The sequence below is a fragment of the Parvibaculum sp. genome, assembly GCF_039973015.1.
In the GTDB taxonomy this organism is placed as follows: Bacteria; Pseudomonadota; Alphaproteobacteria; order Parvibaculales; family Parvibaculaceae; genus Parvibaculum.
Genome location: NZ_JBDWLT010000009.1, coordinates 1 through 57,435, shown reverse-complemented (window position 1 = coordinate 57,435; position 57,435 = coordinate 1). Strand labels below are relative to the sequence as shown.

The window sequence follows — 57,435 nt, the reverse complement described above, 5'->3', positions numbered from 1 at the left end:
CTCGAACTGGGCAAGCCAGAGCGTGAGCGGGCTGTCGATGGGCTGGGTCGCGATATACTCGTCGATTGCCTTGGCGACGCTGACAAGGTTCACGCGGCCATTGACACCGATCTCCGTTTCTTCCGCCGTCTCCGCAAGCTGGATGCGCAGGAAGAGATCGTCGGCCGACCCGGTCTCGATGACCTCGTCGTTCATCACCTTGAGGAAGTCGAAGAGGATCGTGTTGTCTTCGACCGCGGCCCCGTTATCGGTGACACCGTTTTCGCTGTCGGCGGAGGCGATCAGAACATCGTCGCCGACGACCCCCGAGAGACCGCCAATGACATCGACATCAATGGTCGAGCCTTCGGAGAAGCTGACCGTGTCGCCATAAACAACGGCCGCGCCCCCGGAGGAGATGTCGGTGCGGAAGGTACTGCCTTCGTTGAAGGCCACGGCCCCCGTCGCGTCGAGGAAACCGCCAAGCGCGAGATCGAGCGTGCCGGAAATCGAGACATTGCCCGCCGCGATATCGGCGCCTTGATCCGTGACGCCGAGCGTCGCGCCTTCGGCAACCGTGACAGAGCCCTCGCTGTAGCTCGTGTGAATGCCGACGCCGTCAAGCACAAGCTTGCCGCTGTCGATGTCCACCGTGTTGAAATGCGAGACACCCCAGCCGCCGATACCGTCATCGAGGGTGATCGTATCGTCATGCGCGAAAGTGAGATAAGCGCTGTTGTAGAGGATCGCGAGGGGTGCGATGCCGCTTTCCGTGGCGTGAATGCCGAGACCGAGCTGCACGCCCGAACCCGAGACCGTCACGTTGTCGATACCGTCGCCGGTATAGACCGCGCCCGTCACCGTGCCGCCGTCGATCAGGATCGTGTCGTCGCTATAGCCGAGCGAAGTGTCGATATTGCCGTCGACCGAGCCTGTGTGGTCGATTTCGACCGTGGCCGAATACTCATATTCGCCATGAGCAGCGATGAGCACATCGCCGGTGATCTCGCCATCATTGACGATGTCGACATATTTCGTCTCGCTGGCATAGATCGCCGCACCGGAAGCCGACGAGATGACCCCGTCTTGTGTATTGGTGATGTTGACCGTGGGACCGCTGGCCACGATGGCGTCTGCGTATTCGCCGGTCGCCTCGATGGTGCCGGAGTTGGTGATCGTCGTGGTCGCAAGCGCTTCCGACCGGGCGACGACGGCATGGCTGTACTCGCCCGATGTCGCGATCGTGCCCGAATTGTCGAGCGAGACCGTATTGCTTCGCAGATAGACACCATAGGTCTCGTCGGCCGCGACCGTGATGGAGCCCTTGTTGACGACATCGACTTCCGTGAAGGCTTCGATGCGGAAGCCGCCATCTTCGTCGCTGTTCTCCTCGGAGACGATGATTTCTGCGTCCTCGTCGTTGAGGAAGTAGGCATCATAGGCACCGGAAACATCGATCCGGCCTTCAATCGAGCCGTAATTATAGATCGACACTTCTTCCGTCGTCGTAACCTCGACGCCGGCTTCGTTCGAGTTTATGTCGCCATAGTTTGTGACCCTCGCGGCCTCGGCATATTGAATGTCGATACCATCCGACCCGTAAGAGCCGATGGTGCCGTAGTTCGTCACCGTCACCTCATCGGCCTCTGCGATGTAGACCGCATCGTCATTTGCATAGATGTCGCCATCTTCGAGATTGGTAACATTGACTGTGGGGCCGAAGGCACGAATACCATTCGTCTCTTCGCCCGTCGCCTCGATGATACCTCCGTTCACAACGGTCGTCGTATCCGGGCTTTCCGAATAGGCGACGATGCCGTGCGAGTATTCGCCCGAGGTATAGATGTTGCCATGATTGACGACTTCGACCGTCTGGCCGGAGACATCGATACCGAAGGAATCCTCGCCCGACGTCGTGATGGTACCGCTGTTATAGGCATAGACGGTTCCATATTCGGCATGCGCTTCCATGCCGTCGGAGTCTTCGCCATAGGTCGTGATCGCGGCATCGGGAAACTCCAGGTCGTACTCCTCGTAGATGCTACCGCTTGCATTGACGGCCTGTACATCGCCTTCATACGAGATGACGGAGATGCCCGCCGCCTCATCGCCATAAGTCGTGATGCTGGAGGCGATATTGAGCGCGTCCGCATCGTAGCCCTCGCCATAGGCGCCATATTCGCCCGAGGCAACAACGAAGATACCTGTGGAGCCGTCGCCATGCGTGACGACACTGGAGTCATATTTGTTGCTCGCCCACGCCGTGTCATCGTCGGACGTGGCCCAGATGCCATAGGCATTGTGACCGCGCGTGACGATCTCGCCATGATATTTGTTCATCGCGACGGCTTCATCCGAGTCCGAATAGGCGACGAGACCATGCGAGCCCTCGCCCGTGTCGGGATCGTTATATTCGTCGAGCGTACCCGTCGTGATCGAGCCGTAGAAATTGCCGGCCCAGGCCGAACCGCCGCTGGAGATGGCGGCAACGCCGATTGAGTTGTCGCCGGTCGTCACGATGGTCGAACGGTAGTCGGCGGGCTCGAAATATTCCGTGTCGACATAGTCGGTGATGGAGACGCGCGGACCTTCATCATATTCGATATCCGAGCGAACGGGTCCATAGAAGCCGAACGGATAACCGTTGAACGCCATTGCCGAACCGCCCTGGCCGTTGCCATCCGTGACGGATGCCGCGTCCTCTACGCTGTCGAAACCCGTACCTGCGGCAAGGCCATGTGCGCCGTCGCCGGAAGTCGAGATCGTGCCGCCGAAGATGTTATAGGCCGTGGCTGAATTTTCGACCGAGAAGGCGCCGACACCACCGGACGCATAGCCCCGCGTTTCCACATCACCGGCATTGCCGGCGGCTGCGCCGGAATACTCCGAATATTCGTGATAGCTGTAAGTGTTGTAGTCCATCGCTATGACACCGACGGAGAGGTTTCCATAGGTGTCGATATCGCCGGTATTGACGGCCTGGGCGGTGCCATATTCCGTGCTCGCCGAAAGCGCCTCCGCATAATCGCCGAAGGTGGTGACGCTGCCGGTGCTCAGCGCAAGAGAACCTTCTTCTTCGCCGCGCGCACGAATGCCCGCCGAATTATCGCCGTAGTAATGGCCTTCTTCCGAATAGCCGGTGGTAACCGAACCGTAATTCTTGACGATGGCCGTATCGCCGCCCGCATGGACAGCGGTCGAGCCTGCTTCGCGCGTCCGCACGCTGCCATCCTCGCCGATAATGACGACGGCATCGCCTTCCTCGGCGAAGGCCTCGACGACGGGCGTGCCGCTTTGCTCGGACGAAATCTGGCCGTCGTTGCGGACATAGGCATATTCGTCGGTGCTGAGCTCGACCGCACCATCGATCGTGGCGTAGTTGTAGACGCGCGCATCGTTGGTTTCATCCACATGGATGGCGTAGCCTTCCTCGGCATAGATCACGCCGGTGGCGACGACTTCCTCGTCTTCCACGACCACGTCGTTCGTGATCTTGACCGTCGGGCCGGAGGCATCGATGGCGTTGGAGTCCTCGCCATAAGCGCCGATGAAGCCGGTGTTCACGATGGTCGTAGTGGAGATGCCGCCGGAATGGGCGCTGACCGCATCGGCCTCATAACCATAGGTCTTGATGCTGCCGGAATTGTTCACATAGACGGAGTAACCCCCGATGGCGACGCCATTGGCATACTCGCCATAAGTAACGATGGTGCCCGCATTGGTGACGCTGGCATAGTCCTCCGCCCAGACATCGACGCCGTTCGCGCCCTCGCCGCTCGTCGTGACGATACCGCCTTCGGCATTCACGGCGTCGGCATCGCCTTCTTCCGCATAGGCCCGGATGCCGTCGCTTTCGCTGCCTTCCGTCTCGATCTCGCCCGAGTTGTAGGCATAGGACTCGTACTTGGAATAGGCGTAGATGCCGATGGCTTCGGAGCCTCCCGTGAAGACCAGTCCTGTATTGGTGGCATCCGCATATTTGCCATCGGCGAAAACACCGGTACTGCCTTCGCCCGTGGTCGAGACCGAGCCATCATTGACCGCCGTCGCTCCACCGTAGTCCCAGTACTCCCCGGAGGCCCGGGCGAAGATGCCGTAGCTGTCTTCCGATGTCGTGCCGATGATGCCGGTCGCGCTGTTCACGGCCCTCGCATCATAGCCTTCGTCGGCGTAAGCGACGATGCCGTGATGACGGCCATCATATTCTTCGTAGGAATATTCCTCGCCCGTCAGCACCGTGCCGTCATTCCTGACCGTCTGGTCGCCCGGGCCGAAGACGACGATACCGGTATTGTCGCCATAGCCTTCCGAAGCGTTATCTCTCGTATCGACGATGGAGCCTTCACCGAGAACGACGGTCACATCCTCGACATCGATCTCGATGGTTTCATCGAAGGTGCCGATGCAGAGGATCTGCTCGCCCTCGCCTGCCTGCGGAAGACAGGTGCCTTCCGCCCGCGCCTGTCCCGTTCCGCCAAGGCCGACCGCGACCATGGATGCGCCGGAAAGAAGAGCGGCGGCAAAGAGACGCCGAACCCCCGAAGCCGTAGATGGCTGTCCGCTCGTGCGGACGACGCCGCTGTAATAGCTGTAAGCGGAACCGAGCATGTTGCGCTCATGCGCATTCGCCTGGTTCAGCCGCGCCTCGCGGCTCCGGCCGGTCTTCGCGCCGGATCTGGCTTTCGCGTTATTTCGCTTCGTCATCGGGGGCCCCCAAAAAGAGTCAATTCGGGAGCCAGACTGCGCTGGCGGACAAAGCCGCTCCACTTGAGTCTAAGCCAAAGAGGAGGGGTGTTTTCCTCCAAAGCGGCGCTATCGCGACGCCGCTAACGGACGATCCGGTGACGGATGAAATTTTCGGGAGAGTTGCAGGAAAATTTGCAGAAGGAGCAATGGAGACCGGTTAACGAAACCTGCCATTCGATTCAAATCGGCACGTGAAACGGACGAGTCCGCATGGGCCGCGCGCCCGAATTCGGGGCGATTTGCGGGGCGGCACCGGAGGAACACACGGCGCCACCCCGGTTTGTCACGCGACGGCTTCCTTTTCCGGCGTGACCCGATCGCCTGCGCTGCGGCCCCGCACATCTTCCGCCGCCCAGTTCTCGATGGAGATTTCGTTGCGCACGGCACCGTCGAGAAGACCCGTCGCCTTGGGACAGGTGACGCCCGGCAGCACGAAGACATCGAAGAGCTCGCGCACCTCGCCCTTCATCCTGATCCATTCGACGATATTGCCGTTGCGCGTATCGACGATCTGGACGCCGCACCAGGGCTCGGCATCGCGCCTGGCCAGTTCGTCATCGAGTTCGAGCCCGGAGAAACTGCCGTCGCGCGGCAGGGAAAGCCCCACAATGGCATAAGGCCCGTGAAAGGCGAGACCGCGCGCAAAACCCGGCAGGAAGACAACGACGTCGCGCTTGCCCGTTTTCTCGTCCACGCGGCAAAGCTCGCCCCGCCCGGAATTCAACACCCAGAGCGTACCTTCATGAAGCCGCGGCGAATGCGGCATGGAAAGGTCTTCGCTCACCATACGGTCGCTGCGCACATCCATCACGAGGCCGCCCGATGCGCGCCTGTCGCGCCAGCCCGTGATGACATCGCTGCGGCAGACGGCGGTGACATAGCGCGCTTCCCCCTCGGCCATCGCAAGCCCGTTCAGATGACAGCGGTCTTCCGGCGCGAGGCGCGAAATGAAGGGCGGCTTCCAGAGCGGCTTGAAACTGTGCGTGAGACTGAAGGTCGCGAGACAGGAGAACTTCGTGTTGACGAAGACGACGCGCCCGCCCTTTTCGACACCCAGCTCATGCGTATCGAGATCGCCGGTCGTCTGCGCGTTGCGCGGCACATAATTGCGATCGAAGCCCCCCATTTTCTGGCCCTCGCCAAGCACATTTTCGAGGCGCCATATCTGGTACTGGCCCGCGAGATAGAGACGCTGTGGCGTGGCGGCGACGCCCATCGCATGCATGAAGTGGCGCTCGTGGAAACTGACCTTGCCCTTGGGCAGGCGGCCGACAAGGTAAAGGCGGCCGCTCTGATAGGAGGTGAAACCGAAACTCATCTTGTTGCGCTCCATGAAGGCATGAAGCCCGCGCGAACAGGAAATCTGCGTCGTCTTCTTTTCCTGCTTCAAGGCGGTCACGTTCTGTTTCTTCTCGTCCGGCTGCGTCTTCTTTTCCGGCGTTTCGGTCATCGCTGCCAATTCCTTCCATACGGATGCGAAAGCCGGATGCGCGCGAGACGGTTTCGCTAGATTCGTGTGAAGAGCAATGGCGGCAAGGCGTCATTGCAACCGCGTGCAACAGGGACGATTGCAACATGGTCAAAGAGAGATTCTCGACTGCCGATGGCTCCATTTTCGTGCGAGTTCCTGCGGGCTCCTGCATCGGGGGACAGATATGAGCAAGCAAAAGGGGGGCGCCCTGAAAGCCGTGCCGGAAGCGGCGGAGAAACCCGCAGGCGCGCTCGAAACACAACCCGGCTTCAAACCCGAAACCTGGTTTCCGGCTCCCGTCTGGTCGCGCCGCGTGCCCGACCATGAACGGATCGACGCACATATTCTGTCCGTTCTGGATGAACTTGAGCGAAACGGGCGCGCCATCACGCGCTCCAATGTCGGCGGCTGGCACTCGGCCGCGAACCTGCACACAGGCAGCGAGCTTGCCGAGATACGCCGCATCATCGGCAATGCGGCGGCAGGCTGTGCGACGCATCTCTCCTTCGACTTCGACCGCTTCGAACTTTTCTTCCAGGAAATGTGGCTGAACAAGAACGGACCTGGCGACTTCAACAAGGCACATGTGCATCCGAACTCGCTGCTTTCAGGCGCCTATTACGCGAAGGTGCCCGAGAAGAGCGGCAACATCGAATTCTACGATCCCGTGCGCGAGCGCGTGATGTGCACCTTCCCCGTCAAGGCGCGCACCCGCATCAACAGCCAGGCGATGGAGTACAAGGGCAAGGAAGGCCTGCTGCTGATCTTCCCCGGCTGGCTCCAGCATTCGGTGCAGCCGAACCGGAGCGACGATTTCCGCGTCTCGATCAGCTTCAACATGGGCTTCAGAAGGAAAGGTGGCTGAGCCCCCAGACACCCTCCGGCCTGCCCGCGACTGCCAAAAGCCCCTGCATTCCGGGGGCTTTTTCGTCGCGCCCGCCAAGGGGTTGCATTCCCTGCCGAAGATGGTAGATTTTAATTGTAATAATTCTAAAGTAAGGCCGGACGGGCAGCGCAGCCCGGCAACCGGCGACTGACAACCGACGCTCAGGAGATTGGCACATGAACACTGCAACAGGCGGCAAATGCCCGGTTATGCACGGTAGCGCCACCAGCACCTCCGCGGGCACCTCCAACATGGAATGGTGGCCGAACGCCCTCAATCTCGACATTCTTCACCAGCACGACGCCAAGACGAACCCGCTGGGCAAGGATTTCGATTATCGCGAGGAACTGAAGAAGCTCGATGTCGAGGCGCTGAAGAAAGACCTCCACGCGCTGATGACGGACAGCCAGTCCTGGTGGCCGGCCGACTGGGGCCATTATGGCGGCTTGATGATCCGCATGGCCTGGCACTCGGCGGGCTCCTACCGCCTCGCAGACGGACGCGGCGGCGGCGGGACCGGCAACCAGCGCTTCGCGCCGCTGAACTCCTGGCCCGACAATGTGAGCCTCGACAAGGCGCGGCGCCTGCTCTGGCCGGTCAAGAGGAAGTACGGCAACAAGGTGAGCTGGGCCGACCTCATCATCCTCGCAGGCAACATCGCCTATGAATCCATGGGCCTGAAAACCTTCGGCTTCGCCTTCGGCCGCGAGGACATCTGGCACCCGGAAAAGGACACCTATTGGGGCTCGGAGAAGGAGTGGCTCGGCCGCGAACGCTACAAGAGCGACGAGGACGCGACATCGCTCGCAAACCCGCTCGCCGCCGTGCAGATGGGTCTCATCTATGTGAACCCCGAAGGCGTGGGCGGGAAACCCGACCCGCAAAAGACCGCCTATGAGGTGCGCGAAACCTTTGCCCGCATGGCGATGAACGACGAGGAAACCGCCGCGCTGACGGCGGGCGGCCACACCGTCGGCAAGACGCATGGCAATGGCGATGCCGCCCTGCTCGGCCCGGACCCGGAAAGCGCCGATGTCGAGGGACAGGGCTTCGGCTGGGCGAACCCGAACCAGAACGGGCTTGCGAGCCACGCCGTGACGTCCGGCCTCGAAGGCGCATGGACGACGCATCCGACGAAGTTCGACATGGGCTTCTTCGAGATGCTGTTCGGCCACGAATGGGAATTGCGCAAGAGCCCGGCCGGCGCCTGGCAGTGGGAGCCGGTGGACATCAAGGAAGAGGACAAGCCCGTCGATGCGAGCGATCCCTCTATCCGCCACAACCCGATGATGACCGACGCCGACATGGCGATGAAGGTGGACCCGATCTACAACGAGATCTGCCGCAAGTTCATGGCCGACCCGGAATATTTCAAGGACACCTTCGCACGCGCCTGGTTCAAGCTGACGCATCGCGACATGGGCCCGCGGGACCGTTATGCCGGCCCCGATGTGCCGCAGGAAGAGCTGATCTGGCAGGACCCCGTTCCCGCCGGCAGCACGGATTACGACGTCGGCGCGGCGAAAGCGAAGATCGCAAAGAGCGGGCTCACTGTTTCGGAAATGGTTTCGACCGCCTGGGACAGCGCGCGCACCTATCGCGGCTCCGACATGCGCGGCGGCGCGAACGGCGCCCGCATCCGGCTTGCTCCCCAGAAGGACTGGGAAGGCAATGAGCCCGCCCGCCTCCAGAAGGTGCTTTCCGCGCTCGAACCGATCGCGAAAGAGACGGGCGCAAGCGTCGCCGACATGATCGTGCTTGCGGGTAATGTCGGTGTCGAACAGGCCGCGAAGGCGGCGGGCATCGACATCGAGGTGCCCTTCGCACCGGGACGCGGCGACGCCACCGGCGAAATGACGGATGCGGAGAGCTTCGAGGCGCTGGAGCCCGTTCATGACGGCTACCGCAACTGGCTGAAAGCCGACTATGACGTCAGCGCCGAGGAACTGATGCTCGACCGCACGCAGCTCATGGGCCTCACCGCACCGGAAATGACGGTGCTTGTCGGCGGCATGCGCGTGATCGGCACCAATCACGGCGGCACGAAGCACGGCGTCTTCACCGGCAAGGAAGGCGCGCTGACAAACGACTTCTTCGTCAACCTGACCGACATGGACAATAGCTGGGTGAAGAGCGGCGACCACTACGAAGTGCGCGACCGCAGGAGCGGCAAGACGAAGTGGACGGCGAACCGCATCGACCTCGTCTTCGGCTCGAACTCGATCCTTCGCTCCTATGCGGAAGTCTATGCGCAGGACGACGCCAAGGAGAAGTTCGTGAAGGACTTCGTGGCGGCATGGGTCAAGGTGATGAATGCCGACCGCTTCGACCTGAAGAAGTAACGGGCTCTCAGAGCCTCACGACATGCGCCGCTCCCGGATCATCCGGGGGCGGCGTTTTTCGCGTCCGTTATCATTCGTGGAATCAATGCCGTCATTGCGAGCCTCCCGCAGGGAGGCGTGGCAATCCATAGGGAGCCTGCCACGAACAAGGGTTGCATGGATTGCCGCGTCGCATCTGCGATGCTCCTCGCAATGACGCGGTTTTTTTGTTTTTCCAATCTTGAACTCGTTACAGCGAAGGCGATACGATCAAGACAGTCTAAAAGCGGGCTCCGAAACTAGAATCAAAGAACCATCATGGAAGTTCGTGATACTGAAAAGCCCAGAAAGTCGGTTCGCAGGCGGGCGGATATTATTAAATCGTTCCGTTGCAAGAATCTCATCGCCGTCATCGAGGACCCGACCGACCTCAGAAATATCGGCACTGTAATAAGAAACGTCAACGCACTGGGCGTCGAGAAAGTCTACATCGTCGATCCACGCAAAGCGCTGCCCGACAATTGGCAGGACATGCGCGAGCGGAAATCACTTTCAACGACATCCGTGTCGGCCGTTAAATGGACATTCGTAAAGCGCTTCGACAGTACAGAAGCATGCCTCGCTCATCTGGAGAAGAAGGGCTTCGTATCCGTAGTCACCTCACCGCACGTAAAGGGCAAAACCAACATCTATCTTCATGAGGGCGACTACACGCAACACACAAAACTTGCCGTCTGGTTCGGCAACGAAAAACGCGGGATCAGTGAGCTAGCGGTAGCGCACAGCGACATGTGCGTTGCCATCCCGATGTTCGGAATAATCGAAAGCCTGAATCTTGGTACGAGTTCTGGCATCGTTCTCTACGAGGTCACGAAGCAACGGCGCGAATACCAGAGCAAGTACCGCCGCAGCAGGTGGAAAGGAAAGCGCGCCCAGCAGCTGCCGACCGTCCTGCCTCACGAAAACGAAGTACCGTCCGAGGAGATTCAATAACGGCTACAGGCCTCGGCCAGTTTTCTCCTTTGCCCTGAGGCGTGGAATGCTTCCTCCCGGCGCGACATACCTGCCCGGCTTCATCGGAGCGGATGAAGAGGAGAGGCTTGTGCGGGCTCTCGATGCGGGCGAGCGGAGCGCCGAGCTCAAGCGGCGCGTGCAGCATTTCGGCTACCGCTACGACTACCGGGCCCGGATGGTTACGCCGGACACCTATATCGGCGCATTGCCGGACTGGGCCGCCTCCGTCTGTCTCAGGCTTCGCAGCGGAGAACATTTCCATGCAGCGCCGACCAGATGATCGCCAACGAATATCTGCCCGGACAGGGGATCAGCGCGCATGTCGATTGCGTGCCGTGCTTCTCGGACAGGATTGCGTCGCTGAGCCTGCTCTCACCCTGCGAGATGGTTTTCCAGAATGGAAAGCAGGGAAGCAGGCTCTCGGCGATTCTCCGCGCTCGCTGCTGATCCTGAGCGGCGATGCGCGCTATGAGTGGACGCACGAAATACCGGCGCGGAAATCCGACGTCGTGGACGGCGAAAGACAACCTCGCCGACGCCGGATATCCCTCACATTCAGGACCGTCGTGGCCGCTTGACCTGCGTTTCCAGAGATCGGGTGGGATTGGCGAAAACAGGCTTTGGCCTGTTTTCGTCCGCGGGCCTTCGGCCTTGCGGATCGAGCGGCGGGGCCGCTCGCCCCAAAACGCCTTTGGCGTTTTGTCGAACATGGGTTCTTTCCGCCCGCTCTTCCGCCAGCAAAAAGGGCCCCTTGAAAGGGGCCCGTTTTAATGGCGGAGAGGGTGGGATTCGAACCCACGGTACCCTTGCGAGTACGCCGCATTTCGAGTGCGGTACTTTCAACCACTCAGCCACCTCTCCGCAGAGGACGGGCGAGCCCCCGAAAGGCCGCCCGTGAGGTCGAAACGGCGCGGAATGTAAACGCCACGCGCGCGCCGCACAAGACCGGAAGCAGGGACCGGACCCGCCTTTCTCCGCGATAGGTTAAGGCCCGCCTGCCTGCTAGACTGAAGCCCATGAGCGAGGCGGGAGATGAGGGGAGCATGGAGCACAGGCAGCCTGCGGCACGCGTGGCCGCGGCATGGGCCGTCCATGCCTTTACGGCGTCGGGCGTCATTACCGCGCTTCTTGCCATCGCCGCCCTGATTGCGGGCGACCTGCGCCTCGCGCTGCTCTGGCTGGGCGCTGCCCTCATCATCGACGGCTTCGACGGCCCCATGGCGCGCAAGGTCCGCGTGACGGAATATGCGCCGCGCTTCGACGGGGCGGTCCTCGACCTCGTGATCGACTATCTGACCTATACGGTGATCCCGGCCCTGCTGATCTACCGCTTCGGCCTCGTGCCCCCAGGCTGGGAAATCCCGGCCGCGGCCTGGATCATGACGACCTCGCTCTATTGCTTCGGCAACCGGGACATGAAGACCCATGACAATTATTTCTCGGGCTTTCCCGCCACCTGGAACCTGATCGTCCTGTGTTTTTATGTGCTGGGGACAGGCGCCTGGCTGAACCTCGCCATTATTGCGGTGCTGGGCATCCTGACCTTCGTGCCTTTCAAATATATCCACCCCTTCCGGGTGGAGGCCCTGAGGCCGCTGACACTGGCCGTGACCGCCCTCTGGGCGCTTTCGACCTTCTGGCTGGTACTCCGGAGCGCGGCGGGCGTTCGCCCGGCAGAGGCCTCCCCCGCCGCCTGGTGGGCCTTTCTGGCGGCATCGCTCTATTTTCTGGCGCTCTGCGCCTGGCGGACGCTCAACGACCGCAAGGTGGCGAGAAAGCCTTGATTTCAGGCCCTTTCGCGGCTTGACAGGGCGACCTCCCCCTGTATATTGCGCGCCAATTCGGCCCGTACCGCTGTCACCGGCGGACGCAGGGCCTTTTTCGTTACATGGTGGTATCAGAGATGTTCGCAGTCATCCGGACAGGCGGCAAACAATACAAAGTCGCGAAAGACGATCTCCTCGAGATCGAACGCGTCGACGCGCAGGCCGGCGACAAGATCGAGCTTGGCGAAGTCCTGATGCTCGGCGCTGCAGGCGGCGAGATGAAGGTCGGTGCGCCGCTCGTCGATGGCGCAAAGGTTCAGGCCGAGGTTGTCGACCTTACCCGCGGCCCGAAGATCACGATCTTCAAGAAGCGCCGTCGCCAGAATTATCGCCGCAAGAACGGCCATCGTCAGGATCTGATGCTCGTCAAGATCCTCGACATCGCCGGCTAAGCGGGACTGAAGGAGTAGAAACATGGCTCACAAAAAGGCAGGCGGTTCATCCCGCAACGGTCGCGACAGTGCCGGCCGGCGCCTCGGCGTGAAGAAGTTCGGTGGCGAAGCCGTCATTCCGGGCAACATCATCATCCGCCAGCGCGGTACGAAGTGGCATCCGGGCAGCAATGTCGGCATCGGCAAGGACCACACGATCTTCTCGAAAGCGGAAGGCGTGGTGGAATTCCGTACGCGCAAGAACGGCCGCTCGTTCGTTTCGGTCGTCACGGCCGGCATGCCGGAAGCGGCAGACTGAAGCGTGGGGTGAACGCCACCTCGCGAAGGTGGCGACCATCGGGATTTGAGAGGGAGATGGGATCGCCATCTCCCTTTTTTCATGCCCTCTCGGGACCGGAGATCCCGATGCTGGAAGAGATCGGAACGGAAAGGCTGCTTTTGCGCCCGCTCCACGAAAAGGACACGCAGGAACTCACGCGCCTCGCCAATAACTGGAAAGTGGCGCGGATGCTCTCGCGCATGCCCTTTCCCTATACGCAAGACATGGCTGCCGACTGGATCGCCCGGCAGGCCGCCCAGCGCGCCGCCGGCGCGGAATATTGCTACGCCATCGAATTCGAGAAGGGATTTGTCGGCACCTGCGGATTGCAGCTCCATGCCGACGGAACCCGTGAAATCGGCTACTGGGTCGGTGAACCTTACTGGAATCGCGGCTTCGCGACCGAAGCGGCATCGGCCCTGACGGAAAGAGCCAAGGCCCGTTTCGGCGGCGAAAGCATCGTTTCCGGCCACTATGCCGATAATCATGCGTCGGGACGTGTGCTGACAAAACTCGGCTTCCGCTATACTGGTGAGGAAAGCCGCTGGTGCGAAGCGAGGCAGGAAAAAGCCCACTGCCTCACCATGAAGCTCATGCGGGTGGAAGCGTGACATGAAGTTCCTCGATCAGGCGAAAATCCATATCCGCTCAGGCAATGGCGGCGCGGGCGCGGTGAGCTTTCGCCGCGAGAAATTCATCGAGTTCGGCGGACCGGATGGCGGCGATGGCGGCAGGGGCGGCAGTGTCATCGCCGAATGCGTCGAAGGGCTGAACACGCTCATCGACTATCGTTTCCAGCAGCACTTCAAGGCCAAGACCGGCATGCACGGTATGGGCAAGAACCGCTCCGGCGCGAACGGGGCCGATGTCGTGCTGAAAGTTCCGGTGGGCACGCAGATCTTCGAGGAAGACGAGGAAACGCTGATCGCCGACATGACGAAAGCGGGCGAGCGGGTGCTGCTCGCCAAGGGCGGCAATGGCGGCTTCGGCAATGCCTATTTCAAGAGCTCCACCAATCAGGCACCGCGCCGCGCAAATCCCGGCCTCGAAGGCGAGGAAAAGACTGTCGTGCTGCGGCTGAAGCTGATCGCGGATGCCGGACTTGTCGGCCTGCCCAATGCAGGCAAATCGACCTTCCTCGCCTCGGTGAGCGCGGCAAAGCCGAAGATCGCCGACTATCCCTTCACGACGCTGGCCCCCGGCCTCGGCGTCGTCACCATCGATGCGCGCACCTTCGTGCTGGCCGACATTCCCGGCCTCATCGAAGGCGCGCATGAAGGCGCAGGCCTCGGCGACCGCTTTCTCGGGCATCTCGAACGCTGCAACATCCTGATCCATCTGATCGACGGAACCGCCGAGGATGTCGGCGAGGCCTACCGCGTCATTCGCGGCGAAATCGAAGCCTATGGCGCGGGGCTCGAAGACAAGCCCGAAATCCTCTGCCTCAACAAGGCGGATGCGCTGACGCCGGAAGAGCGCGAGGAAAAGACGGCAATCCTGGCCGAAGAAAGCGGCGCGCAGGTGCGCGTGATTTCCGGCGTGTCGGGCGAAGGCGTGACGGACGTCCTGCGCCTCGTCGCCAGCGAGATCGCCGCCAAGCGCCAGGAGGAAAAAGCCGAAGCGGCGGAAGGCGAAGAGGATGAGGGCTGGCGCCCATGAGCACCGACCTGAAAAACGCGCAGCGCGTGGTCGTCAAGATCGGCTCGGCGCTGCTCACCGACAGTGAAACGGGCAAGCTCAACCGCACCTGGCTACAGGCGCTGGTGGCGGATGTGGCGCGGATGCGTGCACGTGGACAGGAAATGATGATCGTGTCCTCGGGCGCGATCTCGCTTGGCCGCCGCGCCCTGAAGCTCGCGCCCGGCAAGTTGAAACTGGAGGAAAGCCAGGCCGCTGCCGCCGTCGGGCAGATCGGCCTTGCCCATGCCTTTCAGGAAATTCTCTCGGCCTATGGCTTCTCCTGCGCGCAGATCCTGCTGACCCTGGAAGACACCGAAGAGCGCCGCCGCTACCTCAATGCGCGCTCGACAATCGCCACATTGCTCAAGCTCGGCGCCGTGCCCGTCATCAACGAAAACGACACGGTGGCGACGAGCGAAATCCGCTACGGCGACAATGACCGTCTCGCCGCACGCGTCGCGAGCATGGTGTCGGCCGACTGTCTTGTCCTCCTGTCGGATGTGGACGGGCTTTACACCGCGCCGCCCCACCTCCCCGGCGCGGAGCATCTGGCCGAAGTCGCCGAGATCACGCCCGAAATCGAAGCAATGGCGGGAGATGCGGCAAGCATCTATTCGCGCGGCGGCATGAAAACAAAGATCGCGGCGGCGCGCATCGCGACCGAAGGCGGCGCACGCATGGCAATTGCCAATGGCCGCGCGCTGCACCCGCTGAAAGCCGTGGAAGACGGGGCGCGCTGCACCTGGTTTGCCGCGCATTCAACGCCCGTGGCGTCACGCAAACGCTGGATCTCGGGCTCGCTGAAAAGCCTCGGCACCATCACCATCGACGCAGGCGCCGTGAGCGCGCTCGAAAGGGGCCGCAGCCTTCTGCCCGCCGGGATCACCGCCATCGAGGGCGATTTCGGGCGGGGCGACGCGGTGACTGTGCGCGATGCGCAAGGCCACGAAATAGCACGGGGGCTCAGCGCCTATTCGAGTGAAGACGCCCGCGCGATCATGGGCCATTCGAGCCATGAAACCGAGGAACTGCTCGGTTATTCGGGCCGTGCGGAAATGATCCATCGCGACGACCTCGTGCTGAAAAAACCGTGAAACATCGCGGACACGACCCCAGATAGGAAAACAGACAGCATTGAACCCGGCCCGGCCGCCTGAAATACTGAAGCGGCCACCCCGATGAGAGACAGGTAACGCCCGTGAGCATCGTGAAACTGAACACCGGCCGGCAGGACATACCCGCGCTGATGGCTGAAATTGGCCAGAAAGCGCGCAAGGCGGCAACGGCACTGGCGCTGGCCTCGACCAAGCAGAAGGACGCGGCGCTCCTTGCCGCCGCCATGTGCGTTCGCGCCAATATCGACGACATCCTCAACGCCAATGCCGAAGACGTCGCCGACGCCCTGAAGAACGGCCTCGCACCTTCGATGATCGACCGGCTGACGCTCGATCCGCAGCGCGTGGAAGCGATTGCGAAGGCGCTGGAGGAAATCGCCGCTCTCCCCGATCCCGTCGGCTCCATGATCACGGAATGGGACCGCCCGAACGGTCTTCATATCGAGCGCGTGCGCGTACCCCTCGGCGTCGTCGGCATCATCTATGAAAGCCGCCCCAATGTGACGGCGGATGCGGGCGCGCTCTGCCTCAAGGCGGGCAATGCCGCCGTGCTGCGCGGCGGCTCGGAAGCCTCGCGCTCCAACAAGGCGATCCACGATGCGCTCGTGGAAGGCATTCTCGCCTCGAACCTGCCCGAAGCCTCGATCCAGCTCGTGCCCGTGACGGATCGCGGCGCGGTCGGTGAAATGCTGAAAGGCCTTGGCGGCAATCTCGACGTGATCGTGCCGCGCGGCGGCAAGAGCCTCGTGGCGCGCGTGCAGGAAGAAGCGCGTGTGCCCGTCTTCGCGCATCTCGAAGGGGTCTGCCATGTCTATGTGGATGGCGAAGCCGACCTCGACATGGCGCGCAACATCGTGCTGAACGCGAAGCTCCGCCGGACCGGCATTTGCGGTGCGGCCGAAACGCTGCTCGTCGACGAAGCCTGCGCGGCAACGCATCTTCAGCCCCTTGTTGCGGCACTGATCGCGGAAGGCTGCGAAGTGCGCGGCGACGAAGCCGCACAGAAGGCCGATCCGAAGGTAAAGCCCGCAAGCGAAGAGGACTGGTACACCGAATATCTGGACGCGATCATCGCGGTGCGCGTGGTGAAGGGCATCGGCGGCGCGATTGCGCATATTGCGCAATATGGCTCGAACCACACGGACTGCATCGTGACCGGCAACCAGAAGACGGCAGACCGTTTCTTCGCCGAGGTAGACAGTGCGATCCTGCTACACAATGCCTCGACGCAATTCGCCGATGGCGGCGAGTTCGGCATGGGCGCGGAAATCGGCATCGCGACAGGCAAGTTCCATGCGCGCGGTCCCGTCGGCGTCGAGCAGCTCACGAGCTTCAAATATCTCGTGCGCGGCAGCGGCCAGGTCCGTCCTTAAGGTGCGCAGTCCGTCTCTCGCACCGGGACTGAAAGTCGGCCTGCTGGGCGGCTCGTTCAACCCCGCGCATGAAGGCCATCTCCACATAACACGCATGTGCCTGCGGACACTCGGCCTCGACCGTGTGTGGTGGCTCGTTTCGCCCGGCAATCCGCTTAAGCCCGAAAAGGACATGGCGCCCTATGAGGACCGCTTCGCCTCGGCGCAAAAGATGGCGCGCGATCCGCGGATCGTGGTGAGCGGTATCGAGAAAGAGCTCGGTACGCGCTACACCGCCGACACGCTGGCGGCGCTGGCCGACCGCTTCGCCGATGTAAATTTCGTCTGGCTGATGGGCGCCGACAACATGCTGCAATTTCCAAAATGGCGAAACTGGCGCGGCATTACGGAAATGGTTCCCATCGCCGTCTATCCGAGGCCCGGCTATACGCTGAAGGCGCGCCTCTCGCCGGTCGCCACGATGCTGCGCGAATGCACCCTCGATACAGCCGATGCAGCCCTGCTGCCCGCGATGGCGGCGCCGGCCCTCGTTTTCCTGTCCGGCCCCGAAACCGGCCAGTCCGCAACGCAAATCCGGCAGGCCGGCGGCTGGGCCTGAGCACAGCATGGAACGTCACCTTGCCGTCAAAATCCCGTCATTGAATTGAGGTCTTGCGAGGCTTATTCTCTATGTGTTGCGGGCAATGCAAGGCCTGCGGCACAAGCTGGTGTATCTCGCTTGATATATCCGGCTAGATGTAACTGTTTGCGAAACCAAGGAGCGTGTTCCTGAGCAGACAATCAACGGACCTCAAGGTCCAGCAAAAACCCGGTGCGGCAAAGCCCGCCGGGGCTGTGAAACAGGCGGCGGCTTCCACGAAAAAGCCTGCGGCCGATACCGGCGAGTCTTCTGAAATGCTCGCTCTCGTTCTCGAGAGCCTGGAAGAAGACAAGGCCGAAGATGTGGTTTCCATCGATCTGACCGGAAAGACACCCATCGCGGACCATATGGTGGTCGCGAGCGGACGGTCGCAGCGCCATGTCGGCGCCGTAGCCGATCATCTCGTTCGCCGCCTGAAGGAAGCCGGGTTCGGCACGTCGCAGGTCGAAGGAATGAAACAAGGCGACTGGGTGCTCATCGACGGTGGCGACGTGGTGATCCATGTCTTCCGCCCCGAAGTGCGCGAATTCTACAGACTGGAGAAGATGTGGTCGGCCGACATACCGGCGGACCAGCTGGCCGTCTGAGGCGATAGACCCCTCAGCGAAGCTTAGCGCTTCTCTCCCGCGTACTATTGGCCGGCGCGATGCCGGACGGGGATTTATGCGCGTCCAGATATGTGCCGTGGGCAGGCTGAAGACCGGCCCTGAGAAACACCTTCTCGACGATTATCTGTCGCGCCTCGATGCCGCCGGTCGCGGTATCGGCATCACGGCACTGCCCGTTGCGGAGGTGGAGGAAAAGCGCCGCCACGAAGGCGCGGAACTCATGGAACGAGAGGCGGCACTCCTGAGCGGCGCCATGCCGAAAGGGGCGCTGATCGTCGCGCTCGATGAACGCGGGCGTGTCGAAACAAGCGAAGCCTTCGCAAAGCGCCTCGGCAACTGGCGCGACACAGGCACCAGCGACATCGCTTTCGTGATCGGTGGCGCAAACGGGCTCGCCCCCTCGCTCCGCGGGAACGCCGCACACATCATGGCCTTCGGCGCGATGACCTGGCCCCACATGCTCGCCCGCGTGATGCTGGCCGAACAACTCTATCGTGCCGTTACAATATTGTCGGGCCACCCCTATCATCGTGCGTGATACACGCTATTTGTCCGCAAGTAGACACCCCATCCCAGTTGCACTAGGTTTCGCAATTGGCTGCGGATGACGCGGCGATTCGAGCCTCCGGGTTCGCCATTACTTCATTTTTCAGGGCTGAAATGAACGGCGTTCGACCAATTGTCCTTGCCTTGCTCGATGGCTGGGGCGTCCGGGCGGAGCGCGAGGGAAACGCGGTCGCGCTGGCGCGGACGCCGATCTATGACCGGCTTGCCGCAACCTCACCTCGCGCGGTTCTCGACGCATCGGGCGTGGCGGTCGGTCTTGCGGCAGGAAAACCCGGCCATGCACAGGCGGCCTACGCAACGCTTGGCGCGGGCCGCCCCGTGGAACCGCCGCTGGCGCACATCAACCGCATCTTCGCCGATCATGGGCCGGGCGGCATCGCGGCCCATCCCGTGCTCAAGCAGATCGTCTCGCGCGTGCGGCCTCTGGGCGGCGCAGTCCACCTCATCGGCGCGATGACACCTTCGGGCATCGCCGGACACCAGAACCACCTCGCCGTGCTCGCGGCCCTTCTCAGCCATGAAGGCGTGAAAGTCTGGGTCCACGGCGTGATGGACGGCATCGACACCGACCCGCAGGGCGGCATCGAGCATTTGCGCGAATTTCTCGACGACATTGCAGGCGCTGAACATGCGGAACTCGGCAGCGTCTTTGGCCGCAGCTACGGCTTCGACGAACTCTCCGACCCGGCGGCAACCGCAAAGCTCTGGCGCGCGCTTGCCGAAGCCGAAGCACCGTATACAGAATATCCAACGGCCTATCTCGACGAATGCTACCGCAAGGGGCTGAACGACGACCGCATTCCGCCTGCCCTCGTCTCTTCCTTCCGCGGCGTCCGCCCGGACGACGCGCTTCTCCTCGTCAACCTGCAGCCGGATCATGGCCATGCGCTGCTCGGCGCGCTGACCGACCCCGTCAGCACCGGGCTTTCCCAGAAGGCGATGCCGCTGAGCGGCGTCTATTCCCTCGTCCGGCTGACACCGCCAGCCGGCGTGAATGCCGAACCTCTTTTCGAAGCAATGAGTTTTGGCGACAGTCTCGCGGAAACCATTTCGCAAGCTGGCCTGAAGCAGCTCACGCTCACGGAAAGCGTGGCGGAGGCAAACCTCTGGAACTTCGCGCGAGGCGGCGCGGCAAAGCTCTTTCCGGGCGAGAATGTCCTGGTGACAGACACACCGCCGCTCGCCCAGGCCGTAAAAAAACCGGAACTCGCAGCCGCCGCACTTACCGGCGAGCTGCTTTCGGCTCTCAAGACGCGCGAGCATGACATCATCACGGCGAATTTCTGCAATGCCGCGATTGTCGGACGGACAGGGAACCTGCGCGCCACCATTGGAGCGGTCGAGGCGATCGACAAATATCTCGGCAAGATCGCGGCCCAGATCGGCAAACGGGGCGGCACACTGATCCTCTGCGGCACCTACGGCAAGGCAGAACAGATGACCGGCCCGGAAACGGGCGGCCCCTGCACACAAACCACCGTGGCGCAGGTTCCCTTCGTCATGGTTGGCGGTTCCGGGGGCGCACTTCCCTCCGTCGGCACCCTCGCCGATGTTGCCCCGACCATCCTCGATCTCCTGGGCATCGACCCGCCGGACACCATGTCGGGCTTCTCGCTGATGGCCGAACGGGCCGACAGGGTCAGTGCGTGACATCCTGCATAGGGCGCTCGCCCCGCTGCTCGTCGCCGTCGCGCTGACCGCGCCCGCGATCTCGCCGCTGTCCGCCGAGACCGCGGAACCGGGCGAACTCGAAAAACTCCAGAAGGAAATCGGTACCAGCCTCGAGCGCCAGAAAGAGCTCAAGGCGCAAGCCGATGCCGCGCGCGCCGAGGCGGAAGAGATCAGAAAGAAACTGATTTCGACGGCCGCGCGCGTGCAGGAGCATGAAGCGGACGTGACGGCATCCGAGGACCGCTTGCAGGGCCTCAAGGGTGCGGAGGCCGTGCTGACGGCGCAGCTCGAAAGGCGCCGCGGGGAAATGGCAGACCTCCTCGCCGCGCTGACCCGGCTCGACCGGCACCCGCCGCCTGCCCTTGCCGTCCGGCCTGACGATGCACTTGCCTCCATCCGCAGCGCCCTCCTTCTCGGTACGCTGGTGCCCGAACTTCAGGCAGAGGCGGAGGAACTCCGCGACCGGCTGGAACAGCTTGCGGCCCTGCGCGACGAAATCGTGACCGAACGGGATGTGCTGTCAGGCGCCGAAGCCTCCCTCGGCAAGGAGCGCCGCGAATTACAGGCGCTTCTCGACCAGAAGCTCGCCGTGCAGCAGAAATTTGCCCGGCAGGCTGAAAGCGAGGAGCAGCGCGCCGCGCGCCTCTCGCGCCAGGCGACGGACCTTTCGGACCTGATTGCCCGCCTTGAGTCACGCGCCGCCGAGCGCCTGCCCGCAACGCGCCCCGAGCCACGCCCCGGCCCCGTTGAGGAGCCGGCACGGCAGCCCGCCCGAAACGAAGAGACCTCGCCAATCGCACAGCCCCGGGAGCCGCGCCAGGTGGCGATCCTTCGTCCGCCCTCGGCACCGCCCTCCATGCCCTCCTCGCGGCGCTTTTCCGATGCCCGCGGCCTTATACGCCCGCCGGTGACGGGAACCGTCATCCGCGACTATGGCAGCCGGGAGGGCGGCGCCATGACGCAGGGAATAACCATAGCAACCCGTGCCGATGCCCAAATTGTTGCCCCATTTGACGGCAAAGTCTCATATGCGGGACCGTTCAGGCACTACGGCCAACTCTTGATCATTTCGGTCGGAGAGGGCTACCATGTATTGTTGGCGGGCATGACGAGAATTGACTGTACAGTGGGTCAAAATATCCTTGCTGGCGAGCCGGTCGGCATGATGGGCCCACCGCCTGCCCGGGATGATCCGGCAGCACAAGACAGGTTGGCAGCGCGGGACGAGACGGGCCGCGGACCGGCGCTCTATATCGAGTTCCGGAAAGACGGCGACCCCATCGATCCGGGACCCTGGCTGCTCATGAGTGACAAGAAGGCACGTGGTTAAATGAACAAGTCCGTCTTCGCCGGTTTCGCGGTCGGTACGCTTCTGTCTTTCGCCGCCATTACCGGCGTGAAGCAGGGCTTCCTCGACACGCCAGCTCATGCGAGCGATTCCAATACCTATCGTCAGCTCAATCTCTTCGGCGATGTCTTCGAGCGCGTACGCGCCGATTATGTCGAACCGACCGACGACGCAAAGCTCGTCGAGAATGCCATCAACGGCATGCTCACCTCGCTCGATCCGCATTCGAGCTACATGACGCCCAAGACCTTCCGCGACATGCAAGTGCAGACGCGTGGCGAATTCGGCGGTCTCGGCATTGAAGTCACGATGGAAAACGGCGTTGTGAAAGTGGTGACGCCGATCGACGACACACCGGCGAGCCGCGCGGGCCTCCGCCCCAACGACTACATCACCCATATCGATGGCACGCAGATCCTCGGCCTGACGCTCTCCGACGCAGTGGACAAGATGCGTGGCGCCGTCAACACCGACGTGGTGCTGACCGTGGTGCGCAAGGGCAAGGATGAGCCTTTCGATGTGAAGCTCACCCGCGACATCATCACGATCAAATCGGTGAAGTATAATCGCGAAGGTGACATCGGTTATATCCGCGTCACCTCCTTCAATGAACAGACAGCCGATCTCCTTGAAGACGCGATCGACAGCCTGCGCAAGCAGATCGGGACTTCCCGCCTCAAGGGCTACATTGTCGACCTTCGCAACAATCCGGGCGGACTGCTCGATCAGGCCATCGCCGTAAGCGACGACTTCATCGATGGCGGCGAAATCGTTTCGACGCGTGGACGCCACCCCGAAGATACGCAGCGCCACAACGCGCGCGGTGGCGACATCACCGACGGCAAGCCCATCATCGTGCTCCTGAACGGCGGCTCGGCAAGTGCCTCCGAAATCGTCGCGGGCGCATTGCAGGACCATCGCCGGGCAACCATTCTCGGCACACGCTCCTTCGGCAAGGGCTCCGTCCAGACGATCATCCCGCTTGGCTCCGACGGCGCGCTGCGCCTGACGACCGCGCGCTACTACACGCCGTCCGGCCGCTCTATCCAGGCGAAAGGCATCGACCCCGACATCGTGGTCTCGCAGACGGAACCCGAGGAGAAGAAGCGCTCGACGCTGACGGGTGAATCCGCGCTGCCCGGCCACCTCGCCGCCGAAGAAGGCGACGAAATGGCCGGCTCCGACAGCTTCGTGCCGAAGGACAAGAGCGAGGACAAGCAGCTCCTCTATGCGATCGATCTGCTGAACGGCGCGCGCAAGGATGCGGCCTATCTCGGTGCCGGCAGGACGACCGCCAGCGCCATGGCCAATTGAGGCGCTGAGCGCACCGCCGGAGATGAATTGCGAGCATGGTGGTGAAGACAGCGGCAAGCGGCTCTTCCGGTTCGATCGGCAGCGAACCTGCAGACGATGGCAACCGTCACCTCCGTCTCCTGGCGGGCGCTGCAATCGCTGTGGCGGCTATCTATGGCGGTGTGACCGCCTGGCTATTCCTTTCCGACAGCCGCTTCGCGGGCGAGCCCGTGGTTCACGTCGCACTGGCGCCCGAGGAACCCGCCCTGCCTGCGGAGCAGGAGAACGGCGCCGAAGAACCGGACGTAACCGCGAAAACGGAAGTGCCTCCCGAATTGCCTGCAGTGCCCGCAGGCCCCGAAACCTTGACCCCCGAAGAACGTGCGTTGCTTGAAGCGGCAGAGAACCTCGACAAGGGTGTGGACGAAGACATCGCCACCGAGGTGCGGATCGTGGGCGCGGAAAGCGTATCGGGCAATGGAGCGCAAGAAGGCATATCTGCCTCCGTAGCGATTGTCCTCTCCCCCGTTCCCGATCCCGCACTGCTGGAAAAGACGACGGAAGGCTCGCTGCCGAAGATCGGCCGGGACGGCCGCCGGCCTGCCCGGGTCTATGCGCGGCCCGTACCTCCAGATACGCCCGCGACACGCCGCATCGCGCTTGTCGTGAGCGGCATGGGCATCAGCGAAAGCGCAACCGCCCACGCAATCGAGGTCTTGCCGCCGGAGGTCACCCTTTCCTTCGCGCCCTATGGTTCGAACCTCCAGCAATGGATCGAGAAGGCGCGCGATGCGGGACACGAGGTCTTGCTCGAACTGCCGATGGAACCATTCGGATATCCGCAGAACGACCCTGGTCCGCACACCTTGCTGACCAGCGCCGACGGGCGGGAAAATGTGTCGCGCCTCGAATGGCTGATGAGCCGCTTTACCGGCTATGCGGGCGTGATGAACTATCAGGGCGCGCGTTTCACCACCTCGCCCTCCGCGCTGAAGCCGGTGCTGGCGGCGCTTGAAGCGCGCGGTCTTCTCTATATCGACAACGGCGCCTCGGCGAGAAGCCTTGCGCCCACCCTCGCGCAGGACATTGGCCTTCCCGCCGTTCAGGCGACCCGCATCGTCGATCCGGTACAGAACCCGGAAGTCATCGCAACGTCACTCGACATGCTCGAAGAAGCCTCGCAACAATCCGGCGCTGCCCTCGGCGTGGCGTCCGGCTTCCCGGTGACCGTCGATGCACTGGCACAATGGACCGCCGCGCTGAAGAAGGACGGCTTCACGCTCGTGCCGGCGACGGCACTGGCACTCGATTGAGCGGAGACGACATGCCTCGCCACAAACAGGATGGAGTACCCGTGTCCCCCGAGACGCTTCCTTACCGGCCTTGTGTCGGCGTCATGCTCATCAATCGCGACGGGCTCGTCTGGACGGGAAACCGCATTCAGGAAGTCGATACCGGCAGCCCGCTGACCTGGCAGATGCCGCAAGGCGGTATCGACGAAGGCGAAAGTCCCGAAGAAGCCGCCATCCGCGAATTGCAGGAAGAGACCGGCACCGCAAAGGCGCGGATCATCGGCGAAACCTCGGACTGGCTCACCTACGACCTGCCGCCCCACCTCGTCGGCATTGCGCTCAAGGGCAAATATCGCGGGCAGAAGCAGAAGTGGTTTGCCATGCGCTTCACGGGCGAAGACAGCGACATCGACATTGCCGCCGACGCGCATCAGGAATTCAGCGAATGGGCCTGGCTCCCCGTTTCCGAGCTGGTCGAGCTGATCGTTCCCTTCAAGCGAAGCGTCTACGAACAGATCGTGCGCGAACTCGGGCCGCTGGCACTGCCCGGCAACTGAAGACCCTTGTCCTCGATCAGATCGCGGCGCGCGCGAGCTGCCAGTTGCGGAACTGCCAGTAGCGCCACGCAAGCGATGCGACGGCGCGCATGAGAAGGCCGTGCGGCTTCAGACCTGCCGCCTTCCCCACCATCGAGATAAGCCGCTCCACATGCTGACGGCGATAAAGGCCGAGAGCACGCTTCTCATAGGCCTTGGCGAAGGTCTCGCGCTTGTAGGGAACGCTCCCGTCGCCCGGCGTATTCGCCGCGTAATAGGCGCAGGCCAGTTCGTCGTCATCGGCTTCCGACACACGGCCCACCGCGACGCGAACGCGATCCAGAACGGAGGGCGGCGTTTCGCCGAGAGCGTTGAACTGATCGTAGAAAAGCTTGTAGTGACGGAACTCATCAGCCGCGATATTGCTCGCAATCTGCTTCAGCACCGGCTCGTCCGTCGCATCCTTGATCGCCGTGTAGTAGGACGAGGTGCCGCTTTCCACGACACAGCGCGCGATCAGCTCGCCGCCCCGACTGCCGCGTACGCTCTCAATGGCATCGGTCGGGATCGAATAGCCCTCCCGGAACCGCGCGAAAGCCTCGTCGAAACTGAATGCCGGATCGGCAAGCTCGGCCCAACGCGCAAGCGCCTGCCCGTGCTGAACTTCCTCTTCGCCCCACTTATGGATCGTTTCCTTGACGTCGGGGCGATCCGAAAAGACGTTGCAAAGATAGGTCACATAATCCGGCGCGTTGAACTCGACCATCGCTGCCGCCTTCACCGCGCGCAGAATATCGGGATCGACCTTCGACGCATCGAAGTCCTGCCACCTGATATCCTCGAGTGTCCAGTGACGGTTCATGAAACCCTGCCTCGCTCCTCGCCGGCTCTCCGCCGGAGATCGTCATATTACGGTATCAATATAGCGGCATGAGTGCCCGCATTTAAGGCCTGAGCCAAGGCCGATTGCCGCAGCCGCCTTCTCTCCCTCCTCGAAACGAAAGGGCGGCGCTCCGGGTTCCGGAGGCCGCCCTTGCGGGTTTCGATCGCAGAAAAGCGTCAGAGCGACTGACGAAGCTGCTTCAGATGATCGAGCTTTTCCTGCGCAACCTGGCGCTTGGCATCGGTCTTCGCGTCCGCCACGTCCTGTCCCGCATTCTCGATCTCGAGTTCAAGCGCCGCCGCATCGAGCTCGTCCAGCGGCACCGTATGCTCGGCCAGCACCGTCAGTCCAGCGGGCGTCACCTCGACGAATCCACCCCGCACGAAATAGCGCCGTTCCGGCTGCCCTTCCGTCTCGACACCGATCACACCGGGACGGAGCGTCGACATGACCGGCGCATGGCCGCCCATGATGCCCATATCGCCTTCCGTGCCGGGCACGGTTACGAGGTCGACCTGCTCGGAGATGAGCAGCCGCTCGGGCGATACGAGGTCGAAACTCAGCTTCTCAGCCATCTGCTTTCACCTTGTCCGGTAGACGCCTTACGCGGCTTCCTTCGCGAGGCGCTCGGCCTTCGCGATCGCATCTTCGATCGTGCCGACCATGTAGAAGGCGGCTTCCGGCAGATGATCGTAATCGCCGTTGCACAGACCCTTGAAGCCCTTGATCGTATCCTTCACGTCAACCAGCACACCGGGCGTACCGGTGAACACTTCGGCCACAAAGAAGGGCTGCGACAGGAAGCGTTCGATCTTGCGCGCGCGCGCCACAACCAGCTTGTCTTCTTCCGACAGTTCGTCCATGCCGAGAATGGCGATGATGTCCTGGAGCGACTTGTAGCGCTGCAGGATTTCCTGCACCTGACGCGCCGTGTCGTAATGCTCCTGGCCAACAACACGCGGCTCGAGAATACGGCTCGTCGAGTCGAGCGGGTCCACAGCCGGGTAGATGCCCTTTTCGGAAATCGCGCGGTTCAACACCGTCGTCGCGTCAAGATGCGCGAAGGAAGTCGCAGGCGCGGGGTCGGTCAAGTCGTCGGCGGGCACATAAATGGCCTGCACCGATGTGATCGAGCCCTTCGTCGTGGTGGTGATGCGTTCCTGCAGCGTGCCCATGTCGGTGGCCAGCGTCGGCTGATAGCCCACAGCCGAAGGAATACGGCCGAGAAGGGCCGACACTTCCGAGCCTGCCTGCGTGAAGCGGAAGATGTTGTCCACGAAGAACAGCACGTCCTGGCCCTTGTCGCGGAAATGTTCGGCGACGGTGAGACCCGTCAGTGCGACGCGCGCACGGGCCCCGGGCGGCTCGTTCATCTGACCGAACACGAGGGCGCACTTGGAGCCCGTCGTATCGCCATTGTTTTCGTGCGGATCCTTGTTCACGCCCGACTCGATCATCTCGTGATAGAGGTCGTTGCCTTCGCGCGTACGTTCGCCCACACCGGCAAACACCGAATAACCGCCATGCGCCTTCGCGATGTTGTTGATCAGTTCCTGAATGAGAACCGTCTTGCCCACGCCGGCGCCGCCGAACAGGCCGATCTTGCCGCCGCGCGCGTAAGGCGCGAGCAGGTCGACGACCTTGATGCCGGTGACAAGCATCTGCGCTTCGGTCGACTGCTCGACGAAGGAGGGCGCATCCTGATGGATTTCGCGGCGCGCCTCATGCTTCACGGGGCCAGCTTCGTCCACCGGCTCGCCAATGACGTTGATGATACGGCCAAGCGTACCCTCGCCGACCGGCACCGAGATCGCAGCGCCCGTGTCGCGGACCTCATGACCGCGGGTCAGCCCCTCGGTCGTGTCCATCGCGATGGTGCGCACCGTGTTCTCGCCGAGATGCTGTGCCACTTCGAGAACGAGGCGCTGGCCGTTATTATCGGTTTCAAGCGCATTCATGATCGCCGGCAGCTGGTCGTCGAACGAGACGTCCACAACGGCGCCAATAACCTGGACGATCTTGCCGACTGCGTTGCTCATACTGTCTATCCCTGCTTCGCGTGCCGGGACGCGGCTCACCGCATCCCCATTGCCTGTATCCGACGGGGCCAGCCCGTCACCCAACTCTTCGGTCTCCGGCGACAGATCCAGCGATGGGCCCTCCCATTCGGGAGCCTCGCCAGCCGCTGACGGCGCCGGGAGCGCCTTCACTTTCATGGCCCGCCCCGGAAGGATACGCGCCATGAACTTTCTTACTCTTCCGAGCAGTCGGCTTCGCCAGCCCTGCGCGGCTTCTGCCTCTTTCATCCTACCCCCAGATACTGCCAAGTGCTGCCTTTCAGGCCTCGCACCCCGCCGGGGGCATCTCCACCCTTACCTAAAGCGCTTCCGCGCCGGAAATGATTTCGATCAGTTCCTTGGTGATCATCGCCTGCCGCGAACGGTTATAGGTGATGTTCAGCTGCTTGATCATGTCACCCGCGTTACGCGTGGCGCTGTCCATCGCAGACATCTTGGCACCGAACTCGCCGGCCACATTCTCGAGAAGCGCTCTGAAAATCTGGACCGAGAGGTTACGCGGCAAAAGCTCTTCGAGAATTTCCGTCTCGTCGGGCTCGTATTCATACACTGCGCCACCGAGATCCACGCCGCCTTCGCCCGCATCGGGGACGCTGGCGGGGATAATCTGCTGCGCCGTGGGAACCTGGCTGACGACATTGACGAACTTTGAATAGAAGAGCGTGGCAACGTCGAACTCGCCGCCCTCGAAAAGCTCGAGCACGGTCTTGGCGATATCGTCAGCCTGCGCAAAGCCGATCTGGCGAATGCCCGTGAACTCATAGGATTTCACGATCTTGTCGCCGAAGTCGCGCTTCAGTGCATCGCGGCCCTTGCGACCGACAGTGACGATCTTCACCGTCTTGCCTTCGCCGATCAGCCTGTTGATGTTCTGACGCGCGAGGCGCGCGATCGAAGAGTTGAAACCACCGCAAAGACCACGATCGGCCGTTGCAACGATCACGAGATGAACCTGATCGTTGCCGGTGCCCGCGAGAAGCGCCGGTGCGTCCGAGCGGCCGATCATGCCCGACGAAAGGTTCGCCAGAACACGATCCATGCGCTCTGCATAGGGCCGCGCGGCTTCCGCCGCTTCCTGCGCACGGCGCAGCTTCGCAGCGGCGACCATTTGCATCGCCTTCGTGATCTTCTGCGTCGCTTTAACGCTAGAGATGCGGTTTCTTAGGTCCTTGAGGCTCGCCATTCGCCTTTACCTGTGCGTGGTCTTGCAGTCTCGCTTCGTTCCGGTCAGGCAAATGCCTTGGAGAACGCCTCGACGGCCGACTTGAGCTTGGCTTCGGTTTCCGAAGAGAGCTGCTTCTCGTTGCGGATCGCGTCGAGAATGTCCTCGTTCTTCGTGCGGATGCTGCGCAGGAACTCTTCCTCGAAGCGGCCGACATCGCCAATCGGAAGCTTGTCGAGATAGCCGTTCACACCGGCATAAATCACGACGACCTGCTCTTCGATCTTGAGCGGCGAGAACTGACCCTGCTTCAGAAGCTCCGTCAGTCGCGAACCGCGATTGAGGAGACGCTGAGTGGCAGCATCGAGATCCGAACCGAACTGGGCGAAGGCAGCCATTTCGCGGTACTGCGCGAGCTCGCCCTTGATCTTGCCTGCAACCTGCTTCATCGCCTTGATCTGCGCGGCCGAACCCACGCGGCTGACCGACAGACCGACGTTCACGGCCGGACGGATGCCCTGATAGAAGAGGTCCGTTTCAAGGAAGATCTGGCCGTCCGTAATCGAGATCACATTGGTCGGGATGTAGGCCGACACGTCATTGGCCTGCGTCTCGATGATCGGAAGCGCGGTCAGCGACCCGTTGCCGTTCTCGTCATTGAGCTTGGCAGCGCGCTCAAGCAGACGGGAGTGAAGGTAGAAAACGTCGCCCGGATAGGCTTCGCGTCCCGGCGGACGGCGAAGGAGAAGCGACATCTGACGATAGGCAACGGCCTGCTTCGAAAGGTCATCATAGACGACGAGGCCGTGCATGCCGTTATCGCGGAAATATTCGCCCATCGTGCAACCGGCGAAAGGCGCCAAGAACTGCAGCGGCGCGGGGTCCGACGCGGTGGCGGCGACGATGATCGAATATTCGAGCGCGCCGTTTTCTTCCAGCGTCTTCGCGATCTGCGCAACCGTCGACCGCTTCTGGCCGATGGCGACATAGATACAGTAGAGCTTCTGGTTTTCGTCGTCGCCCTGATTGAGCGGCTTCTGGTTCAGGATCGCGTCGATGGCAATAGCGGTCTTGCCGGTCTGGCGGTCACCGATGATGAGCTCGCGCTGGCCGCGGCCGATCGGGATGAGCGCGTCGATGGCCTTGAGGCCCGTCTGCATCGGCTCATGAACCGATTTCCGGGGAATGATGCCCGGCGCCTTCACGTCCACGCGACGGCGCTCGACGCCCTCGATCGGACCCTTGCCGTCGATGGGATTGCCAAGCGGGTCGACGACGCGGCCCAGAAGGCCCTTGCCGACGGGAACGTCCACGATGGCGCCCGTGCGCTTGACCGTGTCGCCTTCCTTGATGTTCCGGTCGGAACCGAAAATCACGACGCCGACATTGTCTTCTTCGAGGTTCAGGGCCATGCCGCGGACACCGCCCGGGAACTCGACCATTTCACCGGCTTCGACATTGTCGAGACCGTAAACGCGCGCGATACCGTCACCGACGGAAAGCACCTGGCCGATCTCGGATACCTGCGCATCTGCGCCGAAATCCTTGATCTGCTGCTTGAGGATGGCGGAAATTTCCGCGGCCTGAATGTCCATCAGGAAGCCTCTTTCATGGCAATCTTCAGAGAATTGAGTTTGGTGCGCAGCGAGGAATCGATCATCCGGCTACCCACCTTGACGACGAGCCCGCCCAGGAGCTCCGCATCGACCTTGGTATTGATTCTGACATCGCGGCCCGTGGCGGATTTGAGTGCCGCCTTCAGGCTTTCGACCTGCGCATCGCCGAGCGAATGCGCAGAGGTAACATCGGCCGTCATTTCACCGCGCTTGGCCGCCAGAATGGCGTTGTAGGCCGAGATCATCCCGGAAAGCGCGAAAAGACGGCGATTTTGAATGACGAGTCCGACGAAATTCTGCACCAGACGGGAAATTCCCGCCTTTTCAAGCACCGCGCCAAAAGCGCGCCCCTGCTCGTCGGCGCTGAACACGGGGCTGCGGACGAGACGAGTCAGATCCTCGCTCTCGTTGAGCATGGACTCGATGTTGCCGAGATCGGCAGCCACTGCGTCCAGCGCGCCCTGCACTTCCGCAAGCTCGAAAAGTGCCGTCGCATAACGGCCGGCCACGCCAGAGACGGGATGATGAGATGACACGTGCGGTGCTCGCCTGTGCTTTTCGTGGGGACCAGCGCGGCGGCCCGGAAGGCCTCGCGCCAATTATTTGAAATCATTAGCAAATTCCGGCCTCGGCAGATGCTCGAAAAGAGTCCACCCCCGAGGCCGCGCGTTAGGTAACACATGGCCCGCGCAGGAGCAACATGCTGGCCTGCGAAATGGGCGCACCTGCGGCATTTTGGGCCGTCTTGCCGGGCCCGAATACCCCCTTCCCCAACGTCCGCGTCGCCCCCGGCCCTGCATCGCCCGCATCAGGCTCACATAAAGCTGTAGGGATCCACATCGACCGAGACGCGGACCGCATTCGGTATCTTCATGCCATCGAGCCAGGCATGGATGAAATTCTGGATATTGACGTTACGGCCTGCCTTGACGAGGAAGCGAAGCCGGGTGCGGCCGCGAAGGAGTGCAAGGGGCGCGGGCGCGGGCCCCAGCACCGAAACATCGTCCGTCCGGGGCACCCTTCGGGACATTTCCCGGGCGATTCTCTGGGCCAGGCCGCTCTCGGGCGCCGAAACAATTACGCCGACGAGCCGCCCGAAGGGCGGCAGCCCCACCCGCTCCCGGGCAGAGGCTTCGCGGGCGAGGAACTCGTCGCGGCGGCCCGAGACAAGCGCCCGCATGACCCCATGCTCGGGCATGAAGGATTGCAGGAAGACCCGGCCCGGCCGCTCTGCCCGGCCGGCCCGCCCTGCCACCTGCTGCAGGAGCTGGAATGTCCGCTCGCCTGCGCGCAGATCGCCATTTTCAAGCCCGAGATCGGCGTCGACCACGCCCACCAGCGTGAGCCAGGGAAAGTGATGACCCTTGGCAACGATTTGCGTGCCGATGACGATATCGACCTCGCGCTCCTCGATGGCCCTGAATACCTCCCGGTGCGCGGCAGGTCCGCGCAGATTGTCGCTGGAGACGATGGCGACGCGCGCCTCCGGAAAAAGCTCCGCCACCTCCTCCGCGATACGCTCGACCCCCGGCCCGCAGGCAACAAGCGAATCTTCCGCTCCGCAGGACGGGCACGCCTTCGGCACCGGCGCCGAATAGCCGCAATGATGACAGGCAAGTTCGCGGCGAAAACGATGCTCGACGAGCCATGCAGAACATTGCGGGCATTCAATGCGATGCCCGCAGGTTCGGCAAAGCGTGAGCGGGGCATAGCCTCTGCGATTGAGAAAAAGCATCGACTGCTCGCCCGCTTCGAGCGCCTTTGCAATCTCGCGCACGAGGACGGGCGAAAGCCAGCGTCCGCGTTCCGGCGGATCGGCGCGCATGTCAATGGCCGTGACATCCGGCAATCGAGCGGCGCCATGTCGCGCTTCGAGGCGCAGCTGCGCGTAGCGTCCCTGCTCCGCATTGACCGCCGTTTCGAGCGAAGGCGTCGCCGAGCTGAGAACAATCGGCACCTTGCCGAGCGATGCGCGCACAACCGCCATGTCACGCGCATGATAGGCAACACCGTCTTCCTGCTTGAAGGCGGCGTCGTGTTCCTCGTCGACAACGATGAGACCGAGATCGGGGAAAGGCAGAAAAAGCGCCGAGCGCGCACCGACAACGACGGAGGCGCGGCCTTCCGCGACACCGCGCCAGACGCGGCGGCGCTCGCGCGTCGAAAGATCCGAGTGCCACTCCGCAGGACGGCAGCCGAAGCGCCGCTCAAAGCGTTCGAGGAACTGACTGGTGAGCGCGATTTCAGGAAGGAGGATCAGCACCTGCCGATTCTGCCGCAAGGCAGCGGCGACCGCCTCGAAATAAACTTCCGTTTTGCCCGAGCCCGTCACTCCATCGAGCAATATGGCGGAAAACCTGTCGGCCTCGACATGACTGCGCAGCGCGGCCGCGGCTTCGGCCTGTTCGTCCGAGAGATCGACACCCCGCGCATCGAGGTTGGGCTCGGGAAACGGCGCTTCCGTCGGAACATCCACCGGCACCAGCGCGCCCGCATCGACAAGGCCGCGCACCACGCCGTCCGATACGCCCGCTTCTTCCGCCAGTTCGCGCACCGTACGCGCGAAACCGTCCTCCGCCACTTCCACCGCCCGGATACGCGCGGGCGTCATCCGGGACGGACGCTCATCGCCGAGCCGGTAGGCCGTGCGCATACGCTGCGGTTCGAGCGCACCGGGCGCGCGAATGGCGAGACGCAAAACCGAACCCGGCGGGGACACCGTATAGCTCGCTACCCAGTCGACCAGGCGGCGCAACACTTCCGGCATGGGCGGCGCATCGAGCACCTCCGCAACGGGCCTTAATCTGTTGTGGCCGACCTCCCCCGTGCCCTCGCCCCAGACAACGCCGAGAAGTTCCTGCGGGCCCAGAGGCACGATCACATAATCGCCCGGCCGCACCTTCATGCCGGGCGGCACCTTGTAGTCATAGGGTCGCGGCAAGGCGAGGGGCAGCAGAACGCTGACGGTTCCCGAAACGATCTGTTCTTCTGTGGATATTTCGGAAGCCATTCGAATTGCCGGAGGGAGAAGGTTCAAAATCGACACGACACTGTAACGCGCCGTAAAGCAAGTACCACGAGGAGGCCTTGCGCGCAGACGCAGGCGGCGGCAAAAGAAGGAAGCCTTCGAGACCGCTCTCGACTACACTGCGGTCATAAAGCCTTACCCACCGACCGGCCGCAAAGATCAAGCAACCATGAAATTCTTCGTCGACACCGCCGATATCGCCGACATCCGTGAACTTGCCGAGACCGGCATGCTCGACGGCGTGACCACCAACCCCTCGCTCATCGCCAAATCCGGCCGCAACTTTCTCGAAGTCGTCGAGGAAATCTGCGGTGTGGTGGATGGCCCGGTCAGCGCGGAAGTGACCGCGCTCGATTCGGAGACGATGATCGCCGAGGGCCGCAAACTCGCGAAAATCGCGAAGAACATCGCCGTCAAGGTGCCGCTCACATGGGACGGCCTCAAGACCTGCAAGGTGCTGACCGGCGAAGGCACGATGGTCAATGTAACGCTGTGCTTCTCCGCGAACCAGGCACTGCTGGCGGCAAAGGCGGGCGCGACCTTCATTTCGCCCTTCATTGGCCGCCTCGACGATATCAATCTCGACGGCATGGAACTCATTCACGAAATCCGGGAAATCTACGACAACTATCCTGCCCTGGAGACAGAAATCCTCGCAGCCTCGATTCGCAATGCGAACCATGTGAAGGACGCCGCGCTTGCCGGTGCGGATGTTGCGACCGTACCGCCGGCCGTTCTGAAGGGGCTCGCCACCCACCCCCTGACCGACAAGGGGCTCGAAATGTTCATGTCGGACTGGAAGAAAACCGGACAGAAAATTCTGTAGGGCAAATACTTTAGAAACGTATTTCGGGGGATGCTGAGAGTATGAGCCAGCAAAACGACATTACCGGAGCGAAGCGGATCGACGAGGCGGAAGCCTCGCTCTCCGCCGAGGATGTGAAGACCTATTTGCGCCAGCACCCGGAGCTGCTCGCCAACGACCCCGATCTCATTTCGGCGCTGGTGCCTCCGTCGCAATCGACAGGCCGCAACGTGCTCGATATGCAGCACTTCATGATTGGCCGCCTGCAAAATCAGGTACGCATGCTGCGCGACATCCAGTCGGACCTTCTCGAAGCGACATCGCTGAACAGCATCGCGCGCGAACAGGTCCACGCCGCGACGCTGAGGCTGCTCGACGCACGCTCCTTCGAACACCTGATCGAATATGTTACGGCACCCGACGGCCTCGCTCGCGTACTCGGCATCCGCGCCTCCGCCGTCTGCATCGAAACGGCGAACGGTGTCTCCGGCATCGGCATTCGCGGTGTCCGCGTACTGGAACCCGGCGGCGTCGACCGCATTCTCGGTTTCGGCGAACGCTGCCGTCTCGCTTCGCATGTACGCGGCAGCCGCGGCCTTTACGGTAACCTCGCCGAAGATGTGCATTCCGAAGCGCTGGTGCGGCTCGATTTCTCGCCCGCCTCACCGCCCGGCCTCCTCGCGCTGGGCGGCTTCGATCCCGAGCAGTTCCATCCCGACCAGGCCGTGGACCTCCTCGAATTCCTCGCCAATGTCGTCGAGCGCGGTGTGCGCCAATGGCTCGACCTGCCGCCCGCCTGAGCACCGGCGCACCCTCGCCGGACGACGCCGCAAGGACCGTCCCTGCCTCGGAAGACGCGCGGGCTGAAATCCGAAACTGGTATGCTCACTTGATGGGCGAGCGCCGCATGAGCGAAGCGACGCTCGTGAACTACCATCGCGACATCACGCGCTTCTTCGAATTCCTTGTCGACCATCTGGGCGGCCCCGCCAGCCTCGATGCGCTCGCCGCACTCCAGACACGCGACTTCCGCGCCTTTGTCAGCCACCGCCGCAATGAAGGTCTGCAAAGCCGTTCCGTCGCGCGCATGATTTCAAGTATCCGCTCCTTCTTCCGTTTTCTCGACCGCTCGAACGTGCTTTCCAACGCATCCGCCACGACCTTGCGCTCGCCGAAACTGCCGCACGCATTGCCAAAGCCCCTGTCGGTGTCGGGGGCAGACGCAATGATCGAGGAAGCGGGCGTCCTGCCAGGCGAAGCATGGAAGGGGCTGCGTGACGCGGCTGTTCTTACGCTTCTCTATGGTTGCGGACTTCGCGTGTCGGAGGCGCTGGCGCTGGATCGCAATGCGGCGCCGCTGAAGGACACGATCCGCATCACCGGCAAGGGCAACAAGGAGCGCATCATTCCCGTGCTGCCCGCCGCGCGCGAAGCGGTTGAGCGATATCTCGCGCTTTGCCCTTTCGGCCTCACCGCCGTCGACCCCTTGTTTGTGAGCGCAAGGGGCAAGCGGCTCGGCCAGCGCCAGGTCCGCGAGGCAATGCAGACACTTCGGCTGAGACTCGGCCTGCCCGACACAGCGACGCCCCATGCGCTGCGCCACAGCTTTGCAACGCATCTTCTGGCTGGAGGTGGCGACCTGCGCGCGATCCAGGAGCTGCTCGGCCATTCGAGCCTTTCGACCACGCAGATGTATACGGAAGTCGATTCCGCACGGCTGCTTGACGTCTACGACAAGGCCAAACGCCGAAGGTAATTCGATGCAAGGTTCCGTCATCGCCGTAAGCGTCAGCGCCACGCACACCATGCGAAAAGCCAACACGGCGCGCATCGAACTGGTCGAAGGCTTGGGCATCCAGGGCGATGCGCATATGGGCGAGACGGTGAAACACCGCTCGCGCGTATCGCGCGATCCATCGCAGCCCAATCTCCGGCAGGTTCACCTGATCCACGCCGAGCTTCTCGACGAACTCACGGGCGCGGGGTTCGAGGTCGAGCCCGGACGCATGGGCGAAAACATCACGACGCGAGGTCTCGACCTTCTTGCGCTTCCGGCCGGCACGAAACTGAGGATCGGTGAACGTGCGATCATCGAGGTGACCGGATTGCGCAATCCCTGCCTTCAGCTCAATGGCATCGCTCCCGGTCTCATGAATGCCGTTCTGGACCGGGATACGGAGGGAAACGTCATTCGGAAGGCAGGCGTGATGGGAATCGTGATTGCCGGTGGCAATGTGAAACCAGGCGACAGCATCCTTGTGGAACTGCCTGACGGCACACCTTCGCCGCTGAAACCCGTCTGAGACGCTGAAGCTCACATGTGGATTGGAACGCCGGTGACGGCCAGCGCCGCCTCCTTGACCGCTTCCGACATGGTCGGATGAGCAAAGCAGATGCGCGCGATGTCCTCGGAGCTTGCCGAGAGTTCCATTGCGATGACGGCTTCCGCGATCATCTCGCCGCCATTCACGCCGATGATGTGAACGCCGAGCACACGGTCGGTCTTCTTATCGGCGAGAATCTTGACGAAGCCCTCGGTCGTCTTGTTCGCCTTGGCGCGGCCGTTTGCCGTGAAGGGGAACTTGCCGGCATTATATTCGATGCCCGCTTCCTTGAGCTGCTCTTCCGTCTTACCGACGGAGGCAACCTCCGGCGAGGTGTAAACGACACCCGGAATGACATCGTAGTTCACCGCGCCGTAATGGCCCGCAAGGCGCTCCGCCAGGGCGACGCCCTCTTCCATCGCCTTGTGAGCGAGCATCGGCCCGGCAATGCAATCGCCGATCGCGTAAATACCGTCGACATTCGTCTTGAGGTTTTTATCGACCTCGAGACGCCCACGCTTGTCGGTCGCAACGCCTGCCTTGTCGAGCCCGAGACCTTCCGTGTAAGCGACGCGCCCGATAGCGACGAGAACGACATCGGCATCGAGAACTTCCGCTTCGCCACCCTTGGCCGGCTCGACACTCACCTTGAGGCCGGACTTCTGTTTCTCGACCTTTGTCACCTTCGTGCCGAGTTTGAAGGTGAAGCCCTGCTTCTTGAGCGTGCGGGTGAAATTCTTGACAACCTCGCCATCCATGCCCGGCAGGATATTGTCGAGGAATTCGACTACGGTGACTTCCGCCCCGAGACGTCGCCAGACGGAGCCGAGTTCGAGACCGATCACACCACCGCCGACAACGACGAGCTTGCCCGGCACCTTGCCAAGCTCAAGCGCGCCGGTAGAGGAGACGACCGTCTTCTCGTCTATTTCGACACCCGGAAGTTTCGCGACATCGGAGCCTGTGGCGATGACGACGTTCTTTGCTTCCAGCGTGCGATCACCGACTTTCACCTTGCCGGGGCCGGCGATCTCGCCTTCACCCTTCACCCATTCGACCTTGTTCTTCTTGAAGAGGAACTCGATGCCCTTGGTGTTGCCGTCGATGGCCTCATCCTTGAAGGCAAGCATGTGCTTTAGATTGAGCTTCGGCTTTGAAACCTCAATGCCCATATCCGCGAAGCTTGTTCCTGCTTCGTGGAAAAGCTCGGAGGCATGAAGCAATGCCTTGGAGGGAATACAGCCGATATTGAGGCAGGTTCCACCAAGACGGTCGCGCTTTTCGACGCAAGCGACCTTGAGGCCGAGCTGCGCCGCCTTGATCGCGCATTCATAGCCGCCGGGGCCCGCGCCAATCACTACAAGGTCGAATGCATCAGCCATTGATATACCTCAGAGGTCGAGCAGCAGGCGCTGCGGGTCTTCCAGCGATTCCTTCACGCGCACAAGGAAAGTGACCGCTTCCTTGCCGTCGACGATGCGGTGATCGTAGGAAAGCGCGAGATACATCATCGGACGGATTTCGATCTTCCCGTCGACGACCATCGGCCGCTCCTGGATCTTGTGCATGCCGAGAATGCCGGATTGCGGGGCATTGAGAATCGGCGTCGACATGAGCGAGCCATAAACGCCGCCATTCGAGATCGTGAAGGTGCCGCCCTGCAGCTCATCGAGCTTGAGAGCCCCGTCGCGCGCGCGGCGTCCAAAATCGTTGATCGTCTTTTCGATATCGGCGATCGACAGATCCTGGGCTTCGCGAACGACGGGCACGACGAGACCGCGCTCCGTGCCGACCGCAACGCCGATATTGTAGTAGTTCTTGTAGACAAGTTCCTCGCCGTCGATCTCCGCATTGACCGCCGGAAGCTCTTGCAGCGCATGGATGCAGGCCTTCACGAAGAAGCCCATGAAGCCGACGCGCACGCCATGCTTCTTCTCGAAGAGATCCTTGTACTGCGAGCGGAGCGCCATGACATTCGTCATGTCCACCTCGTTGAAGGTGGTGAGCATCGCCGCCGTGTTCTGCGCTTCCTTGAGGCGCGTCGCGATGGTCTTGCGCAGCCGCGTCATCTTCACGCGCTCTTCACGCGCCCCTTGATCGGCGGGTGCTGGCGCACGGACAGGTGCTTCCGGTGCTTTCGCCTGAGACGGGGCCTTCGCGGAAGAAGCGGCCTCTTCAGCATCTGCCTTCGTCACGCGGCCGCCCTTGCCCGTTCCCTCGACCTTCGACACATCGAGATCGTTCTCGGCAGCCACACGGCGCACGGCGGGAGAGGGTTCGGCATCGGCAGGCTTCGACGGGCCCTTGGCTTCTGCCTGCGTCGGTTCTTCCTTTTTGGGCTCGGGTCTGGCTTCTGCCTTCGCTTCACTCTTCTTGGGCTCTTCCTTCTTCGGAGCGGGAGCCGCGCCCTTACCTTCGCCGATCTGGCCAAGCAGTGCACCAACCTCGACTGTCTCGCCGTCCTTGGCGATGATTTCAGAAAGCACACCCGCCGAAGGCGCCGGAACTTCCACCGTCACCTTGTCGGTTTCCAGCTCGACAAGCGGTTCGTCCGCCGCGACGCTGTCGCCCGGCTTCTTGTACCATTGCGCGACGGTGGCTTCAGTCACCGACTCGCCAAGCGTGGGCACACGAATTTCCGTCGCCATTGGGGTTCACCTTTCCGAACGTTCTACGGGGCGGGGATCAATCGATCCGGAGCGCCTCCGAAAGAAGCTGATTGAGTTCCTGGTTGTGCTTGCTCATGAGACCCGTCGCCGTCGAGGCCGAAGCCGCGCGCCCCGCATAGGAAGCGCGGCGATAACGCGTACCGAGATGTTCGAGCACCCATTCGATATTGGGTTCGATGAAATACCACGCGCCCATATTCTTGGGCTCTTCCTGACACCACACGAATTCGGCATCCGGGAAGCGCGAAAGCTCCGTCATCAGCGACTTCGCAGGGAACGGATATAGCTGCTCGACGCGCATGAGATAAACATCGGTAATGCCTCGCCGTTCGCGTTCCTCATAAAGATCGTAATAAACCTTGCCCGAACAAAGAACGACGCGCTTGATCTCCTTATCGGCGACAAGCTTGATCTTCTGGTCCGGCAGCATCTCCGCATCGTCCCACAACACGCGGTGGAAGGACGAGCCCGGGCCGAATTCCTTGAGGGTCGACACGGCGCGCTTGTGGCGCAGCAGGGACTTCGGCGTCATCAGGATGAGCGGCTTGCGGAAATTGCGGTGCATCTGACGGCGCAGAATGTGGAAATAGTTCATCGGCGTCGTGCAGTTCGCAACCTGCATGTTGTCTTCCGCGCACATCTGCAGATAGCGCTCAAGACGCGCGGAAGAATGCTCCGGACCCTGACCCTCATAGCCGTGCGGCAACAGCATCACAAGACCCGACATGCGCAGCCACTTGCGCTCACCCGATGAAATGAACTGGTCGATCACGACCTGTGCACCGTTCGCGAAATCGCCGAACTGCGCCTCCCAGAGAACCAGCGCATTGGGCTCGGCGAGGCTGTAGCCATACTCAAAGCCGAGCACAGCGGCTTCCGAGAGCATCGAGTTGATGACTTCGTATTCCGCCTGTTCGGCTGAAATATTGTTGAGCGGCACATAGCGGTCTTCGCTCTTCTGGTCGTTCAGCACGGAATGGCGCTGTACGAAGGTACCGCGCTCGGAATCCTGACCAGACAGACGTACCTTGATGCCTTCGTCGAGCAGCGACCCGAACGCAAGCGCTTCCGCCGTCGACCAGTCGATATTCTCGCCCGTTTCAACCGCCTTGCGGCGATTGTCCATGAAGCGCTGGATGGTCTTGTGAATGTGGAAATCACCGGGCACCTCGGTAATCTTGAGCCCGATCTCCTTGAGCTTCCTGGTTTCGACCGCCGTCTCGCCGCGGCGCGCCTCGCCTTCGGCCTTGCTGAGGCCGGACCAGCGCCCATCGAGCCAGTCCGCCTTGTTGGGACGGAAAGTCGATACGGCCTCGAAGTCTTCCTCAAGCTGCGCGCGAAAGGCAGCGCCACGCTCCTCAACCTCTTCGGCCGACATGAGGCCGCCTTCAACAAGACGCTTCGAATAGATCTGGAGCGTCGTCGGATGCCCCTTGATCTTCTCGTACATCAAGGGCTGCGTCATGCTCGGATCGTCGCCTTCATTGTGGCCGAAGCGGCGATAGCAGAACATGTCGATGACGACAGGCTTGTTGAAGCGCTGACGGAATTCGGTGGCAATCTTTGCGGCGTGAACCACGGCTTCGGGGTCGTCGCCATTCACATGAAAGATCGGAGCCTGCACCATCTTCGCGACATCCGACGGATAAGGCGAAGAGCGGCTGTTGATCGGGCTCGTGGTGAAGCCGATCTGGTTGTTCACGATGAAATGAATCGAACCGCCAGTGCGATGCCCCTTGAGGTCGGAAAGGCCGAGACATTCGGCAACAATGCCTTGGCCGGCAAAGGCGGCGTCGCCGTGAATGAGAAGCGGGATCACAGTACCGCGCTGGCGGTCATGATGCTGATCCTGCTTCGCGCGTGCCTTGCCGAGCACGACGGGATCGACGATTTCGAGATGCGACGGGTTGGCGGTGAGCGAGAGGTGCACCTTGTTGCCGTCGAACTCACGGTCCGACGATGCACCGAGGTGATACTTCACGTCGCCCGAACCGTCGACGTCTTCGGGCGTAGACGAACCGCCCTTGAATTCATGAAAGACCGCGCGGTAGGGCTTCGACATCACATTGGTAAGAACGTTGAGGCGGCCGCGATGGGCCATGCCGAAAACGATTTCCTTCACGCCAAGCGCGCCGCCGCGCTTGATGACCTGTTCGAGCGCAGGGATGATCGATTCCGCGCCATCGAGACCAAACCGCTTGGTGCCGACATACTTCACGCCGCAGAACTTCTCGAAGCCTTCTGCCGCGATCAGCTTGTCCAGAATGGCCGACCGGCCCATGTCGGTGAAGGCAATTTCCTTGTCCGGCCCTTCGATACGTTCCTGAATCCAGGCCTTCTCTTCCGGGTCCCCGATATGCATGAACTCGACGGCGAGCGTACCGCAGTAGGTACGGCGCAGAATATCGAGCATCTCGCGCACGGTGGCCGTCTCAAGGCCAAGCACATGGTCGATGAAGATCGGCCGGTCGAGATCGTCGGGACCGAAACCATAACTTTCGGGCTGAAGCTCTGGATGCTGCGACTTCGGACGAAGCGCGAGCGGATCGATATCGGCGTCGAGGTGACCGCGAATGCGATAAGCGCGGATCATCATCAGGGCACGGACGGAATCGAGCGTCGCCGCCCGAATTTCGTCTTCGCTGGCGGCGGGACGGCGCTCTTCGATCTTGCCTCGAACCTTGCCCGCCTCGGTCATTGCCGAGCCCCAATTTCCGTCAAGCGCGCTCACCAGTTCGCCATTGGCAGGGATCGGCCAATCAGTGCGCTGCCAGGAAGCGCCTTTCGCTTCCTTCAACACATCCTCCGGCGCATCGCCCAGCCCCTCAAAGAAGGTTCGCCATTCGGGATCGACCGAAGAGGGACTCTCCTGATAACGCGCATAAAGCTCTTCCACGAAGGGCGCATTGGCGCCATAGAGGAAGGACGTCCGCTCCATGCGGTCGTTCTCGCCATTCTTGCTCATGGTGTCGGGTCCATTTGGCTGCGGCGCGGCCTGAACCGCGCCCTGAAGAGCCGTGTCGTCGGACAGAAAATCGTTCGGGGTCACCTGACCGCCCGTAGCCTTGTAGATCGCATCGAGCGTCTGCCATTCGGGACGGCGCTGGCCGTTCATACAGCGTGTGACCGTGGAAACGGACACACCGAGCTGTTCGGCAAAGGCGCTTGCCGTGAGACTATTGGATTCGAGCCAGTCGGTGAGTTTCATGCCAGAAAATTGCCATAGAGGCAACGCGCCGTCAAACAGGATTTGCCGTGAAGGCACACTTTGGAAACACCCCAGATACAGGGGCAAATCATTTATCCACCGAAGGAATATAGGCGCTTCGTGACAGATTAACACTGGCGAAGCGCCAAACAGCCTCAAATGCCTCGAAAACGATGAAGAAAGCCGTAAAAAGCGAAACGGGGCGTCCGAAACCTCGGACACCCCGCTCGAATAGCCCGGATATCGGTCCTATTACTTGCCAAGAACCTCGACAAGCGTCGTGCCGAGCGCCGAAGGAGAGGCCGCGACAGTGATGCCGGCCGAACGCATGGCCTCCATCTTGTCTTCCGCGCCACCCTTGCCGCCCGAGATGATCGCGCCCGCATGCCCCATGCGGCGGCCCGGAGGAGCCGTGACGCCGGCGATGAAGCCAACGACCGGCTTCTTCACCTTGGAAGCCTTGAGGAACTCGGCAGCCTCTTCTTCAGCGGTACCGCCAATTTCACCAATCATGATGATCGACTTCGTGTCGGGGTCACCGAGGAACATCTCGAGGCAATCGATGAAGTTCGTACCATTGACGGGGTCGCCACCAATACCGATGCAGGTCGTCTGGCCAAGACCCGCCGCCGTTGTCTGGGCAACGGCCTCATAGGTGAGCGTACCCGAGCGCGAGACAATGCCGACGGAGCCCGGCTTGTGAATGTGACCGGGCATGATACCGATCTTGCACTGGCCCGGTGTGATGACGCCGGGGCAGTTCGGACCGACGAGGCGCGTCTTCGAACCCGAAAGCGCACGCTTCACCTTGACCATGTCGAGGACCGGAATGCCCTCGGTGATGCAGACGGCAAGCTCGATACCGGCATCGATGGCTTCGAGGATTGCGTCAGCCGCGAAGGGCGGCGGCACGTAGATGGCGGACGCCGTCGCACCCGTCTTCTCGACCGCTTCGGCAACCGTGTTGAAAACGGGGAGATCGAGATGCTTGGTGCCGCCCTTGCCGGGGCTCACGCCGCCAACCATCTTCGTGCCGTAGGCAATCGCCTGTTCTGAATGGAACGTACCCTGATTGCCGGTAAAGCCCTGACAGATGACCTTGGTGTTCTTGTCGACGAGAACGGACATTATGCGGCCTCCTTCACGGCTTTGACGATCTTCTCGGCCGCATCGGCGAGGTTGTCGGCGGAAATGATGGGCAGGCCCGATTCCGCCATGATCTTCTTGCCAAGGTCGACATTCGTGCCTTCCAGGCGAACCACGAGCGGCACGCCGAGCGACACTTCCTTCGCGGCGGCAACAACTCCCTCCGCAATGATATCGCAGCGCATGATGCCGCCGAAGATATTGACGAGAATGCCTTCAACGCTCGGATCGGAGAGAATGATCTTGAAAGCGGCCGTCACCTTTTCCTTGGTTGCGCCGCCGCCAACATCAAGGAAGTTCGCAGGCTCGGAGCCGTAGAGCTTGATGATGTCCATCGTCGCCATGGCAAGGCCGGCGCCGTTCACCATGCAGCCGATTTTGCCGTCAAGCTTGATGTAGTTGAGGTCGTATTTGGACGCCTCGACTTCCGCCGGATCCTCTTCCGTCAGGTCGCGCAGCTCGACGATGTCCTTGTGACGGTAGAGCGCATTCGAGTCGAAGTTCACCTTCGCATCGAGGCAGACCACGTCGCCCTCGCCCGTGACGACGAGCGGATTGATCTCGAGCATGCTCATGTCTTCGGTGACGAAGGCCTTGTAGAGCTTTTCAATGAGGGCAACGCCCTTCTTCACCTGATCGCCTTCGAGACCCAGCGCATAGGCCACCTTGCGGCCATGGAAGCTGCTGATGCCCGAGGCAGGATCAATCGAGAAGCTGAGGATCTTTTCGGGCGTCTTTGCCGCGACTTCCTCGATATCCATGCCGCCTTCAGTCGAAACGATGAAAGAGATACGCGAGGTCGCTCGATCGACAAGCACGGAAAGGTAGAGCTCGCGTTCGATCGAGGAACCTTCCTCGATGTAGAGGCGATGCACTTCCTTGCCTTCGGGGCCCGTCTGGTGCGTGACGAGCGTGGAACCGAGAAGGCGCTTTGCTTCCTTCTCTACATCCTCGACCGACTTCACCACCTTGACTCCGCCGGCCTTGCCGCGGCCGCCCGCATGAATCTGCGCCTTGACGACCCAAACAGGCCCGCCCAGTTCCTTGGCCTTCGCCACCGCTTCTTCGGGAGTGAACGCCGCATGCCCGCGGGGCACCGGCACGCCGTACTTCGCGAGCACGGCCTTGGCCTGGTATTCGTGAATATTCATGAAAAACCGTCCGGCTGGAGAGCGGCGCGGGAACCCGCGTCGCCAGAAGGAAAAAATCGACCGATAGGTATGTCGGATGGCTCGGAGTTATACCACCCGAGAGAGCGGGCGCAACCGGCAGATAAGTGGCGGAGCGCCAGCGCCCGCAACTTTACTTCTTGCCGGAAATGCAGTTACCGCAGCGCCGCCCGCGTGCCCCCGGTTCGTGACGCAGCGTCACCGCAGATCGTGCTCGATGATCTTTTCCGATTCAGCCGGAAGCTCCAGATAGAGCCCGTCATAACCGATTGTCACGCCATCGCTCCTAACGCCGTCAACGCCGCGCAGAAAGACCCGTTCGGCAAGGGCATTGGGCAACCGCGGAACGATATGCGTGTAGACGAGAAGCTTCACCCCGGCTTCGTTTGCGGCCTCGGCGGCCTGAACCGGGGTGGCGTGATAGTCTGGAATGTCATGCATGACCTTGGCGCGGCGATCCCCGCTATGCTCGAGTCCGTCTTCAAGCAGTCCTACCATATGAGCGGCAAGTGCCTCGTGAATCAGCACATCCGCTCCCTGGCCAAATTTCGCGATATTCGCATCCTTTTTCGTGTCGCCGCTGAAGATGACGGAGCGCCCTTTGTAGTCGACCCGGTAGCCATAGGCGGGATCCACGGGCTCGTGACTGACACGAAAGGCCGTGATCTTCACGCCGTCCTCCTCGAAAACGGTCACGCTCGTATCGCGGTCTGGAACGTTGACGACAACGGGCTGATAGTTCGCCCCCTCCTCGGAGAAGAATTCAGGACCATGATGGGCAATCCGGTAACCGTCATCGAGCGAATAGGCGAGGTCGAAGCCCTGCGCCACCGTCTCGATACCCGGAGGCCCGTAAAGTGCCAGCGCCTCGTGCCTGCCGGATGCCCAGCTGTTGAGCGCGATATCGGGGATGCCGCTGATATGGTCGGAATGAAAATGAGTGATCAGGATGCCCGTGAGGCCACCGACGGGAAGTTGGAACCGGGCCAGCCTGTCCCAGCCCCCCAGACCTGAATCGACCAAAAAGACCTTGCCGCCCGCGTAAACGATGGCGCAAGCCTGCGCGCGATCGGGATCGGGCATGGGCGAACCCGTCCCGCAAAGCACCACATGGAGCGCATCTTCATCGAGCACGGCTTCGTTGCCGCCGACATTCGAGGCCACCACGCGCTTCATGATCGCGTCTTGCGCCGAGGCCGAGAACCAGACCACCAGGAAACCGGTCATCACGACCGCCGCCATCAGCAGGCCGAACCCCGTAACAATCACCCGCTTTTTCATTCAGAAGCCTCCCCGTCATCTAACTAATGAGAAACATTAGATAGGGATCCCTCCGCCCTCAAGCAAGATATATTGACATGGAAAGTGTCAATAAAAAGGGCAGGTCCGAAAACCTGCCCTTCGTCTCCCGCCTGAAACGAAATTTACTTCTTCTTGGCGCCCGCTTTCGACGCCTTGGCCTTGGGAGCCTTGCCCTTGGGAGCCTTGCCCTTGGGGGATTTCCCGGAAGCCACGGCCGGATCGATCTTCTTGCAGGCGTCCACCAGGCCCTTCACGGCATTGACCGAACCCATGAACTGCTTCTTTTCGGAAGCGTTGAGGTCGATCTCGACGATACGCTCGACGCCGCCCGCACCGATCACCACCGGCACACCGACATACATGTCCTTCACGCCGAACTCGCCATTCAGGTAAGCGGCGCAGGGCAGAACGCGTTTCTTGTCCTTGAGATAAGCCTCGGCCATGTCGATGGCGGAGGTCGCCGGCGCATAGAAAGCCGAACCCGTCTTGAGAAGGCCGACGATCTCGGCACCGCCATCGCGCGTACGCTGGATGATCTTGTCGAGCTTGTCCTTCGTGGTCCAACCCATCTTTACAAGATCGGGCAGCGGAATGCCGCCGACGGTCGAATAACGGGCGAGCGGTACCATCGTGTCGCCATGTCCGCCGAGCACGAAAGCCGTAACGTCCTCGACCGAAACCTTGAACTCCTCCGAGAGGAAATAGCTGAAACGCGCACTGTCGAGCACACCCGCCATGCCGACAACCTTGTTGTGGGGCAGGCCGGAGAACTGACGCAGCGCCCAGACCATGGCGTCGAGCGGATTGGTGATGCAAATGACAAAGGCGTTGGGCGCGTATTTCGCGATGCCTTCGCCGACCTGCGCCATCACCTTGAGGTTGATGCCGAGCAGGTCGTCACGGCTCATGCCGGGCTTGCGCGGAACACCGGCGGTGACGATCACGACGTCAGCACCCTTGATGTCCTTGTAGCTGTTGGTGCCGGACAGAGCTGAGTTGTAACCCTCGACCGGACCGGACTGCGCGAGATCGAGCGCCTTGCCCTGGGGCAGACCTTCCGCGATATCGAAGATGACAACGTCGCCGAGCTCCTTGAGAGCAGCGAGATGAGCCAGCGTGCCGCCAATCTGGCCGCCGCCGATGAGTGCGATTTTCTTGCGCGCCATGGTTTGAAAAGCCTCCGATATGCGTGCGCCGTGGTTAATCTCGCAGCCTAGTAGCGTGAATCCGCGTGTTCCGCAACGTAGGCATGGAAAAGGCCTTGTTCTTCGCGGTCAGGATATTAACCAAGAAACCCGTCTCGTATTGACACAGATGCACGCCGAAGCCCATGATTTTTACTCAACGTAAAGGTTGATCCGCGATGTTCAGGGGTGCGCAGCGCGGGCTGGCGCAGGGTCCGGGGGATCCGCGCCGAAGTCCCGGCAGGCGTGAAATTTTCACCCCGTCGGGACCGGCTGGTTTGGGGGCGTGCGTAATGACGCAGACGATCCGTTGCAATAATTTCACGAGATTTCCGAACGCGATACGCGCCGCGCTGGCCGGTTTGGGTCTTCTCGCGTTGTCGGGTTGCGCCGCGCCGGCGATCGGCGCACTGACCATCGGCGAGGTTCTCACCATCGCCGGCATTTCCTCTTCCATCATGACCGGCCGTGATCTGGGCGAACATGCCCTTTCCGCGCTCACAGGCAAGGATTGCCGTTTTCTCGAAGCCGCCCTGCGCGAAGGCCGGTCCTTCTGCGAGGAGCGAGGCTCCACGGCAACGAAGGGTGACTTCGGAGGCGTCATTGCCCTCCTGCGGAACGGCGATGGCAAGGTAAAGGAGACGACCGTTGCCGCCGCCGACCTGGACCCGATGGTGCTTGGTTTTGCGCCCGTGGACCGTCGGGCCGCCCGCGATTTCTCCCTCGAAATAGCACGGGAAACATCGCGCGCCGAACCGAAACAGACGATCTCGTTCGGCATGATGTCGGCGACTTTCGGTCAGTCCTGGAACTATCGGCTCGACATGGCTCCCGACGCGTCCGCGCGAAAATTCGCCGATGTCTCGAACCTCACGAACAAGCCCGCCGCAAGCCTTGGCCTTCGCCCTTCGCGCTCTCCTTATACGGGTCTTTGAAAAGGTCCTCAGTCGGCACTTCTGAGCTCGATATAATCCGCGCTCTGCATTTCCATCAGCCGCGACACGGTGCGCTCGAATTCGAACGCACCGTCACCCTGCTCATAGAGTGAGAGGGGTGGCGCATCTGCCGATAGAATGAGCTTCACCTTCGCCTCATAAAGCGCATCGATCAGCGTCACGAAACGCTTCGCCTCGTTGCGCCGCTCCGGCCCCATCACCGGCACGTCGCGTATGATGACGGTGTGAAAGCATTGCGCGATCTTGAGATAGTCGGCAGCGCCGAGTGGCCGCGCGCAAAGGTCGGCGAAGGAAAAGCGCGCCACACCATGCCGAGCCTCTGGCACCTCCACCGCACGGCTCTTCAGCGACAATGTCATCGGTTCGCCATGGGTCGAGTCCGTGAGCTTCTCGAAGGCATCGTCGAGCGCCGCATCGGCTTGCGGTCCAAGCGGCGTGTAATAGGTGGGCAAACCCTTGATGCGGTCGAGACGATAGTCCGTCGCGCTGTCCAGATGCAGCACATCCATCTTCGTCTTCACAAGGTCGATAAAGGGCAGGAAGCGGTGCCGGTTGAGCCCGCCTTCATAGAGTCCATCCGGCGCTCGGTTCGACGTCGCCACCACGACGACACCGCGCTCGAAAAGCTGCGAAAAGAGGCGCCCGAGGATAGAGGCATCGGCGATGTCGTGAACCTGAAACTCGTCGAAGCAGAGAAGAGCCGCTTCCCCTGCGACCATCTCGGCCACGGGGGGAATGGGATCCGAGCCCTTGACCTTTCCGTCCTTCTCCTTCTGCCGCCAGTCGAAGATACGTTCATGCGTCTCCTGCATGAAGGCGTGGAAATGGACGCGACGCTTCGGCCCGATTTCCACCGTCTCGAAAAAGAGATCCATCAGCATCGACTTGCCGCGCCCGACCCCGCCCCAGATGTAGAGACCTTCGGGCGGCGTCACCGGCTTGCCGAAACCGAACGCGGCGAAGGGCCCTGCCTTCTTGCCGGGCTTCCACTCGGCCAGATCGTCCGCAAGGTGCTGCAGGCGTTCCGCGGCATGCGCCTGCGCCGCATCCTCGGCGATGTCGCCGCGGGCAATCTTCTCGCGATAAGGGACTAGCGGACCTGAACTCATGACCTGCCGACCGTTTGGAGAACATTGCACGAACACAGCGACTCGGCCATCATCCGCACTCGCCGGCCAAGGGAGGTATCCGCATGCAGCATCTGGTGAGACTCGCCGGACAGTTCGAAGAAGCATCGCAGCGATATGCTGCTGCAAACGGCATAACGCGAAACGACGACTGGTTCATCCTCAAACTTCAGGAGGAGCTGGGCGAGCTGACGCAGGTCTGGATGAAACTGACGGACCGGGGGCGGAAGCGCGGACTGAGCGAAACCGAACTACGCGAGGAACTTGCGAACGAAATGGCGGACGTACTCGGTCACATTCTTCTGTTCGCGGTGAAGAACAACATCGATCTTGCACCTGCCATCACACGTAAATGGCGCTTCGAACCCGGCGTCTAGCCGCCCGCCATGGCCCGCCATTGATCGAGAAAAGGCTCTATGGCGAGCGCCTTGTCCTCCTCCGAAAGTGAAATCCCGAAATAGCTTTCAAGCACTTCGGCAATTTCATCCGCGCTATCAAGCACACGCGTCTCGGCTGTACCATCAAGGTTGCGTATCTTGAACTCGCGGTTGAAGAGCGAGAGCCACTTTCCTTCCTGCGGAAGACCAGCGATCAGGAATTGCACGAATATCGAGGAGGGATGGGTGGAAGTGTACCAGCTCGCAACCTCGTAATCGGTGTGGCGATGCGGCTCGAGTGTGAAGCGGTAGATCGGCATCCACTCGCCTGCGACCTTCGCCTGGAGTTCAAGCCCGTCTTCATGATCGAGAAGACGGCGCGGCTCATGCGGCGTTTCCTGTTCAATCCCTGTTTCGAAGCGGATCGGTCCCGTCATGGTAAGGCCACCGAAACCGACATCGGCGAGGTAGCTCCCCTCCGGCAGCTCTACCCGCATAAGCATGTGCGAGCGGGCGGTATCGACCTCTTCCGGCGACATCCAGCGTACGCGGCCGATCAGTGTGGTGACATCGAAGCCGAGCTCGCGCAACGCGGCCGCGAAAAGCGCGTTCACTTCGAAGCAATAGCCGCCGCGCTTTTCCGTCACGAGCTTCTTCTGAAGCGAAGCGAGGTCGAGATTGATCTGCCGCTTCGCCAGCACATCGAGATTCTCGAAGGGGATAGCAAGGGCTTGGGCGTGATGAAGCGCTTTCAGCGTTTCAAGCGTCGACACGCGCGGGCCCTCATAGCCGATACGCGCGAAATAGGCATCGAGATCGAATGTTTCGCCGCTCATGTCGCTACTCCGCCAATCGAGGGGTTGGGGCTCATATAGGAATGGCGCCTCCCGAAGGAAGCGCCATTTCAGAAAATCATGTTAGGGCCGCTCATTTCATCGTCGGAATGACAAAGGATGAACCTTCCTTGACGCCGCCACCCGGCCAGCGCGAGGTAACAGTCTTGATGCGCGTCCAGAACTTCACGCCTTCCGGCCCGTGCTGGTTGGTGTCACCGAAGGCCGAACGCTTCCAGCCGCCGAAGGTGTGGTAGGCAAGCGGCACGGGGATCGGTACGTTGATGCCGACCATGCCGACCTGAACATTGGATGCGAAGGTGCGGGCCGCATCGCCGTCGCGGGTATAGATCGCAACCCCGTTGCCATACTGATGCTTCGTTGGCAGCAAAGCCGCCTCCTCGAAATCTTTTGCGCGCACGACCTGCAGAACGGGGCCGAATATCTCGTCCTTGTAGCTCTGCATATCCGGCGTCACATGATCGAACAGCGAGCCGCCGAGGAAGAAGCCGTTTTCATAGCCTTGAAGCTTGAAGCCGCGTCCATCGACCAGCAGCTTCGCGCCCTCCTTCACGCCCATGTCGATATAGGAACTCACCTTATCGAGATGCGCCTTGGTGACGACGGGGCCGTAATCGCTGTCCGCAGCGTTGGACGGTCCGACCTTGAGCGACTGCACACGTGGCACAAGCTTTTCGACAAGACGCTCGGCCGTATCCTCGCCGACCGGCACGGCAACGGAGATCGCCATGCAGCGTTCGCCCGCCGAGCCGTAACCCGCACCGATAAGGTCGTTCACGACCTGATCCATGTCGGCATCGGGCATTATGATGGCGTGGTTCTTCGCGCCGCCCATCGCCTGCACGCGCTTGCCATTTGCAGCACCCGTTGCATAGACATATTGCGCGATGTCGGACGAGCCGACGAAGCTTACCGCCTGGATCGTCGGATCGGTAAGGATCGTATCGACTGCTTCCTTGTCGCCATTCACGACATTGAGGACACCGGCAGGCGCGCCTGCTTCCATGAAGAGTTCGGCAAGTCGGGTCGGCACCGACGGATCTTTCTCGGACGGCTTGCAGATGAAGGTGTTGCCGCAGGCAATGGCTACGCCGAACATCCACATCGGGATCATTGCGGGGAAGTTGAACGGCGTGATGCCGGCGACGACGCCGAGCGGCTGGCGCATTGAATACATGTCGATACCAGGGCCGGCACCTTCCGTATACTCACCTTTCATCAGGTGCGGAATACCGCAGGCGAACTCGATCACTTCGAGGCCACGCTGGACGTCGCCCTTCGAATCCGCGATTACTTTTCCGTGCTCGGAGGAAAGCATCTCGGCAAGTTCGTCCATATTGGCTTCGAGCAGACGCTTGAACTCGAACATGACACGGGCGCGGCGCTGCGGATTGGTCGCTGCCCAGCCCGGAAATGCCTTCGCCGCCACATCGACGGCGCTGCGAAGCTCTGCGGCACTCGCAAGCGGCGTATGCGCGATTATTTCGCCTGTATTCGGATTGGTGACATCGAGCAAGCGCCCGCTCTTGCCCTGAACATGCGCGCCGCCAATGAAATGTGTGAGCTCTCTGGCCATCCTTGTCGTCCCGCGCGCCGCTTGCGCGGGCCGCGTCTCCCTGTTCAGCTTGATATTTGACAGGCTTACTTAGCCCAGCGTGTGAAGAAACGGCAAGGGCCCTGTGGAGCCGGGCTACGCACCTTACGTAGCGGCCATTTTGCCCCTTTTTGAGCGTGACTCCGTATCAACACGAATAAAAGATTTCCAATAATTCGCCGTTTCGCGGTGGCAATTTGCCCCAAATCATCACTAACATCGGTCCAGGCGCCTGACTAATCTGTGGGAGAGAACGAACGGGGGGCCTGAGAGGGCCGCTTCTCAGCGGCCGGGGTGAAAACAAGGCGAAACGACCGCCAAGAGGAAAATATCATGTCCAATTTCATGAAAACCGCTATCGCCATCATCGTGATCGCGGTGGTTCTGGTGATCGGATACCGGATGATGAATCCGGAAGATGCGACCATGGAAGACACCATGGATCAGACCGGCGAAGCCGCATCCGACGCAATGGACGCCACCGGCGACGCGGCAAGCGACGCGATGGATGCGACGGAAGAAGCCGCCAGCGACGCCATGGAAGCAACCGAGGAAGCAGCCGAAGACGCAGCGGATGCGACCGGCGAAGCCATGGAAGATGCAGGCGAGGCGATGGAAGACGCCGCCGACGACATGAGCGGTGAAGAAGCCACGCCGATGGAAGAAACGCCGGGCGAAGAAACTGCCGCCCCGGCGGAGCAGACGAAGGAATAATCTTCCTTAACTGCTTCGGGAACGATCAGGCCCGCATCGCAAGATGCGGGCCTTTTCTTATTCGGCGGGCTGCGGCGAGGAAGCACCGAACCAGCGCGTGCGAAGCCAGAGCGCAACGCTGACCAGCGCGATCAGCACCGGCACCTCGACCAGCGGCCCGATAACGGTCGCGAAGGCAACGGACGAGGAGATACCGAAGGCAGCGATCGCAACCGCGATGGCAAGCTCGAAATTATTGCTCGCCGCCGTGAAGGAAAGCGACACGGTGCGCGGATAATCCGCACCGAGCAGACGGCTCATTGCAAAGCTCACCAGGAACATGATGAGGAAATAGAGCGCGAGCGGCACGGCGATCCGAAGCGCATCGAGAGGGAGCGCGAGAACCGCTTCGCCCTTCAGTGCAAACATGACGCCGATGGTGAAGAGCAGCGCGATAAGCGTGAGCGGTGCGATGCGCGGCACGAAACCATTGTCGTACCGCTCGGCACCGATACGAGGCCGGAGAAAGCGGCGCGTGAGATAACCCGCCGCAAAGGGCACACCGAGATAGAGCAGCACCGCGCCTGCAACAACCCAGAAACTCACGTCGATAATCTGCCCCTCAAGGCCGAAGAAAGGCGGCAGCACGGCAAGAAAAAACCACGCATAAACGCTGAAGAAGATGAGCTGGAACACACTGTTGAAGGCAACGAGCGCAGCCACATATTCATTGCTGCCGCGCGCAAGCTGGTTCCAGACGATGACCATCGCGATACAGCGCGCAAGCCCGATAAGGATCAGGCCCGTCATATAGGCCGGCTCGTCATGGAGGAAGAGAACGGCAAGGCCGAACATGAGAAACGGCCCGATCAGCCAGTTCTGCACGAGCGACAGCAACAGCACCTTGCGGTCCTCGAAGATACGCGGCAGTTCCTCGTAACGCACACGCGCGAGCGGCGGATACATCATGAGGAGAAGGCCGGCCGCTATGGGAAGGTTCGTCGAGCCAACGGAAAACCCTTCAAGCGCGGCAGGCAGCGCCGGCCAAAAACTGCCCAGCGCCGTGCCGAGCGCCATCGCGAGAAAGATCCAGAGCGTCAGCCAGCGGTCGAGAAAACCGAGGCGGCGCGGAGATGCGTCCGTCATCAGCTTGCCTTTGCCGGATCGCGGCCGAGTTCATCGATGCGGCGCTGGAGCGCAAGCTTGTCCAGCGAACGAAGCGGCAGGTTCGTGAAGATGTCGATGCGCGCGCGGATCTGGCGAAAGACATCGAGAAAGAAGGCGCGCTTTTCCGTATCGCTTCCCTCGAAACCCGCCGGATCGGAGAAAGGCCAATGCGCCGTCATCGGCTGGCCCGGCCATATCGGGCAGACTTCGCCCGCCGCGTTGTCGCAGACGGTAAAGACGAAATCCATGTGAGGCGCGCCGGGAACCGCAAATTCATCCCAGGATTTCGAGCGCAGACCATCGACGGACAGGCCAGCCGTGCGCAACACGTCGAGAGCATGCGGATTGACCGTGCCGCCGGGATGGCTGCCTGCGCTATAGGCCTTGAAGCGTTGCGCGGGCAACGAGTTCATATAGGCTTCCGCCATGATGCTGCGCGCCGAATTGCCAGTGCAGAGAAAGAGTACGTTGTAGGAATCGCCGTCGCCGCTCATGGCGCATTACTCCGTAAAAGGATGAATTAGCAACAACCGCGGATGGACTTGTCTTCCGCCGTGACACCGGGCGTTTCAAGCTCGGGCCCGGTGCCGAAGTCTTCCATCTGGTGCATGGTGTAGAAGGCCTCCCAGCGCACACCGTCCGGATCTGCCGTCCAGCTCTTTTCCGACTTGTGATAGCAGCAGGTTGTGACACCTTCAGGAAGGTAGGGAGCTTCCGCTTCCTTCAGCCGCTCGAAGATCGGCGCGAGCTCTTCCTGCTCGTCGACCTGGATGCCCGCATGCGAAAAACCCTTTTCGCCGGAAAGCGACTCGACGACGAAGTTCACGCGGGGATCGTCGAGCATCCATTTCGCATAGCCGGGACGACGGACGGACGGTTCCGCGCCGAACAGCGTCGAATAAAAAAGCACTGACTTTTCAAGGTCTTGGGTTCCAAAACTCACATGCAGACGCTTCATCAGACACACTCCTTTTCGGGCATGATGGCACTGCCCGGGGCGCAGGGGGATAAAGTCCCGCAGGCGCCCTGGCAGCAATCTTCGAGCAGATAGGCGGTAAGGCCGAGCATGGCGGTGAGGTCCGCCTTGTAGATGAGGGAGCGGCCCTCACGGCGCTGATCGATCAGCCCGGCGTGAAGTAACTCCTTGAGATGAAAGGACAAAGTGGCCGGCGCCACATCGAGCGCCGCCGCGATCTCACCTGCCGCGAGACCGCCCTCCCCCTCGCCCGGCGCATGGGCGCGGACAAGGGCGCGAAAAATCGCGAGGCGCGTTTCCTGCGCGAGGGCGGAGAGGGCTGTGACGGCGGTTTCCATTTCCATATTTCGATAATTATCGAAATGAAGGATAAAGTCAAGCCCGGGCCGAGGATAAATCGGGGCGACCGTCATTGAAACGTCACTGAACCGTCACATATGCCGGAGATGTTCACAGGGGGCGAGGACAAGTCCGCCGGATACCCGCTCTGGATATCCCCATTTGAAGAAATCGGGGGCACCGCAAAAAATTGCACCATGCCGCGCCGGAAAAGAAGTCCCCGCCCGTTTGTCATGACAGGCGGGCGCTGGTCCCCCCTCTCGCCCGCCGTTCCTCCCGGCGTCAGCATCCCTCAAGAGCCGACGCCACGGCCCGTGCCGCTCCCCCAAAGACCGGCACGGGCCGGCTTCCCTCCCCGCATGTATGTCCGTCTACGGATCATGATACCGGCTTTGCGGGCAGATGCTATGCTGCCCGCAAGGGATGGAGGATCTGAATGATCGTGATAACGGGCAGCGCGCGTGTGCCGGAAGAAAATCGCGCCGAATTCGGCAGGGTGGCGGAGCGCCAGGTGCGCCTGTCGCGCGAGGAGCCGGGCAACATCACCTATGGCTGTTTCGAGGACCGGCTGGAGCGCGGACGGTTCTTCTTCTATGAGGAATGGAAGGACCGGCGGCGGTCGACTTTCATTTCGCGCAAAGCTATTGCCACGAGTTCATGGACGCCGCGCGGCGGCTCGCGGAGACAGAGCCGGAAATCAATATCCGCGAGATCATGGTGAAGGAGACGTAAACCGTCCGGGTGCGGAATGGTTGTGTGTCTTCACCTTCCGTTCACAGCATCGGCTTTAGGCTTCCCCCACGCCGCACCTCCCAAACGTCTTGCGGCAACACGGCTTGAACATTGGTTGAGGCCCCGGCCGCATTGAGTTGCCCCGGCACATCCTCATCCCTCCAACGGAACCCGGCACGCCACATGGCGGCCGGGTTTTTGTTATACTGCGGCAGACCATATGAGGATGCCACCATGATCCGCCGTCTGACCGCCTTGCTCGTTCTGCCTCTGCTTCTCGCCGGCTGCCTCGTCTCCGATGGCGACCTGATCTTGCCCGGCGACGCCGACTTTCCCGTTGCCGACGGCGCTCGCTTCACCGTCCATGCGCTGGACGAAAAGGGCGTGCGGACGGATGACGCGCCGGAGACGGCGGTCGTGACGGTGGAGAGCGGCCGCTACATCTTGCGCAGCGGTGAGGAGAACAAGGTCTTCACCGGACTGATGAAGGAAATCGGCCCGGAGCTTTATGCCGTCATGATCCGTGAGGAAGACCAAACAGAGGGCAACCTCTACGCGCTGATGCGGCGCGAGGGCACGACATGGTGGCGCTGGGGCATGGTCTGCCCGCAATTCGTGTCGCTGGTGGAAGAGGAAGGCATGACGCTTGCCGATTTCGGCATGATCGTGCGCAACAGCGATTGCGTGGCGACGGATTTCGCGGATTTGAAGAAGGCGCTGCTCTTCGCGCATGAGCGGCAGAAGCCCGATGCGGAGTATGTGGCGGAGTGACGTTCGGCTGCGATGATCTTCAATTCACATTCAGTGTCACCCCGGCGAAAGCCGGGGTGTGGATTCACATTTGAAGTGCAACAGTTTCTCCGAGAAGAGTTCGGCGGGGGTGCGGAAGTCAAGGCATTTGCGGGGCGTGTTGTTGTAGAGGGCGAGGAGGAGGTTGAAGCGGCTATCGGAGAGGGCTGCGAGATCGGT

At 61.6% G+C, this 57,435-nt stretch carries 52 protein-coding genes and 1 tRNA gene (1 of these 53 only partly in view); 28 read left to right on the top strand and 25 right to left on the bottom strand.

Going from position 1 to position 57,435, the window contains the following annotated elements; genetic code table 11:
* Both ABJO61_RS09905 and ABJO61_RS09900 read right to left on the bottom strand, forming a co-directional pair.
* Positions 1–4,683, bottom strand: the 5' portion of a protein-coding gene (locus ABJO61_RS09905; RefSeq protein ID WP_348330896.1) for an autotransporter domain-containing protein. The gene continues 1,023 nt to the left of window position 1, outside the view; 4,683 of the gene's 5,706 nt are visible here — the first part of the coding sequence; the start codon lies at positions 4,681–4,683; its stop codon lies off the left edge, out of view.
* 325 nt (positions 4,684–5,008) lie between these two features.
* Positions 5,009–6,175, bottom strand: coding sequence for a TIGR03032 family protein (locus tag ABJO61_RS09900; protein WP_348325505.1), 1,167 nt, complete (start codon positions 6,173–6,175; stop codon positions 5,009–5,011).
* Between the two features lie 205 nt (positions 6,176–6,380).
* On the opposite strand from ABJO61_RS09900, the gene ABJO61_RS09895 reads away from it, so the two are divergent.
* The 4 genes from ABJO61_RS09895 to ABJO61_RS09880 all read left to right on the top strand — a co-directional run bounded on the left by ABJO61_RS09895 (position 6,381) and on the right by ABJO61_RS09880 (position 10,697).
* Positions 6,381–7,061 (top strand): TIGR02466 family protein, encoded by a 681-nt coding sequence (locus tag ABJO61_RS09895; RefSeq protein WP_348325506.1) that lies wholly within the window; start codon positions 6,381–6,383, stop codon positions 7,059–7,061.
* A gap of 197 nt (positions 7,062–7,258) precedes the next feature.
* Entirely contained in the window at positions 7,259–9,424 is a 2,166-nt protein-coding gene (gene katG / locus ABJO61_RS09890) for a catalase/peroxidase HPI (RefSeq protein WP_348325508.1), read from the top strand.
* Positions 9,425–9,721: 297 nt separating this feature from the next.
* Complete coding sequence (locus tag ABJO61_RS09885) at positions 9,722–10,396, top strand: RNA methyltransferase (RefSeq protein ID WP_348325510.1); 675 nt, start codon at positions 9,722–9,724, stop codon at positions 10,394–10,396.
* 46 nt (positions 10,397–10,442) lie between these two features.
* Positions 10,443–10,697, top strand: coding sequence for a hypothetical protein (locus ABJO61_RS09880; protein WP_348325512.1), 255 nt, complete (start codon positions 10,443–10,445; stop codon positions 10,695–10,697).
* Here ABJO61_RS09880 and ABJO61_RS09875 read toward each other — a convergent pair.
* On the bottom strand, positions 10,651–11,127 hold the full coding sequence (locus tag ABJO61_RS09875; RefSeq protein WP_348325513.1) for a hypothetical protein: 477 nt from the start codon (positions 11,125–11,127) through the stop codon (positions 10,651–10,653). The two genes, ABJO61_RS09880 and ABJO61_RS09875, sit on opposite strands and share 47 nt — an antisense overlap.
* A gap of 61 nt (positions 11,128–11,188) precedes the next feature.
* Positions 11,189–11,278 (bottom strand) — tRNA-Ser (locus ABJO61_RS09870).
* Positions 11,279–11,433: 155 nt separating this feature from the next.
* Here ABJO61_RS09870 and ABJO61_RS09865 point away from each other — a divergent pair.
* From ABJO61_RS09865 to ABJO61_RS09795, 15 genes are all read left to right on the top strand, one after another.
* Complete coding sequence (locus ABJO61_RS09865; RefSeq protein WP_348325515.1) at positions 11,434–12,201, top strand: phosphatidylcholine/phosphatidylserine synthase; 768 nt, start codon at positions 11,434–11,436, stop codon at positions 12,199–12,201.
* A 119-nt stretch (positions 12,202–12,320) separates the two neighbouring features.
* Complete coding sequence (gene rplU, locus ABJO61_RS09860) at positions 12,321–12,635, top strand: 50S ribosomal protein L21 (protein ID WP_348325517.1); 315 nt, start codon at positions 12,321–12,323, stop codon at positions 12,633–12,635.
* A gap of 22 nt (positions 12,636–12,657) precedes the next feature.
* Complete coding sequence (rpmA, locus tag ABJO61_RS09855; protein ID WP_348325519.1) at positions 12,658–12,933, top strand: 50S ribosomal protein L27; 276 nt, start codon at positions 12,658–12,660, stop codon at positions 12,931–12,933.
* A 107-nt stretch (positions 12,934–13,040) separates the two neighbouring features.
* Complete coding sequence (locus ABJO61_RS09850) at positions 13,041–13,565, top strand: GNAT family N-acetyltransferase (RefSeq protein WP_348325521.1); 525 nt, start codon at positions 13,041–13,043, stop codon at positions 13,563–13,565.
* 1 nt (position 13,566) lies between these two features.
* Positions 13,567–14,613, top strand: coding sequence for a GTPase ObgE (gene obgE / locus ABJO61_RS09845; protein WP_348330893.1), 1,047 nt, complete (start codon positions 13,567–13,569; stop codon positions 14,611–14,613).
* The gene (gene proB, locus ABJO61_RS09840; RefSeq protein WP_348323794.1) at positions 14,610–15,728 is read left to right on the top strand and encodes a glutamate 5-kinase; all 1,119 of its coding nucleotides are present in this window, start codon (positions 14,610–14,612) and stop codon (positions 15,726–15,728) included. The genes obgE and proB overlap by 4 nt, the downstream gene beginning before the upstream one ends.
* A 152-nt stretch (positions 15,729–15,880) precedes the next feature.
* Positions 15,881–17,122 (top strand): glutamate-5-semialdehyde dehydrogenase, encoded by a 1,242-nt coding sequence (locus ABJO61_RS09835; RefSeq protein WP_348323797.1) that lies wholly within the window; start codon positions 15,881–15,883, stop codon positions 17,120–17,122.
* Between the two features lies 1 nt (position 17,123).
* Complete coding sequence (locus tag ABJO61_RS09830) at positions 17,124–17,720, top strand: nicotinate-nucleotide adenylyltransferase (protein ID WP_348323792.1); 597 nt, start codon at positions 17,124–17,126, stop codon at positions 17,718–17,720.
* Between the two features lie 296 nt (positions 17,721–18,016).
* Positions 18,017–18,349: a ribosome silencing factor gene (rsfS, locus tag ABJO61_RS09825; protein WP_348323795.1), complete on the top strand. Its 333-nt coding sequence runs from the start codon at positions 18,017–18,019 to the stop codon at positions 18,347–18,349.
* A 76-nt stretch (positions 18,350–18,425) separates the two neighbouring features.
* Positions 18,426–18,908, top strand: a complete 483-nt coding sequence (gene rlmH, locus ABJO61_RS09820; RefSeq protein WP_348323790.1) for a 23S rRNA (pseudouridine(1915)-N(3))-methyltransferase RlmH — start codon at positions 18,426–18,428, stop codon at positions 18,906–18,908.
* Positions 18,909–19,030: 122 nt separating this feature from the next.
* Positions 19,031–20,587, top strand: coding sequence for a hypothetical protein (locus tag ABJO61_RS09815; protein ID WP_348323788.1), 1,557 nt, complete (start codon positions 19,031–19,033; stop codon positions 20,585–20,587).
* On the top strand, positions 20,580–21,938 hold the full coding sequence (locus ABJO61_RS09810) for a peptidoglycan DD-metalloendopeptidase family protein (protein ID WP_348323786.1): 1,359 nt from the start codon (positions 20,580–20,582) through the stop codon (positions 21,936–21,938). The genes ABJO61_RS09815 and ABJO61_RS09810 overlap by 8 nt, the downstream gene beginning before the upstream one ends.
* Positions 21,939–23,270: a S41 family peptidase gene (locus ABJO61_RS09805; RefSeq protein ID WP_348330890.1), complete on the top strand. Its 1,332-nt coding sequence runs from the start codon at positions 21,939–21,941 to the stop codon at positions 23,268–23,270. It begins immediately after the preceding gene.
* Between the two features lie 35 nt (positions 23,271–23,305).
* On the top strand, positions 23,306–24,562 hold the full coding sequence (locus tag ABJO61_RS09800; RefSeq protein WP_348322925.1) for a divergent polysaccharide deacetylase family protein: 1,257 nt from the start codon (positions 23,306–23,308) through the stop codon (positions 24,560–24,562).
* 11 nt (positions 24,563–24,573) lie between these two features.
* Entirely contained in the window at positions 24,574–25,098 is a 525-nt protein-coding gene (locus ABJO61_RS09795) for an RNA pyrophosphohydrolase (protein ID WP_348322926.1), read from the top strand.
* A 16-nt stretch (positions 25,099–25,114) separates the two neighbouring features.
* Here ABJO61_RS09795 and ABJO61_RS09790 read toward each other — a convergent pair whose 3' ends face one another.
* The 7 genes from ABJO61_RS09790 to ABJO61_RS09760 all read right to left on the bottom strand — a co-directional run bounded on the left by ABJO61_RS09790 (position 25,115) and on the right by ABJO61_RS09760 (position 33,826).
* Positions 25,115–25,939, bottom strand: coding sequence for a ferritin-like domain-containing protein (locus tag ABJO61_RS09790; protein WP_348322928.1), 825 nt, complete (start codon positions 25,937–25,939; stop codon positions 25,115–25,117).
* 197 nt (positions 25,940–26,136) lie between these two features.
* Positions 26,137–26,535, bottom strand: coding sequence for a F0F1 ATP synthase subunit epsilon (locus tag ABJO61_RS09785; RefSeq protein WP_348322930.1), 399 nt, complete (start codon positions 26,533–26,535; stop codon positions 26,137–26,139).
* Between the two features lie 27 nt (positions 26,536–26,562).
* On the bottom strand, positions 26,563–28,176 hold the full coding sequence (gene atpD, locus ABJO61_RS09780; RefSeq protein WP_348330921.1) for a F0F1 ATP synthase subunit beta: 1,614 nt from the start codon (positions 28,174–28,176) through the stop codon (positions 26,563–26,565).
* Between the two features lie 160 nt (positions 28,177–28,336).
* Positions 28,337–29,221, bottom strand: coding sequence for a F0F1 ATP synthase subunit gamma (locus ABJO61_RS09775; protein WP_348330887.1), 885 nt, complete (start codon positions 29,219–29,221; stop codon positions 28,337–28,339).
* Positions 29,222–29,265: 44 nt separating this feature from the next.
* The gene (gene atpA, locus ABJO61_RS09770) at positions 29,266–30,795 is read right to left on the bottom strand and encodes a F0F1 ATP synthase subunit alpha (RefSeq protein ID WP_348330884.1); all 1,530 of its coding nucleotides are present in this window, start codon (positions 30,793–30,795) and stop codon (positions 29,266–29,268) included.
* Positions 30,795–31,352 (bottom strand): F0F1 ATP synthase subunit delta, encoded by a 558-nt coding sequence (locus ABJO61_RS09765; protein ID WP_348330881.1) that lies wholly within the window; start codon positions 31,350–31,352, stop codon positions 30,795–30,797. Before ABJO61_RS09765 ends, atpA begins: the two co-directional genes overlap by 1 nt.
* 278 nt (positions 31,353–31,630) lie before the next feature.
* Complete coding sequence (locus tag ABJO61_RS09760) at positions 31,631–33,826, bottom strand: primosomal protein N' (protein WP_348330878.1); 2,196 nt, start codon at positions 33,824–33,826, stop codon at positions 31,631–31,633.
* A 187-nt stretch (positions 33,827–34,013) separates the two neighbouring features.
* Here ABJO61_RS09760 and fsa point away from each other — a divergent pair, with 187 nt between their 5' ends.
* The 4 genes from fsa to ABJO61_RS09740 are packed head-to-tail and all read left to right on the top strand — an operon-like array spanning position 34,014 to position 36,952.
* A complete protein-coding gene (fsa, locus tag ABJO61_RS09755) occupies positions 34,014–34,670 on the top strand; it encodes a fructose-6-phosphate aldolase (protein ID WP_348324972.1) in 657 nt (218 codons plus the stop codon).
* Between the two features lie 41 nt (positions 34,671–34,711).
* Positions 34,712–35,449, top strand: coding sequence for a DUF484 family protein (locus ABJO61_RS09750; protein ID WP_348324970.1), 738 nt, complete (start codon positions 34,712–34,714; stop codon positions 35,447–35,449).
* Positions 35,425–36,405, top strand: coding sequence for a tyrosine recombinase XerC (locus ABJO61_RS09745; protein ID WP_348324968.1), 981 nt, complete (start codon positions 35,425–35,427; stop codon positions 36,403–36,405). The genes ABJO61_RS09750 and ABJO61_RS09745 overlap by 25 nt, the downstream gene beginning before the upstream one ends.
* 49 nt (positions 36,406–36,454) lie before the next feature.
* A complete protein-coding gene (locus ABJO61_RS09740) occupies positions 36,455–36,952 on the top strand; it encodes an MOSC domain-containing protein (RefSeq protein WP_348324981.1) in 498 nt (165 codons plus the stop codon).
* An 11-nt stretch (positions 36,953–36,963) separates the two neighbouring features.
* Here the strand turns inward: ABJO61_RS09740 and lpdA are convergent, their stop codons facing one another.
* The 7 genes from lpdA to mdh form a co-directional block, all read right to left on the bottom strand.
* Positions 36,964–38,355, bottom strand: coding sequence for a dihydrolipoyl dehydrogenase (gene lpdA / locus ABJO61_RS09735; protein WP_348324966.1), 1,392 nt, complete (start codon positions 38,353–38,355; stop codon positions 36,964–36,966).
* 9 nt (positions 38,356–38,364) lie between these two features.
* Positions 38,365–39,621 carry a 2-oxoglutarate dehydrogenase complex dihydrolipoyllysine-residue succinyltransferase gene (odhB, locus tag ABJO61_RS09730; RefSeq protein WP_348330875.1) on the bottom strand — a complete coding sequence of 419 codons (1,257 nt, stop codon included), beginning with the start codon at positions 39,619–39,621 and terminating at the stop codon, positions 38,365–38,367.
* A gap of 37 nt (positions 39,622–39,658) precedes the next feature.
* A complete protein-coding gene (locus ABJO61_RS09725; RefSeq protein WP_348324962.1) occupies positions 39,659–42,850 on the bottom strand; it encodes a 2-oxoglutarate dehydrogenase E1 component in 3,192 nt (1,063 codons plus the stop codon).
* A gap of 252 nt (positions 42,851–43,102) precedes the next feature.
* Entirely contained in the window at positions 43,103–43,978 is an 876-nt protein-coding gene (sucD, locus tag ABJO61_RS09720) for a succinate--CoA ligase subunit alpha (RefSeq protein WP_348324960.1), read from the bottom strand.
* The gene (gene sucC / locus ABJO61_RS09715) at positions 43,978–45,147 is read right to left on the bottom strand and encodes an ADP-forming succinate--CoA ligase subunit beta (RefSeq protein ID WP_348324958.1); all 1,170 of its coding nucleotides are present in this window, start codon (positions 45,145–45,147) and stop codon (positions 43,978–43,980) included. Before sucC ends, sucD begins: the two co-directional genes overlap by 1 nt.
* Before the next feature lie 216 nt (positions 45,148–45,363).
* The gene (locus tag ABJO61_RS09710; RefSeq protein ID WP_348324956.1) at positions 45,364–46,446 is read right to left on the bottom strand and encodes an MBL fold metallo-hydrolase; all 1,083 of its coding nucleotides are present in this window, start codon (positions 46,444–46,446) and stop codon (positions 45,364–45,366) included.
* A gap of 143 nt (positions 46,447–46,589) precedes the next feature.
* Positions 46,590–47,633 (bottom strand): malate dehydrogenase, encoded by a 1,044-nt coding sequence (mdh, locus tag ABJO61_RS09705; RefSeq protein ID WP_348324954.1) that lies wholly within the window; start codon positions 47,631–47,633, stop codon positions 46,590–46,592.
* A gap of 311 nt (positions 47,634–47,944) precedes the next feature.
* On the opposite strand from mdh, the gene ABJO61_RS09700 reads away from it, so the two are divergent.
* Positions 47,945–48,586, top strand: a complete 642-nt coding sequence (locus tag ABJO61_RS09700) for a hypothetical protein (protein WP_348324952.1) — start codon at positions 47,945–47,947, stop codon at positions 48,584–48,586.
* Positions 48,587–48,594: 8 nt separating this feature from the next.
* On the opposite strand, the gene zapE is transcribed toward ABJO61_RS09700, so the two are convergent.
* A complete protein-coding gene (gene zapE / locus ABJO61_RS09695) occupies positions 48,595–49,716 on the bottom strand; it encodes a cell division protein ZapE (protein WP_348324950.1) in 1,122 nt (373 codons plus the stop codon).
* A gap of 83 nt (positions 49,717–49,799) precedes the next feature.
* On the opposite strand from zapE, the gene ABJO61_RS09690 reads away from it, so the two are divergent.
* Entirely contained in the window at positions 49,800–50,111 is a 312-nt protein-coding gene (locus ABJO61_RS09690) for a pyrophosphatase (protein ID WP_348324948.1), read from the top strand.
* Here ABJO61_RS09690 and ABJO61_RS09685 read toward each other — a convergent pair.
* Together ABJO61_RS09685 and ABJO61_RS09680 are read right to left on the bottom strand one after the other, a co-directional pair.
* Positions 50,108–50,947 carry an arylamine N-acetyltransferase gene (locus ABJO61_RS09685; protein WP_348324946.1) on the bottom strand — a complete coding sequence of 280 codons (840 nt, stop codon included), beginning with the start codon at positions 50,945–50,947 and terminating at the stop codon, positions 50,108–50,110. The genes ABJO61_RS09690 and ABJO61_RS09685 overlap by 4 nt on opposite strands.
* Before the next feature lie 91 nt (positions 50,948–51,038).
* Positions 51,039–52,541, bottom strand: coding sequence for a CoA-acylating methylmalonate-semialdehyde dehydrogenase (locus ABJO61_RS09680; RefSeq protein WP_348324944.1), 1,503 nt, complete (start codon positions 52,539–52,541; stop codon positions 51,039–51,041).
* Between the two features lie 351 nt (positions 52,542–52,892).
* On the opposite strand from ABJO61_RS09680, the gene ABJO61_RS09675 reads away from it, so the two are divergent.
* The gene (locus ABJO61_RS09675; protein ID WP_348324942.1) at positions 52,893–53,273 is read left to right on the top strand and encodes a hypothetical protein; all 381 of its coding nucleotides are present in this window, start codon (positions 52,893–52,895) and stop codon (positions 53,271–53,273) included.
* Positions 53,274–53,330: 57 nt separating this feature from the next.
* Here the strand turns inward: ABJO61_RS09675 and arsB are convergent, their stop codons facing one another.
* The 4 genes from arsB to ABJO61_RS09655 are packed head-to-tail and all read right to left on the bottom strand — an operon-like array spanning position 53,331 to position 55,733.
* Positions 53,331–54,398 carry an ACR3 family arsenite efflux transporter gene (gene arsB / locus ABJO61_RS09670; protein ID WP_348324940.1) on the bottom strand — a complete coding sequence of 356 codons (1,068 nt, stop codon included), beginning with the start codon at positions 54,396–54,398 and terminating at the stop codon, positions 53,331–53,333.
* A complete protein-coding gene (locus ABJO61_RS09665) occupies positions 54,398–54,913 on the bottom strand; it encodes an arsenate reductase ArsC (protein WP_348324938.1) in 516 nt (171 codons plus the stop codon). The genes arsB and ABJO61_RS09665 overlap by 1 nt, the downstream gene beginning before the upstream one ends.
* A 26-nt stretch (positions 54,914–54,939) precedes the next feature.
* Entirely contained in the window at positions 54,940–55,377 is a 438-nt protein-coding gene (locus ABJO61_RS09660; RefSeq protein ID WP_348324936.1) for a VOC family protein, read from the bottom strand.
* Positions 55,377–55,733 (bottom strand): metalloregulator ArsR/SmtB family transcription factor, encoded by a 357-nt coding sequence (locus ABJO61_RS09655; protein ID WP_348324934.1) that lies wholly within the window; start codon positions 55,731–55,733, stop codon positions 55,377–55,379. Before ABJO61_RS09655 ends, ABJO61_RS09660 begins: the two co-directional genes overlap by 1 nt.
* Before the next feature lie 437 nt (positions 55,734–56,170).
* Between ABJO61_RS09655 and ABJO61_RS09650 the strand changes: the two genes are divergently transcribed.
* Both ABJO61_RS09650 and ABJO61_RS09645 read left to right on the top strand, forming a co-directional pair.
* The gene (locus ABJO61_RS09650) at positions 56,171–56,455 is read left to right on the top strand and encodes an antibiotic biosynthesis monooxygenase (protein WP_348324932.1); all 285 of its coding nucleotides are present in this window, start codon (positions 56,171–56,173) and stop codon (positions 56,453–56,455) included.
* A gap of 245 nt (positions 56,456–56,700) precedes the next feature.
* On the top strand, positions 56,701–57,237 hold the full coding sequence (locus ABJO61_RS09645) for a hypothetical protein (protein ID WP_348324930.1): 537 nt from the start codon (positions 56,701–56,703) through the stop codon (positions 57,235–57,237).
* Positions 57,238–57,435: the final 198 nt, after the last annotated feature.

Bases quoted from the DNA above. Each gene is read 5' to 3' on its own strand.
- ABJO61_RS09900 (WP_348325505.1), bottom strand. From the start codon at position 6,175: ATGACCGAAACGCCGGAAAAGAAGACGCAGCCGGACGAGAAGAAACAG.
- ABJO61_RS09895 (WP_348325506.1), top strand. From the start codon at position 6,381: ATGAGCAAGCAAAAGGGGGGCGCCCTGAAAGCCGTGCCGGAAGCGGCG.
- katG (WP_348325508.1), top strand. From the start codon at position 7,259: ATGAACACTGCAACAGGCGGCAAATGCCCGGTTATGCACGGTAGCGCC.
- ABJO61_RS09885 (WP_348325510.1), top strand. From the start codon at position 9,722: ATGGAAGTTCGTGATACTGAAAAGCCCAGAAAGTCGGTTCGCAGGCGG.
- ABJO61_RS09880 (WP_348325512.1), top strand. From the start codon at position 10,443: ATGCTTCCTCCCGGCGCGACATACCTGCCCGGCTTCATCGGAGCGGAT.
- ABJO61_RS09875 (WP_348325513.1), bottom strand. From the start codon at position 11,127: ATGTTCGACAAAACGCCAAAGGCGTTTTGGGGCGAGCGGCCCCGCCGC.
- ABJO61_RS09865 (WP_348325515.1), top strand. From the start codon at position 11,434: ATGAGCGAGGCGGGAGATGAGGGGAGCATGGAGCACAGGCAGCCTGCG.
- rplU (WP_348325517.1), top strand. From the start codon at position 12,321: ATGTTCGCAGTCATCCGGACAGGCGGCAAACAATACAAAGTCGCGAAA.
- rpmA (WP_348325519.1), top strand. From the start codon at position 12,658: ATGGCTCACAAAAAGGCAGGCGGTTCATCCCGCAACGGTCGCGACAGT.
- ABJO61_RS09850 (WP_348325521.1), top strand. From the start codon at position 13,041: ATGCTGGAAGAGATCGGAACGGAAAGGCTGCTTTTGCGCCCGCTCCAC.
- obgE (WP_348330893.1), top strand. From the start codon at position 13,567: ATGAAGTTCCTCGATCAGGCGAAAATCCATATCCGCTCAGGCAATGGC.
- proB (WP_348323794.1), top strand. From the start codon at position 14,610: ATGAGCACCGACCTGAAAAACGCGCAGCGCGTGGTCGTCAAGATCGGC.
- ABJO61_RS09835 (WP_348323797.1), top strand. From the start codon at position 15,881: ATGGCTGAAATTGGCCAGAAAGCGCGCAAGGCGGCAACGGCACTGGCG.
- rsfS (WP_348323795.1), top strand. From the start codon at position 18,017: ATGCTCGCTCTCGTTCTCGAGAGCCTGGAAGAAGACAAGGCCGAAGAT.
- rlmH (WP_348323790.1), top strand. From the start codon at position 18,426: ATGCGCGTCCAGATATGTGCCGTGGGCAGGCTGAAGACCGGCCCTGAG.
- ABJO61_RS09815 (WP_348323788.1), top strand. From the start codon at position 19,031: ATGAACGGCGTTCGACCAATTGTCCTTGCCTTGCTCGATGGCTGGGGC.
- ABJO61_RS09805 (WP_348330890.1), top strand. From the start codon at position 21,939: ATGAACAAGTCCGTCTTCGCCGGTTTCGCGGTCGGTACGCTTCTGTCT.
- ABJO61_RS09800 (WP_348322925.1), top strand. From the start codon at position 23,306: ATGGTGGTGAAGACAGCGGCAAGCGGCTCTTCCGGTTCGATCGGCAGC.
- ABJO61_RS09795 (WP_348322926.1), top strand. From the start codon at position 24,574: ATGCCTCGCCACAAACAGGATGGAGTACCCGTGTCCCCCGAGACGCTT.
- ABJO61_RS09790 (WP_348322928.1), bottom strand. From the start codon at position 25,939: ATGAACCGTCACTGGACACTCGAGGATATCAGGTGGCAGGACTTCGAT.
- ABJO61_RS09785 (WP_348322930.1), bottom strand. From the start codon at position 26,535: ATGGCTGAGAAGCTGAGTTTCGACCTCGTATCGCCCGAGCGGCTGCTC.
- atpD (WP_348330921.1), bottom strand. From the start codon at position 28,176: ATGAAAGTGAAGGCGCTCCCGGCGCCGTCAGCGGCTGGCGAGGCTCCC.
- ABJO61_RS09775 (WP_348330887.1), bottom strand. From the start codon at position 29,221: ATGGCGAGCCTCAAGGACCTAAGAAACCGCATCTCTAGCGTTAAAGCG.
- atpA (WP_348330884.1), bottom strand. From the start codon at position 30,795: ATGGACATTCAGGCCGCGGAAATTTCCGCCATCCTCAAGCAGCAGATC.
- ABJO61_RS09760 (WP_348330878.1), bottom strand. From the start codon at position 33,826: ATGGCTTCCGAAATATCCACAGAAGAACAGATCGTTTCGGGAACCGTC.
- fsa (WP_348324972.1), top strand. From the start codon at position 34,014: ATGAAATTCTTCGTCGACACCGCCGATATCGCCGACATCCGTGAACTT.
- ABJO61_RS09750 (WP_348324970.1), top strand. From the start codon at position 34,712: ATGAGCCAGCAAAACGACATTACCGGAGCGAAGCGGATCGACGAGGCG.
- ABJO61_RS09745 (WP_348324968.1), top strand. From the start codon at position 35,425: ATGGCTCGACCTGCCGCCCGCCTGAGCACCGGCGCACCCTCGCCGGAC.
- ABJO61_RS09740 (WP_348324981.1), top strand. From the start codon at position 36,455: ATGCGAAAAGCCAACACGGCGCGCATCGAACTGGTCGAAGGCTTGGGC.
- lpdA (WP_348324966.1), bottom strand. From the start codon at position 38,355: ATGGCTGATGCATTCGACCTTGTAGTGATTGGCGCGGGCCCCGGCGGC.
- odhB (WP_348330875.1), bottom strand. From the start codon at position 39,621: ATGGCGACGGAAATTCGTGTGCCCACGCTTGGCGAGTCGGTGACTGAA.
- ABJO61_RS09725 (WP_348324962.1), bottom strand. From the start codon at position 42,850: ATGAAACTCACCGACTGGCTCGAATCCAATAGTCTCACGGCAAGCGCC.
- sucD (WP_348324960.1), bottom strand. From the start codon at position 43,978: ATGTCCGTTCTCGTCGACAAGAACACCAAGGTCATCTGTCAGGGCTTT.
- sucC (WP_348324958.1), bottom strand. From the start codon at position 45,147: ATGAATATTCACGAATACCAGGCCAAGGCCGTGCTCGCGAAGTACGGC.
- ABJO61_RS09710 (WP_348324956.1), bottom strand. From the start codon at position 46,446: ATGAAAAAGCGGGTGATTGTTACGGGGTTCGGCCTGCTGATGGCGGCG.
- mdh (WP_348324954.1), bottom strand. From the start codon at position 47,633: ATGGCGCGCAAGAAAATCGCACTCATCGGCGGCGGCCAGATTGGCGGC.
- ABJO61_RS09700 (WP_348324952.1), top strand. From the start codon at position 47,945: ATGACGCAGACGATCCGTTGCAATAATTTCACGAGATTTCCGAACGCG.
- zapE (WP_348324950.1), bottom strand. From the start codon at position 49,716: ATGAGTTCAGGTCCGCTAGTCCCTTATCGCGAGAAGATTGCCCGCGGC.
- ABJO61_RS09690 (WP_348324948.1), top strand. From the start codon at position 49,800: ATGCAGCATCTGGTGAGACTCGCCGGACAGTTCGAAGAAGCATCGCAG.
- ABJO61_RS09685 (WP_348324946.1), bottom strand. From the start codon at position 50,947: ATGAGCGGCGAAACATTCGATCTCGATGCCTATTTCGCGCGTATCGGC.
- ABJO61_RS09680 (WP_348324944.1), bottom strand. From the start codon at position 52,541: ATGGCCAGAGAGCTCACACATTTCATTGGCGGCGCGCATGTTCAGGGC.
- ABJO61_RS09675 (WP_348324942.1), top strand. From the start codon at position 52,893: ATGTCCAATTTCATGAAAACCGCTATCGCCATCATCGTGATCGCGGTG.
- arsB (WP_348324940.1), bottom strand. From the start codon at position 54,398: ATGACGGACGCATCTCCGCGCCGCCTCGGTTTTCTCGACCGCTGGCTG.
- ABJO61_RS09665 (WP_348324938.1), bottom strand. From the start codon at position 54,913: ATGAGCGGCGACGGCGATTCCTACAACGTACTCTTTCTCTGCACTGGC.
- ABJO61_RS09660 (WP_348324936.1), bottom strand. From the start codon at position 55,377: ATGAAGCGTCTGCATGTGAGTTTTGGAACCCAAGACCTTGAAAAGTCA.
- ABJO61_RS09655 (WP_348324934.1), bottom strand. From the start codon at position 55,733: ATGGAAACCGCCGTCACAGCCCTCTCCGCCCTCGCGCAGGAAACGCGC.
- ABJO61_RS09650 (WP_348324932.1), top strand. From the start codon at position 56,171: ATGATCGTGATAACGGGCAGCGCGCGTGTGCCGGAAGAAAATCGCGCC.
- ABJO61_RS09645 (WP_348324930.1), top strand. From the start codon at position 56,701: ATGATCCGCCGTCTGACCGCCTTGCTCGTTCTGCCTCTGCTTCTCGCC.